We start from the raw sequence: 51,747 nt of genomic DNA, 5'->3' as shown, positions 1-51,747 counted from the left end.
TTGAGATAGTTTGTGCCGCTTAAATAAAGAGGTTTTGATAACCAAATTAAAGCAGCTCTAAAGAGTTTTGAGTTAAAAGTTAAACTTCAAGTTTTCATTCAGGACAAATGTACGGGTTAACTAATTTTTTTGGGAAAATTAGTTAACCCATCATTATAACATATAATTAATTTGCAAGAGTTCTAATTAAGGCCGTATCGAGGTGACAATCGACTAAAACCGGTTTAGCTCCCGCTTGCATAACAGCCATGAGGGTGGCGACAAAGGTATTAGCGGGGACTAGCACTTCATCCCCAGCACCGATGCCGTAAGCTTGTAAAGCAAGAGCAAGGGCAGCAGTGCCAGAAGCTACTCCCACAGCATACTCGACTCCGCAAGCTTGGGCGAAGGCGGTTTCAAATTCGGCTAAAGCTTGGCCTAAAACAAAATCTCCCCGGTCGATAACTGTTTGGATTGCCTCGGTAATTTTTGCTTGTAGGGGCTGATTTTGCCAAGTTAAATCCACAAAGGGAACTTTGATTAGAGTGGAATTCATCTAGTGCTTATTTATGGAGATATTATTAATTATCAAGAGACTAGCATGGATTTGAGCAACTTGGCTAGATTTCTAGGCACTCTTGTCCTTTGTGTGATGGGTAGGTTTTACCTATAATGTCGGCTTGAAGGAACCCTCGGTTTCACCTCGGAGATGAAAGGTTCCGCCAGCATAGAACAGCGAAGCACGACTAAAAATAACTCTAATCTATAGTTGCCAATTTAATTTTAGTATGCTAGAATAGTTTGCGATCGTTAGGTCGATAACGCAAAATGTTTGTTTTAGAGTACAAGCTTAGAGGAAAACCATCTCAATATCAAGCCATTGATGAGGCTATTCGGACAGTACAGTTTGTTCGGAATAAATGTCTTAGATATTGGGAAGACAATAAAGGTGTAGGACAAAAGGATGTATATAAATATGTCACTCAATTAAGAAGTGAATACCCTTTTGTTCAAGACCTTAACTCTACAGCTTGTCAACAGGCTTGCGAACGGACTTGGACTGCTATTCTTAGGTTCTATAACAATTGTAAGAATAAAATTGCTGGCAAGAAAGGCTATCCAAAATACTCTAAACGTACTCATTCTGTTGAATTTAAAAAGTCAGGTTGGAAACTTAATCGAGATACCAAGAAAATAACTTTCACTGATGGAAAAAACATTGGGGAGTTAAAACTAATTGGTAGTCGAGACTTGTTTGATTTTCAAGAATGGCAAATTCAACGGATAAGAATAGTTAAAAGGGCTGATGGATATTATTGCCAGTTAATACTAAAACTCGATGCTAGAGATATAACCCCACAATTAGAACCGACAAAACAGTGTGTAGGGCTAGATATGGGACTAAAATATCTTTATGCTGACAGTAACGGGAATACAGTAGAGCCTCCTAAGTATTATCGAAAATCCGAAAAGCGTCTTAATAAACTGAATAGAAGAAAGTCGAAAAAGTTTAGAAAAGGTCAACCCCAATCAAACAACTACAAAAAAGCTAGTCAAAAATACGCTAAGGGACACTTAAAAGTAAGTAGGCAACGAGAAGAGTTTGCTAAAAGATTGGCACTCCGTTTAATTCAGTCAAACGACTTGATAGCCTACGAGGATTTAAAAGTCAAGAACCTTGTGCGTAATCGAAAACTAGCTAAGAGTATCAATGATGCTGGTTGGTCACAATTAAGAAAATGGATAGAGTACTTTGGCATTAAATACGGACGATTAACTATTGCAGTTAATCCCGCCTATACTAGCCAAGAATGCTTTAATTGTGGTCGGTTAGTCAAAAAGTCTCTATCAGTTAGAACTCATGTTTGTTTGTGTGGGTATATAGAAGATAGGGACAAGATGGCGGCATTAAATATACTCAAAAAAGCTACGATAGGGCATATCGGAAGCTGGTCGTCAGACCTAAACGCTTGGGGAGATTTAAGCTCTATTTTGGTTGGTAGAAATACCTGTCAAGACAACTTGAGTCAGTGAACCAAGAATCCCTCGCTTTTAGCGATGGGAGTGTCAATCATTGAATCTGTCCTCTTCTCTGTGTTCTTCCTGCCTCTGTGGTTTATTTTTAACCCTTCTGGGATAACCCGAGAAAAAGTATCTAGGGGGCTAAAGCAAGAGAGCCGATTGGTATTCAGGGGGTTTGGCCTTGACTTGGCCAAAAGAATCAAGTTGACTGCCTAGCTATTTATTTTTGCCGCCAAACTTTGAAGATAATTCCTAGACAGAGGAGAATATAAGCAGAAGTTAATAAACCGTTTAAGTATAAAAAGCGAAAACTCAAGGTTTGGTCGCTGAAAGTAGCCCCAGTCCAGAGGAAAGCGTAAAAAAGTAGCCATCCTAGCGTTAAATTTAGGGATAAGCGACTAATTTGCCGTTCTTTTCCCTTTGCTTCCCCTCGATACCATGTCCAAGCGGAGGGAATCACTCCTAGAAAGGGAATTAGATATAACATTAATTGCAGGCGCTCTAATTTGCGATCGCCAAAAGGATCGTGATTAATCATGGTATTTTTCCGATAGAACTGGTTATTATGAGTGATTTTCCCGCTTTAACGGCGTTAATTCTGGCTGGTGGTCAAAGTTCCCGTATGGGACGAGATAAAGCATTGTTATCTTTTCAGGGTCTCTCTTTTCTGGAGAATATCTGTTTAATTGCCCAAGATTGTGCCGTACAAGTGTCTGTGATTACGCCTTGGCCGGAACGTTATGAACTTATCATTCCCCAATGCTGCCGAATAATCAAGGAACCTCTCCCCACTAGGGGGCCTTTATTGGCCTTTGCCTTGGCATTAACTTTTGTATCAACCGATTGGGTTTTATTACTCGCTTGCGATTTACCTTTACTAACGCCCTCAATTATTCAAGAATGGTCAAGATTATTAGCCACTGTACCAGAAAATGCCATCGCTTTGGTTCCCCGGTGCGGTGAGCGTTGGGAGCCTCTCTGTGCTTTTTATCATCGTCGTTGTTTAGCATCTTTGCAGACTTATATTAAGCAAGGGGGAACTTCTTTTCAAAAGTGGTTAAATGTCTCTGTGGTGGAGGAATTAATTATCGATAATTCCGAGATTTTATTTAACTGTAATACCCCGGAAGATTTAGAGATAATAATAAACTCCCCAGATATTAAACGTAAGAAACCCTAGCACAAAAGGGAGTAAAAGTAAAGAGATCGTCCAAGAAATATTGGATAAATGGCGATAACCATAGTAGAGCATTCCAGTTAGATAACCGCCGGTTACACCGATAATTGCGCCAATAATATCGCCATTTATGGATAAATAGGAAGTGAGCAAAATGACGAGGGAAAAGGGCAAAATTATCAAGCCGCCTAAAAATATATCGCCAACCAGACTACCATATTTATTACTTAATTTTCTGCCTAACCAACTAGATAAAGTCAGAACAATAAAAGGAAATACTGCCCAGCCTAATAACAGCAAAAACTCAGATTTAACTGTCCAGTTTTGCCAAGTCAAAGCGATAAAAAAACTGCTGATTATTGCCGCCAATACTCCCGTAGCTAAAGCCTGATTACGGTTGTACTTTAAAAAAGCCTCTGCCATACCAGTCTTGGGTTTGAGCAAAGATGAGCAAGAGATTTTCAGCAAATTAAAAACAATCAAAATAGTTTTTGACCACTTGATCGATTGCTGTTGTCGATAACTTTTCTGAGGGTCTCTTAATTTATTTTCAATGGCATAATAGCGGCGAAAATTTCCCTGTTGCTTAAATTTCTTGGCCGCTATTTGAAAATCTTTTCGTGCTGCTGGCAGTTCTGAGAGTTCTTCTAGAGCCAATCCTCTTTGATAATAGAATTGGGGGTTATCTGGGTCAATGGCGATCGCTTTGCCATAAGCTTCTAGGGAGGATTGGGTGTAACCGAGTCGTTGACGGGATAAACCGAGGTAATAGTAAGCTTGGGAACAATCGGGTTTGAACTGCAAAACTTGTCGACAATCGCTTAAAACTTGCCGATCCTGCTGATTATGGTAGTAAACTTCCGCCCGTTGCAGATAGGCCTGCCAAAATTGCGGATTAATTGCGATCGCTTGCTGGTAAAATGCGATCGCTAGTTGATAATTTTTCTCTTGAGCGTAGTGCCATCCCTGTTGATAAAAATCCTCGGCACTGCGGTTAAAAGTGGGTATTTCCGGGTATAAACTGCGATCATACTCTTTTCTTTGCCCTTTATCGCTCAAAACCCGATAAGCTTGTTCAATTTCCCGAAATTTTCTGACTGCCTCTGGAGCATTGGGATTATAATCGGGGTGATATTGCCGGGCCAGACGACGAAAAGCGGCTTTTATCTGATTATTACTGGCATTACGGGGAATTTGCAGGACTTCATAGTAATTTTTCATACTTGAATGGGGGTTGAATTTTCAACTACTGAAAATTGTTGCCAATGGCTCACCGAAACGACTATCATTGTCAATTAAATAGCTTTTATTGAGAGTCGATCGCTTATGTCTGCCTACACTGCTTCCTCCCTGAAAGCGGAACTCAACGCGCGGGGGTGGCGCTTAACTCCCCAGCGAGAGAAAATTCTGCACGTTTTCCAGAATTTACCGAAAGGCAATCATCTCAGTGCTGAGGAATTGCAGGAATTACTGGACAAACGGGGGGAAGGAATTAGTTTATCGACGATTTACCGCAGTGTTAAACTAATGTCGCGGATGGGAATTTTGCGGGAGTTAGAATTGGCCGAAGGTCATAAACACTACGAACTCAATCAACCCTATCCCCACCACCATCATCATTTGGTCTGTATTCAGTGTAATAAAACCATCGAATTTAACAATGATTCCATTCTCAAACACAGTCTCAAACAGTGCGAGAAAGAGGGTTTTCAGTTAATTGACTGTCAGTTAACAGTGATGGCCATCTGTCCGGAAGCTTTGCGGATGGGTTGGCCGTCGGGAATACCGAGTAATTGGGGTTGCACGCGTTCGCTGGTGGATACTCGTTTCCAAAACTGCGAGATTCCCGAATCAAAGGAACCGGAATCAGAAAACTAGACATCTAAGCGGACATTCCCAACTGAAAACCGAGAGCTTTTTTCTGCATTAATTGGAAAATATTATAAAAGCCGTTGGCGCGGGAAGGGGTAAGACTGACTTTTAAACCGGTTTCTTCGATAAAATCCGGGGTGACTTGCAGGATTTCTGTGGGAGTCAGTCCATTTAACCCCTCGATTAACAAAGCAACCAAACCTTTGACTAATTGTGCGTCGGAATCCCCTTTGTACCAAACTTGGCCATTTTCGATGTCGGCAGTGATATAAACTTGGGATACACAGCCAGGGACTTTATTAGTGGGTATTTTGGCAGATTCTGGTATTGGTTCTAGTTTTTTAGCAAAAGCTAGTAATTGTTCGTATTTTTGCTTAGGATCGGTACGACGTTTGAGGCGTTCGACGATGCGATCGAGATTAGGCGGGAGCATATTGCAAGTTAAAATAGGAAAAAATTAGCCAATAGCTTTTTTATATTAGCATTCTCGCGGAAGTTGAGCGCTGTGGTTATCGGTGCCAGGACTGCCTTGGTCAAAGCGCATTGATGCTATCTGCTAGAATTGTCATCAATCAAACACCACCCTTGCAGGAGCTATGGTTAACCTTTCCTATAATAGACCTCTTGTAAAAATCAAAAATTGTTGTTAGGGTTAGGCTTCGGCCGTGAGATCAGCCGAACGGAGTCAGTAGTCAGGAGAATTAAGAATGAATAATAATCAATTAAATGGTCTATTTAAGGATTTTATGCAATTTTACGCCTATTTTTCTCATTTTTGCCCTCTCAAAAATTAATTATGCAAGAACTCTAGTTTATTAGCATTTATGTCGCGAAGGCAACCCCAGATGAAATGCCCATAATCGTTAGTTTCATGTAAAATCAAGCTCTTTGAGCGTTGTAAGGATTATGCAAGTTTTGGAACCAAGTAAACTCCAGAAAAAATACACACCCCCGCACTTTTGTCAAGTCTTTTAAATAATTCTTAATATTTCTGGCCGTTTTGCTCTCCCGCTCTCGTCCGGCTTTTCGACGGAATCGCTAAAATGATCAGGGGTGTTTTAGAGGCAAGTCTATGAGTGAACCAGTAACTCTTGAGGATATTTACCAGCTATTCCGCGCTTCCGCCGAGGAATATGATCGCCGGGCTGCCCAATCCAAGGCGGAATATGATCGCCGGGCTGAGGAATATGATCGCCGGGCTGCCCAATCCAAGGCGGAATATGATCGCCGGGCTGAGGAATATGATCGCCTGGTTGCCCAATCCAAGGCGGAATATGATCGCCTGGTTGCCGAATCCAAGGCGGAATATGATCGCCATAGAGTCGAAATAGAGAACCTCCTGGCCGAATCTAAACTAGAAAGCGATCGCTCGATGACAGAACTGAAACGGACGGTTGAACGAACCAGCAAAGCGGTAGATAGTCTCACCACTCGCTGGGGTCGATTTGTGGAAGAGTTGGTAGAACCGGCGGTTTTACGGCTTTTTCAGGAAAAAGGCATTGATATTAAGGAAGTTTATCCCCGTGCTAGAGTCAAACGTCAGGGCATCGCCATGGAAATTGATATCCTAGGGGTGGATGATACCGATCTCGTGGTGGTGGAATGTAAATCTAGATTATCTAAAGATGATGTGGATGAATTTATTGAAAAATTGACTCGTTTTAAAATCGCTTTTCCCCATTATAAAAACTATCGAGCCTACGGTGCAGTGGCAGGAATTGAAATCAACGAGGGAATCGATCGATACGCATATAAAAAAGGTCTATTTGTGATTAAACCCTCTGGGGATACGGTGGCCATTATTAATGATGCCGACTTTCAACCGAATACTTGGTAATCTCCCTAGTCAAAACAATCGCTATGGTTAACCTTTCCTACACAAAAATCGCCTTCTTCCCAGTATCGGGAAATCGCTATTTAACCGCAGAGGAAAGGGCGAGGGCAGCTGCGGCGCTCGCCCAGCAAGAACGTTTAGCCAAAGAGGAAGCGGAACAAAAAGCCCAACGACTAGCGGAAAGACTAAGATCACTGGGTATCAACCCCGATGAAATGTAAGGGTGGGTTCCAGGCAATTTTAGGGGATTAATCGCGTAATAATTCCGGTTCGGTTAATTCGTCGGTCATTTCCATCAGGGCCCGTTGGACGGGTTTAATCATCGGGTCATCGATATTTTCTACGGTATCGTAGCGGACGCGTTTGGCCCGTCTAGCGACTTGCACGACGATCGAGTAACGATTGCTGGCCGCATTCATCAGTTTATCGGTGAGATAAATCATCTCGGAGGAGTCGAATTTAAACCGTTTGGACATAGTTATATTTAGCCTTCTCTGGTGAATTTGGCACTTGTCACTGATAATAGGTTAGTGATAAGTTTTATTACTCAGTCCACCTTACCATATTTTGTCCACCTTAAGGATAGGGTTATCCTTGATCTCGATCGGATTTTGTCAACTACTTTTTACAAAACTTAAATCAATTTTATACAAGTTTAAAAATATACAAATAAAGAGATAAATTTTGAAATAAATAAACCCAAAAAAGGGACACCATTGCCGGGGCTGTAAATACACTTGAACGTATAACTTCCCCCTCGATTTAGCTTCCGGTGATGCTATCCCCATGGCCTTGACGGCAGCGGCGATCGATGGTTAAAAATAAACAGATGCTGGATCCCCATCCAACATCCGCGTTCTAACTCTGCACACATTTTGCTAAGTCCTCATGATAAGTTAAAAAACGCTTCCTTTTTGGGGGCGTTTTTATTTATTCGATTGAAAAAACCGATGACAATCATTACTAAAGCTGATAAGAAAGTGGGGTGTGGGGTGTGGGGTGTGGGGTGTGACCCCCCCTGCCCCCCCGACATCGGGGGGGTGTGGGGTGTGGGGTGTGGGGTGTGGGGTGTGGGGTGTGGGGTGTGGGGTGTGGGGTGTCGGGAGAATAAAGCTGCCTTTTGCCTTTTGCCTTTTGCCTTTTGCCTTTTGCCTCCTGATAACTGACTCCTGACTCCTGACTCGGAGACTTCTGACTTCTAACCCAATGGTAGATGTGGGATTTTTGCAGGAGTTCTATTTTCCGACAAAGATAAGCAAAAATTATCTACTAACTCCAAAAACTTGAGAATATTTAAATTAACATTCCGCAATATTTATAAATTCTTAAGAATTAATTGAGAAAGATTTTTATTTAACGACGATGTTCCAATGGTTACAGCGATTTGATAGAATTTCATAGTGGGTTATTTTGTGCTTTTTTAGGCAGCAATGGCTGAAACCCTTGCCACACCTAGAAGGTGATCCTAATTAAGACGGTTAAATCAGTCAATTTCACCCACAACGATGATCTTTTTTTTATGTAGTTTTATTGCAAAAAAAAAGTTTTTTTGACAAAAAGCACAAAGTATGATATTAGGCCAAGGTATTTCTGGTGGCGAGTAATTATTGTAGAGGGGGGAGATGGGAGAATAAATAAAAGCAATCTCCTGACAACCGACTACTGATAACTGATAACTGATAACTGATGAAAAGATTAGCTTGGTTCGATCGCTTAGTGTTAGCGAGTATTTTGGCTTTAATTGCCGCAATATCGTCGATTTTGCTCCAGGGAAATCAAGTCCCGACCCGAGGGGAGAATTTTAGCTGGCAAGGGCGAAAAATCGGCGTTAGGGACAATTATTTTACTTTAAGTTTTAATCGGCCGATTGACCGTTCCGATATAGAAACCAGCTTGGCGATCAATCCTCCCTTACCGGGTAAAATTAGCTGGGCCGGCGATCGCTTGACCTATACTTTGACAGAATTGCCGATCTACGGCAAAAAATATCAAGTAAAGTTACCTATTGCTCAAGGGGAGGACTTGATCGGGGAATTTTACAGCCACGATCGAGCTTTTGCCTATATTGGAGTCAACCAAGAGGAAAGAGGCCGTTTAATCGTCTGTAATATCATTCAGGGGGCAAATAACGTCACAGAACTGAAAAAAACCATCCTTACCCCTGGGGATCTGGTGGTCACGGATTTTCAAATGTATCCGAGGGGGGATAAAATTTTATTCTCGGCCTTCGATCGCTCTGACTTAGGACGAGATACCCCGAAACAGCAACTTTACACGATTACCACGGGGTTAAATCATGACGAACATGGTCAAAATTTGCCCAGTGGTCGTATAGAAAGGTTTTTAGATGCGAAAACCTATCAAAATCTGCGCTTTAATCTCTCAGATAACGGCAAAACCCTAATCGTGCAGAGAATCAATCACGGGAATCCAGGGGATGCCAGTTTATGGGTAATCAGGGATGATGGACAATCGCGACCGTTAGGAATGCAAGGGGATAATTTTTTACTATCTCCCGACGGTAAAAAAGCGGTTGTCAGTCAAACGGGAGGGGTAGCGGTGATTCCTTTGGATGTACAAGGGGGAAAACCGCAATTTTTGCCCACCTACGAGAAAATCCTCGCTTTTTCCCGGGATGGTAGCCAAAAATTAATGGTGAAATCAGAACCGGATAATCAGCGATCGCTATTTCTGCTCAACGATCGGGGAGAGTCAAGACTACTATTAAGAACAGCTAATCCGATTATTAGCTGTGAATTTGAACCGCGACAAGAAAAAACCCTTTACTGTCTGAAAAGCGATCTGGTTATGGGCAGCGATGGCAAGGTGAAAGAAGAACCATTTTTAGGGATTATTGAGCTAGAAACAGGTAAAATGACACCCCTGCTGGCCTTACCTAATTATCGTGACGTGCAGATGAGTATGTCTCCTGATGGCGTGGCCTTATTATTTGATCAGTTAGCAACCATACCCTTTGGAGTCGGAAATGATTTAGTCACTGGGGAGGGATCGAGCATTGCCGATGGTCGTCTCTGGTTATTGCCACTCCCCGATCAATTCAGTCCCAATAGCATCCCGAAAATTCTGCCTCAAGAACTCAACGCTGGTTTTAAACCCCGTTGGCTGCCCTAATACAGCAGAATTAAGGAGTTAGGAGTCAGGAGACAGGAGAGAAATCTTTCCCTAATCAGGTGACTCGGAGAATGCTGACTCCCGAAAACGAAAACCTCATACCTCACCATTAAGATAAGTGCTATATGCTACTTCAGCGATTTGGTTTTTTATTGCGTCCTAGTGGCGATATCGAGATCGAGCGGGGGATTCGGACTTTATTAGCGATCACAGTACCGATTATTATCGGTGATATTTTAGATCGGTCAGAAGTGGGGTTAATGGTCGGTTTAGCGGCTCAAACCTTGATTTTAGCCGATGTGGGGGGGCTTTACTGCCTGAGAGCGAAAACCCTGGTCGCTACGACTATTGGGATGGCTCTAGCTTTGATTATCGGTACATTAGCCAGTGCTTGGTTAGGATTGACCGTAGTGATAGTTTTTTGCGGGTTGTTTCTAGCGGGTTATTTGACAGTTTACGGGGAAAATGGGGCGTTAGCTGGGGTAGTAATTAGTTTATTGCTGCTTTTGGCCGTTTCTTTGCCATCGGGAGATATGGTCGTCGCTTTACAACGGGCCGGAATCGCTGTGTTGGGAGGGGGATGGACAATTTTTTTGGCCCTGTTTATCTGGCCTTTTCGCCCTAATCAGCCTTTACGTCAGGTAACGGCGGAAAATTTTCAGGGTATCGCCACCTATCTCCGCTCTTTGCCCTTGCACTCTCATTCTAATGCTAATGAGGAGCCATATTTTGACCAAATTCGCCAGCTGTTGCTCCGTTCGAGGAAAACTGTCACCTTGACGCGTCGGGGACGTTGGGGAAAGAATGAGCTGCGGGAATTGTTAATCGTCTTGATTGAAGATAGCGATCGCATTAATACCAGCTTAATCGCGCTGCGAGAATTGCTTCATCTTCATCCCTTGCCACAACTGACCACGGTGGGTATTTTATTAGAAGATATTCTCGTGCAAGTGGCGGAAATTAGCGAAGATATTGCCGGGTTAATTTTGGGTAGAAATAAACGACCGGATTGTGAGCGCTTGCAGCTATTACTCAAGGCGATCGAGCAACAAAAAAACCTGCAAGCTAAAGTTTTAGAAAATGCCCGGGATGATTATAGCAGTTATGTGGCAATTTCCCAATTAAATAATCGTTTAAAAAAATTATTTAAACAGCTAAAAATAGCCAGTGAAACAGCGCAACATTTGCGGCAAAGGGAGGACTTTTCAGATCAAAAAAATCCTTGGCAGCGGAACTTTGAAGGGATAGAAAAAGAGTACGGTCAAGAAAAAGCTTGGTGGGAACCATTAAAATCTAATTTTAATCTAGACTCGCCCCTATTTCGCCATGGTTTACGCTTGGGTTTGGGAAGTGCGCTAGGAGTTTTGATTTACAATAAGCTGGGAATTACCCATAGTTTTTGGATTGGTTTAACCTTAGTTATTGTGTTAAAACCAGATTTTAGTTTGACTTTTCAGCGCTTTTTAAATCGGGTGTTTGGCACGATTTTAGGCTCGTTTTTTGTTTTGGCATTGTTGCGAATTATAGATAATCCGCTCTGGTTGGAAATTATTGGAGTTATTTCTATAGCGATCGCTTTAACTTTGGTGCGATTTCACTATAGTTTGGCCGTATTTTTTATCACAATTTTTGCTTTAATCATCAGTCGTCTCGATACCAGCAATGATGGAATTAATTTAGAGTATATCAGAATAGTTTATACTTTAATCGGTAGTGCTTTAGCTTTTGCACTTTCCTTCGGTTTTTTACGGTTTAATGAAGATGAACGTTTTTCCCTCGCTGCCATTAAAGCATTAGAAGCTAATCAAGTATTTTTTCAGTCAGTTATGGCAGTTTATTTAGGAGAATCATCCTATCAAACTGCAAGTTTATCTTCCTATCGCAATAAAGCTCGACGAGCAAATACAACTATGCAAACGGCCCTACAAAGATTAATTGATGATCCTAGCACACCCTTTCCACAAATGGAACCGGCAATAACTTTAAGTAATTATATTCCCCGTTTTGGTCGCGGGGTGACAGTTTTGTTGACGGAATTGGAACAATATCGAGGTAGTCCTCCCCATCCTAATCTGAGTCTGTTCACGCAACAAATAACCCAAGCTTTGACGCAATTAACCCAAGCTTTGCAAACAAATAATCCTCCTTCTCCCTTACCTCCCCTTGAAGATACTTTAGAAGAAGTCCTCGATCATTTGCAGGAATTGCGAGAGGAAAGGTTAGTAGAAATTGGCCATCAACAGGAGGGAACTAATCTCCAGAAATATTTAGGGGATTATAATATTGTCACCACGGAACTTGTGGAATTATCCAGTCGTGTTGGGGTAATGAACACAGCAATTGATCGTTTTATTAGAAGTTAAAATTTAGTTATTAAGTAGTTGGACAAAAGTAAAGTTAACTGTGGGGTAAGGAGTCAGTAGCCGGTCGTCAGGAGTCGGTCGTCAGTAAGAATTGCGGCAATTTACATTTCTTAAGATAGACAACAGAATTTATGTCCGACTACTTACAACAAAATTTTTGTAAATCTACTGAGTTGGTATTTTTAAAGGGAAACTATCTTCTAAAATTGGTCATTACTTCCGATTTTATCACTCAATCCAAGCTTTTGGTGGGTTCTACCCCCCAAACTACTAGGGTTAATTCAAGGTAGGGTTGATTCATGAATCAACCCTACCCAAACCCCGGAGCGCATTAGCTTTTCGGTGAGATGCTTACACGCGATTGTTCATATTTTTGTACCAATTTAAAAGTCACTGATAATTGCTGATTGTCTGTATTTCTGCAAAGGTGAGATGCACCCATTTAGCTTAGCAGTCATACTAAATCCGTTGAGTAACGCACAGAAAACGGGTTTCTCCGAGAAACCCGTTTTCTGCTCATGCACTCATGCAAAAAGGGGAATAAATAATCAGTTTTTAATAACCAGATTTAGCAGTCAGGAGGAAAATCGATTAACTTCGATAATTTCCGTATATTCAAAATTATTAGGACTGCGTTTCACCAGAGAATAATCAACACCATGAAGATTAATTAAATCCTCTTGACAATCTGCTTTCGGAGAATTATAAACTAACACATATTCTTTACCAATATAGGGAGAAATCTCGGTTTCTACTTCTCCTCTCCATTGAGTTTTTGTCACTAAAACAACTAACTGATTGGCTAATTTAGGAATAGCGATCGCAACTTGCCGACGATAGATATGATCAAGACTACCAAAAGGGGAATCCATCACCAGAGGAAAAGTGCTGCTATCAATTCCCATCAAAGTATTTTTCTGACTCCATTCTCGCACTCGATCGATAATTCCCCCGATAAAAGATAAACTGAGAATCTGATTTTCTCCGGTGGAAGCTGCCACGGGAATGGCAAATCCTGTGGTATTTTCTAATAGTCTTACCTCGTAATCGGGACTAATACGGGGAATATAGGGAGTAAAAGAAATTGAGTTAAAAATTTCCTGTACTCGTTTTTCTAAGGACAAACGAAACTGATTTTCTAATCTCTGTCTTACCTCACTAATGCGATTAATTGCCTCTTGAGTCGCTAAAATACGTCGTTGTCCTAAATTATATTTTTCCTCTTTTTGTTGCTGTTTCTGTACCTGTTTTTGCAGGGATTCTAACTCTTTTTCATAGATATCTAGTTGATTTTTATTGCTGCCCTGTTCCAAGCGTAAATCTTTGAGGGAATCCTCGATCGCATCTAAGCGAGATTGCAGATTTTTAATATCTTCATCGGGATAATGGCGAAATTTATCCCGCACTTCATCTAATTCTGATTCTACCAAAGATAATTCTAAGCGCCATTGGTGAATATTAGCTTGATAATTATCCACTTCTTGCCAAAAATCTAAGACTCGTTTATCTATTTCTTTGACTGTGGAAGATAAGCGAATGGCTGCTTCTTCTACATCGGCCATTCCTGCTTTATTCATCCAGTCTTGTACCTGTAAATAAGCTTGGCTATTTTCCTGTAATTCCTGGCCACAAATACATTTTTTCCGCTCTAATAATTGTTGGACAAATTGCTGTTTAATACCACTGGGTAATTCCCCTTGTTGTCGTAGGCGATCAATTAATTGCTGAAAATTTTGATTAATTCCTTTTAAAAAGACTTGATAAGCTTGCTGAGAAATTAATTTCTTTAACTTATCCTTCGTTCTAACTAAATCTTGCCGCAGATTTCTTTCCTGTTGTTCTAATTTTTCTTTTAACTGTTTTAATTCCTCGGCACCACTTAACTCTAGTAAGCGATTAGTGACGGCTTTTTTAAATTCTTCCTGCTGGTATAACTGGTTAATAATATCCTGCTGACGCTGTTTTAATTTCTCGAAATCCTGCTCGATTTTACTTTCCTGTTTCAATAACTTTTTTAAATCCGATTCCCCTAAATCTTTAAGATCATCTTGTAAAGATTTTTTGGCTTTTTTTAAATGCTCGATCGCTCTGTCTAATACTTTAACTCCCAATAATTCTTTTGTATCCTCGGCGATTTTACCTTGGCTACTACTGCGAAATTGATGATCGATATATTCGCCATCAAAAAAGAAATAACGGTGTAAACTTTCGGGTAAGATTTGATTAATAATATCCTCTGGTGGTTGATTGGGTGTGTACCAATTACCATCATCACCAGCGTAGAGCATATATAAACTATTTGAACCGTATTTAATTTTACTATTTACATCTTGGTAGGCGAAAAATTTTCGTTTTACCTGATAGCGTTTATTTTCATGTTCAAAGTTTACTTCTGCCGAACATTCTATGGAAGTTCCCGTGGTTACTTCGGTAATTGCCCGTTTATTAACTAATAACTCTGGTTCGGCAAAAGCTGCTGTAAATTTTTCATAAAGAACCCAGGTACAAGCATTTAAAATTGTTGTTTTTCCCGCCCCATTATTGCCATAAATTACCGTTGTATTGCGAGAACTTGCTGCTAAATGTATCTCAGGAGTCTTACCATAAAATTGTCGAAAATTACATAACTTTATTGATAGTAGTTTCATATTTATATAGAGGGGATGATGGGTAAGTTTTTTCAGTGAACAGTAAACAGTGAACCGATAACTGATAACTGATTATTGAATGACTTCTTTAATAATCGTTAAAACATCATCATTGATATTGCGAGGATTGCGCTGGTATAACTTATCTCTTTCCAATTTTAAAACTCGATCAATGATTTTTCGCACATCTTCGGGAGCGTTTAAAATCGGTTCTTGGATATTTTGGAGATTATTATCAGGATGAGTCATAGGGCAGATTTTTTAATATTTACAGCCGCGGCATCTCCAACAAAATCGCTGCCGGGGTACGTTAATCTATTACTAACGCACCCTCAGCCTAGATTGTTTCTCTAAACGAAACTTAAATAGGGTAACTTTTGTGCGGTAGATTCAATCAGATCGAGATTTTGTAACAGCTGTCCGCAGGTATCCCAACCCCCTTCTATTAACATCTGTCGGGAACCTTCATTCATAGAGACGGTAGCGACAAAATCCCCCCATTCCACCGTCATGGTTGTTAAGGAAAGATCGACGGGAATTTCGGGATTAGCTGCAATTAAATCCTGCAAATGGGCGATGGTTTTAGCCTCAGCAGTGACACAGGGAACCCCATTAGCGATACAATTGCCAAAAAATATTTCGGCGAAACTTTCCCCGATAATTGCTTGAATTCCCCAACGTAAAATCGCTTGCGGTGCGTGTTCCCGAGAAGATCCACAACCAAAATTACCATTAACTACCAAAATTTTCGCCCCTTGGTACTGGGGTAGATCGAAAGGATGACTCCCCTGTAAAGCGGCTCGATCATCGGCGAACACCTGTTCTCCTAAACCTTCAAAGGTGATACAACGCAAAAAACGAGCCGGAATAATGCGATCGGTGTCAATATCGTTGCCTCGCAAGGGTAAAGCTCGTCCGGAGATGGTTTTAACTTGACTCATGATCTTTTTCTAACTTTTACTAGCAGTAACAAAAAAAGTGGTTGCATCTTGCCATACTCCCTGATCGGTGGCATTTTTCTCGATTTCTCGGCGATAATCGTTGCTCATCTTCTCTACTGCCCAATTATCGACAAAGACTGACCCAATTGACTTAAATTAAGAGCATGGCCGCCGGTAACTAGATAAACTGCGTCTGCTATTGTGCCAATTCTACGACAGAGATCGCCTAAACGATCGCGAAACAGACGACCGAGGGGATAAGCGGGAACCACACCCCAACCGGTTTCTTCCGCTACCAGAATAACATCAACCGCCGCATTTTTGAGGGAATACAAGAATCGATCGCTGATTTCTAACCATTCGGCTGCCGACATTTCTAAACAATTGGCTACCCAAGTACCGAGGGAATCGATCAATAAACAGTGAGAAAATGGGCTATTATCAATAGTTTCGCTTAATTGTCGGGGAATTTCTTGGGTTTGCCATTGGGGGGAACGTCGCTGCCGGTGTCTTTCAATGCGATCGCACCATTCTTGATCTTTTTCATCCACCGAGGAGGTGGCGATATAAATAACGGGTTTTTGGCTGATTTTGGCTAAATATTCGGCCCATTCACTTTTCCCAGAACGGGCAGCCCCTGTAACTAGGATAATTTTTTCATCCACGATCGAGATTTTGGCAAATAACTAAAGTATATACGGGAGAAAACTGTCCTATTCTGCATCATCCAAACGGTGAATATCATCATCTCCTAAATATTCGCCATTTTGTACCTCGATCATCACCAGAGGAATAGAACCGGGGTTTTCCACCCGATGACGGGTATTCATGGGAACATAGGTAGATTCTTTTTGTTTGAGGAGAGTTTCTTTTTCATCACAGATTACCCGCGCTGTGCCGGAGACGACAATCCAGTGTTCACTGCGATGGTAGTGCATTTGGGTACTCATATGATGGCCGGGTTTAATGACAATGCGATTGATGCGATACCGGGGACCTTCCTCCAATACCGTCACCGTTCCCCAGGGGGGAGTCCGCGTCATTTCTAGGTCTTGGGGAGAAGGGGAGGGATTATTAATTAAGTCATCCATGGTGGTGGTCTCTAAACTTGATTAACATTCTAGTGGACAATAATCAGTAATCAGTTATCAGTGAACAGTGAACAGTAATCAGTGAACAGTAATCAGTGAACAGTAATCAGTGAACAGTGAACAGTAATCAGTTATCAGTGAACAGTAATCAGTTATCAGTGAACAGTAATCAGTTATCAGTGAACAGTGAACAGTAATCAGTGAACAGTAATCAGTTATCAGTGAACAGTAATCAGTTATCAGTGAACAGTGAACAGTAATCAGTGAACAGTAAAAAGACAGCAGTAAACTGCCATTTGATGATGATCACTTAATACACACTGCTCACTTAAAACTTAAAACTCAAAACTGATAACTGATCACTGATCACTGATCACTGAACTCTTGACAGATGGCTCGGTTTGTGCTAGGCGATTAGCCATTTGTACCAGATCGACTCCAGTAGCTTGACGCAATTGTTCAGCAAAGGCAGTCATTTTGGGGACAAGATTACTATCACCACCGTCCACTACCGTCACCGTTTGTACCTGCACTTCTGGCACACTGGCGGCCATTAATTTCAGCAATAACTCCAATTTTTGGTATAAAAAGATGTTTTTAGCGTTATTTCCCGCTCCTTGCCAAGAAGCAGCTAATTTTTTGGTTCCTTCCGCTTGCGCTTTCCCCTGTTCGATAATTTTGGCTGCTTCCCCCCGGGCTTTTGCGATCGCTTGTTGACATTCCGCTGCCGCCGGGGCGATCACATCTGCTTGTAATTGCTGTTTCACCTGCTTAATTCGGGCAGTTTGTACCGCCACTTCTGCCTGTACTTTAGCTAAATCGGACATAACCACCGATTCTACCTCAGCAATCATGGCGCCGCGCTTAGTTTGAGTGTCGCGCACCCGTTTTTCTGCGTCAGCTTTGGCTATTTCTAAATCTTTTTGGATACGACGCAAAGCGGTTAGGCGTAGATTCTCGGAATCCTTGATAATCGATGTTTTTCGGGCTTTTGCTTCGGCTATCCGGGCATCTCTCTGTAATTCGGCTTTTTGCTTCCGTCCGATCGAATCCAGATAACGCACCTCATCGGAAATATTCTGGATCTGCAAACTATCCAAAACTAAACCCAATTTTTCCAGATCCTGTTCCGCTTCTTCTAGGAGACTTTTAGCGAAAGCAATCTGATCGGAGTTCGCTTGTTCTGGGGTTAAATTCGCCAAGACACCGCGCAAATTGCCCTCTAGGGTTTCTTTAGCCAATTGTTCAATTTCCTTGCGTTTCTTGCCCAATAAACGCTCGATCGCATTATGAATAATCGGTTCTTCCCCGGCAATTTTAATATTCGCCACCCCAGTGACGATCAACGGCACACCGCCCTTAGAATAGGCATTAACCACCCTGAGATCGATGATCATGTTGGTCAGGTCCATTCGATACACTTGTTCTAGCATCGGTAAACGAATACTGCTGCCCCCTTTTACCAAACGATAACCGATGGTTTTGCCCGTGGCCGTGGGACGACGACTACCGGCAAAAATTAAAACTTCACTCGGTTGACAGATGTGGTAATAGTTACGGATGACCAATAAACCCGCACCTGTCCCTAAACCGAAAACTCCCAGTAAAACAGCGATAATTTCCATAGATTTTATTACGGTCGATGCTCGGATCAAATTAACTAAATTGTATCCGTCAATTTCCAAACTTGACAGACCAGTAGTCTAGTAGGGTGTAGGTACATCGAAAATTAAAATAAGTAATGATAGAGTAAAATCCCCTAGTTTTATCTTGACTTCAATCAAATTGCTTCTAAAATCTACACATAACTTTATTCGTAGAGCAAATTATTCGATGTATGAATAATCTCAAAAAATCTCTCGGCATTTGTTGACCGTCGCTTCTTCTGCTGTGGGTGTCCCTGAACCTACGAGTGTTCTTAGTTATATCCCACTGGGCGGTTTAATGCTAGGGGGTGCTGTCCGCAAAGCGAGAAAATAATGTCCCAGAGAGAGGAGGCGCGGGTTTCCTCTCTCTTTTTTTGGGGGGTTTTAGCTTCAGGTTTCAGGATCTATCCCTAATTCCCGCAATCGTGCCGCTAGTTGTTCTGCTCGTTGTTTAGCCGCAGAAGCCTCTTGTTTCGCCGCAGAAACCTCTTGTTTCGCCGCAGAAACCTCTTGTTTCGCCGCAATTAACTCCTCATCGGCAAGGGGAATTAACTCTCCCTCCAGCGTCAACCAGCGTAACCATAGCCGCTCAATCCCCCGATAGGAACCTTGCCACAAACCCAAGCTCAATTCCAGTGGAGGAATCGGTAAGCGTCCCTGCACTAAAGCTACGGGTTGGTAATAACCACCTACCAGTTCAAACGCTTGAAGTTGGTTAGTATAGCGACTGAAAACCACATAGTAGGGAACCTGCAAAATCTGTTCATAAACTGTCCACTTAGTTGGCGGTTCTTCTGGTTGACGTAGTTCTTCTCCTAAATCTTGATTTTCCGTACCTGGAGACAATAATTCCACCACAATCGTCGGAGAAACCCCTTCCTGCCAAATCACATAGCTTAAGCGCAGGTCATGGCCATCGTAGAGACGAGGAACACCAACCACCCCAAACCAATCGGGACGCTTGTACCATTGCGGGTGTCTGACATTGTAGTAAAGGTTAAGGTCAGCGGCGCTAAAAACTAGGTCTGGTTCCCAGTTGGGAGGCTGGAAAGTCAGCAGTAATAACTGAGGTTGTAATAGGTGAAATTCGTCAGGCAAACCGGGTTCCAGTGGATTGTCACTAGGTAAATCGTACATCGTCGGCAAGGATTGCCGAGGGGAAAGGGGAGGGTCAGATTGGGGAATGGTGAAGCTAGGTGTAGTCATAATTTTATTTGAGAAAACGGGTTTCTGAAAGAAACCCGTTTTCTGTGTAGGGTGCGTTAAGCGGCTATCAATTTGTAATCAAAAAACCCAAACTACAAACTACACTGTAATCTTGATTGAACTAACAGCGTCATTTTCATGATTTATTTCTGGCATTTTTGGAGCGATCTTTATCGTTAATTTCAATCCTAAAGCTTGAAGCCAAGAGGTTAGTTGATTCATGGCTTCAGGTGCAGGTTTTTGCATTATTTCTTCCAATTGCTGCGCCTGAATTTTGATTTGTTCTGGTGTTAGATTTTGAGGGACAAGGGCTTCTAGGACGTGATTGAACGCGAGTCTGAGTAATTCTGATTCAAATTCATATTCATCTCCCTCGAGATGAGTTTCCAGATAAACTGCTGCATAATGGGAATCTTTAAGAGATTCGATCAGGGAATCATGATAACTATCACTGACTGGCATTTTCTCGGCTCCTATAGTCTTGCCAATATTTTTGAGCTATTTCAATGTCTTTAGCTTGCGTTTTTTTATCTCCTCCACACAGGAGTAAGATAATCGTTGTTCCGATTTGTCCAAAGTAAACGCGATAACCAGAACCATAGTCTATTCGTAGTTCATAAACTCCTGCTCAAAGCTGATTTATAATCCCCTAAGTTACCTAAATTAACCCGGTTTAGGCGTTGAGCAATTTTAGTTTTAGCCTTAATATCCCGCAAAGAATCGAGCCATTGGGCAAAGGGAACTTTGCCGTCACTGGTAACATAACGTCGAATTTCTCTGGGTTGAGCCGCCATGGGATAATTATAGCAGTTATACTATTTTTCTAAAGTAATGGCAGATATGGTTAATTACCCTCACCCCCAACCCCCCACCCCCCTTATCAAGGGTAGGGTTGATTCATGAATCAACCCTACCCGACATCGTAGAGCAGGGGGGAGGTGGGAGAGGGGAGTATTTAGAAAACGGGTTTCTTTCAGAAACCCGTTTTCTAGGGGTGGGAGTATGTCAAACTAAAAAGTAAAGCTTAGACAGCCTATCTTTATCATGCCAGATCAGCCAATCTCGATCGCCCAATACTACCACGAGCGGACCAAATACGACCCCCAGACGATCGCTTCAAAAAGTAAAGGTCTTGATTGGAGTCAACAACCCTATCCCTTCAAAGAATACAAAATCGGTCAGACTTTCGATCTCAAACCCTACCTCTCCCGTCAAACAGTTCCCCAAAAAGGAGACTTTTGGCGACGTATATCGCGAATTTTGGGCTGTAGCTATGGTTTAACTGCCAAAATCGCCACTATGGGTAGTCCCTTGTACCTACGTTCCGCACCCTCTGCTGGTGGATTATACCCCGCCGAGGTCTATCTGATCTCTCGTGGCACGGAATTCTTACCCGCCGGTCTCTACAGTTACCAAGGTCAAAGTCACTCGCTGCTTTTATTCTGGGAAAGTGATGTCTGGACTAACCTGCAATCTGCTTGTTTCTGGAATCCTGTTTTAGAAAATACCGATATCGCTTTAGTTACCAGTGCCATTTTTTATCGGTCTGCTTGGCGCTACGAGGATCGAGCTTATCGGCGTATTTTCCTCGATACAGGGCATTTATTAGGCAATATTGAGCTATCAGCCTCGATTAATGACTATCGGGCCCATTTAATCGGTGGTTTTAACGATAGTCAGATGAATGAATTGCTTTATCTTGATTCCGAGAAAGAAAGTGTCATGACGGTGATTCCTTTGGCAGATCTGCTCAATATCCGGCAAAATCTCCCCCCTAGCACCACGGCACTCCCTTCGGCAACCACGACTCTTTATCCCAAAATTCCCGAGGGAGAATTATTAAACTCTCTACACCGAGCCACTATCATAGCTACAGATGAGAAGATAGAAGCAACTGTTACCCCCTCTAATTGGGAAGATAAATATAATTTTCCTTTTTGTCTAAAAGTTTCGGTGACATCCCGTCCCGTCAATTGGGGGGAAGATTTAATCGATCTGGAAAGTACGATGCTTAAACGCAGATCTACCCGCGCTTATAGTGGTGCTAGTCTCAGTTTAGACGAATTGCGAGCGCTGCTGCATTTCACCTATCAACCCCAAGATTATGCCGACCAAAATCTCGATCCCAATCCCGATTATTTTGCTCTAGATTTATTGGAAACTTTTATCGCTGTTTCGGCAGTAACCGGATTAGAGGAAGGCTGTTATTATTATGCTCCCAAAGCCCAAGAATTGCGGCAAATTCGCTTTAAAAATTTCCGGCAAGAGTTACATTATCTCTGTTTAGGTCAGGATTTGGGACGGGATGCGGCTGCTGTGGTTTTTCATACGGCGGATCTGTCAAAAGCAGTGGCTAAATATGGCGATCGAGTTTATCGTTATCTTCATGCAGATGCGGGTCATTTGGGACAGAGATTAAATTTAGCGGCTATTCATCTGGGGTTAGGGGTTAGTGGTATCGGTGGTTTTTTTGATGATCAAGTTAATGAAGTGTTAGGAATTCCCTCCGATGAAGCAGTTATCTATATCACTACTTTAGGCCGACCGAAGGTTTTTTAGGGTGAGTTTTAACCACTGAAGGGGTGACAAGGAGGTTGAGGTCATAGTAATCTGTACCTTGACAGATGCACTTTCTCGCTGGGACGTATTTTGTTTAAAGGTTAATCCAACTACGCACCATTTGTCGAGGTTTTCCTGAATTTTTAAAAGCGGTTCTATTGTGGCATAAAAAGCGATTATTAACGTAAAATACATCACCTTTTTTCATGTTGAAGCGGACTGTATTTTCCGGTTCTGAAAAAAAGTTGTCGATTATGTCAAGTGTTTTTGTGATAGCTTCCGGTTGCGCTATTTCTAGTTTGGAGTAAGCGACTTCAATCCAGTACCGCATATAACGAAAAACCAGACCCTGAGAATCGGCTGAGAATAAGGGGAAATTATTCTTTTGAATAGCTTCTTGAGAATTAATCTCTCCAGGTGTAATCACATCCCGCGCCAAAGGTTCGTAGAGACAGGGAACTAGGTCTGTATGGTGTTGCCAGAAATATTGATACAAATTGGCGGCGTTTACTACCAGGGAATCTCCTCCCTCATCCGCGGCAGCAAGACAGAGTAACCCAACAATATCAGGGAAGTAGTTTTTGGCTGTACTATCGGTATGATAGCCAGTTTCTGCATTCGTCATCGAAACGGGTATAGCTTCTTTAGTGTAATCCATTCCTCGATCGATTACATCAAAAAAATAGCCATAGCGGTGGTTTAGCAGTCCAAAAATGCGAGAAATCAAAGCATAAATTAATCGCATTTCCGTTTCTGTTAATTCCGGTTCTAATCGGAAAATAATTATGCCTGGTTCCTGGAGCAATTTCTCACGAAATGGTAGGAAAAAATCAAGATTTTTATTGACCGTTTCCTGTCCTATTTCGTTGGGTTTGTCAAGCCATTTGTGATTGCTTCTTTTTAGTAAATCTAAGACTAATGATTCTGGTAAATGAAAAAATAGTTGATAAGGATCAGGCAATTTTTTCCAAGTCAGTAATGAAATATTAGGATCAGAAATCGGTATAATCATTTTTGAATTTTGAAAGCAACGTGAAGGGGAAGGTCAATGAGCGGAGTAAAAAATTCTCGGTCTAGTTCTAAATGTTCCTGATTAATTTTTAGTTCATAAACTTCTGGCATTTTTGTGAATGTTGCCAAACGAAGAGATGTGAAGTAATCTTCCATAGTTTTATGAACACATTGCACGGCGACGGCTTTTCTATCTCTGCGCCAAATCTCACCGGGGAATAATTGATTGCGCCCAGAAAAATAGCCAGCTTTCGGTGTAAAATAAAAGGGAAACTTATCTTTTTTCAGAAAAGGTAAAGAGGGATGGGGGACGGCGAACAGGAAATATCCACCCAACTTTAAAAGTTGATAGGCTTTTTGCATCGTGCTAATAGTTTCTGAAACATTTAAGTAGTTGAACAGAAACATAGCCAGAACTAAATCGTATTGTTCGGACTCAGTTACCGCAAAATCACGAATATCACCAGTTTCATAGGAAGCATTAGTAATCTGATACTCGTTTTTTTGAATTAAGGCCTGCTCGATCATTTGCGATGAAATATCAATCCCATGAACATATTGAGCGCCTCGGTTAATTAACTCTCTTCCTACATAACCTTCCCCACAGCCTAGATCTAATATATTCTTGTTGACAATCGGTTCACATAAATCAATGACAAACGGACGCGCGGAGTAATCAGAAAGCAAAATCGGTTCTACTCGTTTCCAGTCTGCTGCGCTTTCGTCGTAAAGTTTTTTGGTTTCTTGTGTTGCTTTCATACCCATCTAACGGGATAAAATTTGCACTAATTTTGTTTTAGTCTAGCACTGTGTAAGTAATTACCCATAAAACTTTTGCCAGTTAATCCGAAATCAGCTATCGCCAGAAAAATTAGCTCTTCTTCTCCTAAGTTCACAGATTGATGCACACACCAACGGGGAATAACAGCAAAAGTACCCGGTTCGACTTCGTTTTCGTATTGATCAACAATAACTTTTCCTTGACCCTGAAGAAATACAAATACGGTTTCATGTGCGTGTCTGTGCATTTCATTCGCCTTTCCTGGCTTGACTATAACTAGGCGTGCATCTAAAACTTCTAGAGCAAATGGCAGGCGAAATACGTTAAAATCAATATTGAGTTTATCAACCTTATTGTTGTATAAGGCTTCTAAGTTGCTGGCGCTGATTGTTGAAATAAGCTCTTTACCTTCTTGCACATGAGTCAAGCTTTTTTGTTCATTAATTTTTTCGGTCAATGCTCCCAGTCGCAGCGTTTGAAAATCATGGTAAAGTTGTGATGCAAGCCTTAATATTGTTGGAGAGCATTGGCATTCACCAGATGGATCCGCAAGCCAATCTAACAAGTTTATAACTTCTTCCCTGTGCTTTTCCCTTTGCATCCCGTATAGCAAAAGTAAACTAAATCCAGGTAGTAGTTTTTCCACTGGAACAGTAGATAAGTCTTCCGTCAATCCAATACGCACGTCATTAATTTGATGCAATAAAAGTTCCTGTTCCTGATTAGACAGCTTCTTGCCTTTAATCATTTTAGTGAAAAGCGTAACAATCTTGAGTTGGTCTGATGAGGTCAAAGATTTATCTAACGCCAACGCACGTTCATACATATTGTCCCAGTAAGCAGCACGTAGATTTAAGGCTTTTAACATTCCTTTCCGTAATTCCAGAACAGCCTGTTCGCTTTCGCTGGCTAATTCCTTAGCAATCTCAACTAAAGTCAAGCTGTGTTCATCCTCCACTTCTGTATGTAAAGGAAAAAATACATATTGCTCCAAGGATAATGATGTATGTTTTTTGATCGCTTCGATAATGTGTTTGTAGATAAATTTAACCACAGATTCAGTCCCTAAACCTATGGCTCCAATAGCTTGGAGTGAACTTCCATTCTGGAGCAGCGATAGGAATGATTCACGCCAGATTTCTACTTCAACACAAGGCGTTTGCGTGCTATCTACTCCCATAGCTTCTTGAAAACGCTTGAATAACTGTGGGTGAGGGATTTCCTGTACCCACTCATCCTTAATACCTAATTTCTGGATTGCTTCGATCTCTTCATCCTGTAGATGTCCGTTTTCTTCAGCTAAGTTCTTGAGCAGGTGATTTCGATGAGTGGGATTTTCTAGCTTCGATATTACTGCTGTTAAATAACGGGAAAACCAGTCACTATAAGCTCCGTATTGGTTAGCAAAGTCTTTGAGAACTTCATCAGTATGTTGAAATTCTCCTTTTTCTAAAGCAAGTAAATAGGGGTGATTAATTGCTCGATGGCTTAGTGCTTCCTTAATTAAATTTTCCATTTTTTCTTATCCCCCGATAGTCGCCCCCTTTTTAAATACTATCACAAAATTGGCCAATTGTCGATAGCGTTTGAGATGCGCTCACCCTCGGTTAAATATAGCCAGGCTGACAGTTCTCCGCCTGGTTATCCCAGAAGGATTAAGAATAAACCACAGAGGCACAAAGAACACAGAGACGAAGATAGACCGTTCTTGTTTAAGATTCTCTGAGATTTTCCCTCTCTAATTCGATTAAATTATCGATTTTCTTTAGCTTGGCATCCCCAGCAAGATAACCGATCCCGCGATGTAAATGTAAGCGAAATTGTTGAGTTAGAGTTTCTTTATCGGTTCCTAATCCGTCTTGATGACAACGTTGTTTGAGGGCAATTAAGAAAATATCGGCCATTTCTCCCCCGAATACTTTCCAAGATAATTCTACATTGCTATCGGCAGGAATGGGAACGGGAGAGGGGAGACTCGGTTCGGCAAGGGAACGACAAAAAGCCCAACGACAGAGGATATTCCATTGGTCAATTTTGGTGTAGCGTTTTAATTTTATTAGGCTATCTTTGGCGGTTTGAGATAGTCGAAAACGTTCGATCGGTGATTCCATAATCTATAATTTTACCTCGATCTGACTGATGATAAAATAGTTAGTCATTCTCAATCCTGTTGGGGGATAATTTTGTGGGAATTTATCTCGTTCATAATCTTACCAAAAGTAGCGGTCAGGGTGAATAGTAGTTTGACGTTGTTGGGAATTATATTCTAGCAGGTATTTTCTGGCGATTACTTCCTGTTCTTCTAATAAGAGTAGCTCATTTTGTCCAATTTCTGTATCGGTAGAAAGGAGGATGACTTGAGAGGAAGCAGCGGGAAAATAACGTTCAACTAAATTATGGCGATGGGAAGAATCTAAACGTCCGAGGGGTGTATCGATAGCGATGGGTAAATCTCGTCCGGAGACTCGCGCTAATCCCCACAAAAAAGCGATCGCTAATAGTTGTTTTTCTCCGGCAGAAAGACGGTGTTTAGGCACATTTTGTCCATCGGGACCAAAGAGAGATAGACCAAAAGTATCAGCATCGATCGCTATTTTCTGCACCAGATCGGACTTATGCAATAAATAACGAAAACATTCCGCCACTTCTCCCTCTAATCTATTTAATTTTTTTAAAGTTAAGCGTTCTTTAAATAATTTTAAAGTTTGCTGTGCTTTGACAATAGCATTGACGATATGTTCGTTACTTTGCGATTCTAAAGCTTTCTCACTATAGGCAAATAATTCTTTTTTAGTTTTCTCAATTTTCTTTTTGATTTCCTCATAATTTTTGTGGCTTTGCTCGTATTCCGCTTGAGCATTTAGATACTTTTTCTGAGCGGTTTTTAAGTTATTACTCAGGGTTTCGTATTCTTCGGGAGAGGCTGCTACTGCTAATTCTCGCTCTAAATTATCTAAGTCAGCTTCCAGATTTCTTAATTGTTCTATTGCTTGATGAGCAAGGTTAATTTGTGCCGGTAATTGATGGGTTAAGACTCGATTTAGTAACTCGATCGCCTCCTCGTCTAAATCTAAGTAAGGAGCGGTCAAAGAATTGCTATCCTCGGCTAAAAACTGATTTTCTTGCTGTAAAAATTCTCTAATATTATCCAATTGTTCTAAAGTTAAATTCAGTTTTTTTAAATAAGCCATTAACTTTTTATCCCTGGATTCTAAAACCGATTGAGCGACTTGAGACGATTGCAATTTTAGCTCTTTTTCTCCCTGAATTTTAGCCGCTTCTAGGAGAGGAAAAATTAACTTTAATGGTAAAAATTCCCCCGCCAATTGACCTAAATATTCTCTCTGTTTATCTAACTTTTTATCTAAATCCTTTTTTCTGCTCTCTAATTGACTTCTTTCGGCGGCAATTTTTCCGCCATCAATGCGAAATTTATCCGAGACTGCATCAAAATCATTTCTAACCAAATCTAATTTTTTTTGTTGAGTTTCCATCTCTTGTCTAGCCAATTCTAAATCTTCTTGGTACTGAGCTAATTTTTTCTCAATAGCTTCAATAGTTGCCAGTTCATTTTCTGCTGCTAATAACCGGCGCTTGCGACTAGCTAAGATATCAAGATCAACGGCTAATCTTTCCGCTAATTCTAACCCTAATAAAGTCTGCATCGAATCCTTAACGCTGTCAGGAGGTACATCCTGTTCTGCCAATTCTTTTACCTGTTCCCCATCAAATAAAAACAGGTTAGAAATACCCAAAGGTAATAAAGTTTCAATATATTCATCCCAAGTATTAGCTAAGGCAGGATCGGGCCAATCCTCATCTAAAATACCGAGGGTATCCTTACCATCTTTGGGCTGTTTTGTCCAGTATCTAACGATACGATATTGTCGCCATTGTTCATTAACTAGATGTTCAAAAGCCAGTTCAATTCTAGCTTGATCGATGAGGGAAGCTTGATTATTAACTGCTTGACTGAGAAACTCGGCATAACTTAAATTATTGCGAGTAGAACACTTTGCCCGCGCACCGTACAAAGCCAAACGAATCGCATCCATTAAAGTAGTTTTACCGCCGCCATTCATGCCTCCCAAAAGGATAATTGGACAGGGATTGTTGTCTTTTTCGGGACGTAAATTAATCACTTGACGACCGGCGTAGGGACCGAAATTTTGCAAAACTAATTCAGTAAAAATCATTAACAGTCAGCCTTATTTAAGTCGAAAGTTTTAGGAAATCTCCTGTAAAAATTATACCTGAAAAAGTGCCGCAGATATTTTTTGACACCCAAGAGAAAAACCCTAGGCTCTATACTATAGCATCGATCACCAGCACTAGATATAATTAGGGTCTGCGGAAAAAACTCTAAGATCCCCCCGCCTGTCGGCACCCCCCTTATTAAGGGGGGCAGGGGGGATCGAGTGCAAAACCTATCTTCTATTTAATTGCAAACAGCTACTTAATTAAAGTTTTCTGATTTTTACTTTCTAGTTCATTACTGGACATGAGCCTATTTTTTGAAAAAATCGTTATGATCGGCGTGAAAGTGCCAACACAGGGGAGAAAATTGCTATGATCACGATCGGCGAATATTTATGCCAGCGTCTCCATAATTTAGGGGTTAATCATGTTTTCGGGGTGCCGGGGGATTATGTCCTCGATTTGATGGATGTTTTGGTGGAAAGTCCGATCGAATTAGTTTGCACCTGTAATGAGCTTAACGCGGGTTATGCCGCCGATGCCTACGCGCGAGTCAAAGGTATGGGCGCTGTCTGTGTCACCTACGGAGTCGGGGGATTTAGCCTCGTTAATGCTGTGGTCGGTGCTTACGCTGAACGCGTTCCCCTGGTGGTAATTAGTGGGGCTTCCGATCGCTCGATTCGCCGGGATAATTTATTATTACACCACACCACGGGCGATTATAATCTGCAATTTTCGATCATGGAAAAAGTCACGGCTGCCTCGGTTATTCTCACTAATTCCGCCCAAGCAGCCAGTCAAATCGAGCAAACTTTAGCTGCTTGTTTGCATCACAAACGTCCCGTGTATATCGAAATTCCCCGGGATCTGGTCTATCGTCCCTGTATCCCCTCGGAAAAGCCAATTTATTTAACCGATAATCTCACGGATGCCGCCGCTTTACAAGAGGCCGTTGAAGAGGCGGTTTTTTTATTAGAAAAAGCGGAAAAACCAATTATTTTAGCGGGGGTAGAATTCCATCGGTTTAAACTCCAAGATAAGTTACTGAAACTTTTAGAGGTAACGGGTTATCCCTTGGCCACCACTATTTTAGGTAAATCGTCAATTTCGGAAATGCAGCCGCAATTTATCGGCACTTATGTGGGGGCATTAAGTCGCGAATACGTTAATCAACGGGTGGAAAATGCCGATTGTGTCCTCTGTTTAGGGGCGATTATGTCCGATATGAATTTAGGCGGATTTACGGCTCATTTAAATCCCAATAATTTGATTAATGCCAATTCCGAGAAGATAAAAATTAAACATCACTTCTATCAACCGGTATTCCTAGGGGATTTTATCGATGGTTTAATTAATAAGCTAAGTCATAAAGAAGCGGCTACACTAGATATTAAACCCGCGGCCGAATTAAAGGATTTAGAATTCATCCCCGTGCCAGAGCAAAAATTAACTAATGCTCGTTTTTATGAGCGCATGAATCATTTTATCGCTCAAGAATCTTTTGTTATTTCCGATACAGGGGACGCAATTATTGCCACGATTGATTTATTAATGCCTCAAAAAACTGACTTTATTGGTCAAGCATTTTATCTCTCTATTGGTTATTCAATTCCCGCCTGTTTAGGAGTAGCTTTTGCCGCACCCAATACTCGTCCTATTGTCTTTGTGGGTGATGGTGCTTTTCAAATGACCGCCCAAGAACTTTCGACAATTATCCGTCACCATCTCAATCCAATTATCTTTTTAATTAATAACGACGGTTACACGATCGAGCGGGTAATTCAGGATAATATTTATAATGATCTACAACCGTGGAAATATCATCAATTACCGGCAGTATTTAACGGGGAAAGTTGGAGTTGTCAAGTCAGGACAGAAGGGGAATTAGAAAAGGCTTTATCAATTGCCCAGGGTAACATCGATCGCCTATCATTTATTGAAGTACATCTCGATCGTTTTGACTGTTCCCAAGGCTTAACTCGTTTAGGTCAAGCTTTACGTTCACCCCATACTTAGACTGGTTATGCTATTAGGTTTTGACCCTGTGAAGCTGCCCTAAGATACCAGATTGAAACTCTTTTCGCTCCCAAGAGTCAACAATTAAGATACAATCGGTATCTTAATCACAGTGTGATGGTGACAACCGCAACTAAAAACCCTATGAATGCTTTTTGGAAACAAATCACCCTACTGAACTTTTCCCCCGCTTCTTGGTCAAAATATAGCTATCTGCATCGTTTCGTCGGCCTTTTTAGTCAATGGCGACAGGGTAGCCGGTTTGTGGAGTGGACAGAACTGATGGGTGCGCTGTTAATCTCTCTCCTTATCGCCACTGCGCCGTTTTTCTCCACCAGTCAAATCGGTTTTTTGCTGTTAGCAATGGCGGTTTATTGGCTACTCTTAACCCTTGTGGACGAAGGCAAAATCGGGGTGACACCGATTCATATTTTAGTGCTTTTATATTGGGGAATTGCCACGGTTTCCACGGCTTTTTCTCCCGTTAAAATGGCAGCTTTGGAAGGATTAATTAAATTAACTCTCAATCTCATCTTTTTTGCCTTTACCGCCCGAATTATGCGCTCGCCACGCCTAACAAATTGGATTCTGACTACTTTAGTTTTAACCGCCTTAGCAGTGAGCGTTTACGGCATTCGCCAGCAAATTTTTGGCGCGGAACAGTTAGCAACTTGGAACGATCCCACTTCAGAATTAGCGGGGGATACTAGGGTTTATAGTTATCTCGGTAATCCTAATCTATTAGCCAGTTATTTATTCCCCGGTATTGCTTTTAGCGGTGCAGCCTTGTTTGTGTGGCAGGGATGGCTACCGAAAATTTTAGCGGCTTTACTAACTTTAGCCAATGCCGCTTGTTTATTTTTTACTGAGAGTCGTGGCGGTTGGATTGGTTTGATGGTCTTAGGAATTGTCTTCTTATTGCTATTATTTTATTGGTTCAAAAATTATCTACCGTTATTTTGGCAAACATGGCTTTTACCATTAATTTTAGGTGGTTTAGCCGTGGTGATTTTAGGGGCGATTTTATTGGTGGAGCCGCTGCGAATTCGGGTGATGAGTATTTTTGCAGGCCGGGAAGATAGTAGTAATAACTTTCGGATTAATGTTTGGGATGCAGTTATCCGCATGATTCAAACTTATCCGCTTTTGGGCATCGGACCGGGTAATGATGCTTTTAAGAAAATTTACCCCCTATTCATGAAGCCAAAATACACGGCTTTAAGTGCCTATTCTGTGCTATTAGAAATCATGGTAGAAACGGGAATTATTGGTTTTACCTGTTTCCTCTGGTTATTAGTCACAACTATCGGCCAAGGCATCCATCAAATTAAACTTTTACGCGATAAAATGGATAGTCAAGGCTTTTGGTTAATCGGGGCAATTGCCGCTATGGCTGGAATTCTTGCCCACGGTTTCTTTGATACAGTTTGGTATCGTCCCCAAGTTAGTACCCTCTGGTGGTTAGTTTTGGGTTTAATTGCTAGTCGTTGTTATTCCGTTCTGACAATCTTACTCAAATCTACTCATGAGCAGATTTGATGTTATCTTCTTGCTTCATTCTGGCAGTGTCGGCACTCACCAGTCCACAAGCTGACACGGTGGAACTCACCGCCAAAGAAGCGAGATTCAGACTAGCATTTAAGTCTCTATCGCAAACAAAAGAACATTGTTCACACTCAAAAATTCTTTCGGACAAAGATAGAGATTCTTTTTTATGTCCACAATTAGAACAGAGTTTGCTACTAGGAAACCACCTATCAGCTATAATTAATTCCGATCCATACAACTGAGATTTATAATTAAGTTGTCTCCGGAACTCGTAAAAACCCATATCCTGAACGGCTTTAGCTAATTTGTGATTAGCCATCATCCCAGACACATTTAAATCCTCAATTACTATCTTGCCGTGGTTCTTGGCTAAATAAGTAGTGAGTTTATGTAACGTATCTTTACGGATATTAGCTATTTTAAAATGAAGTTTAGCTATTTGCCGTTGAGCTTTGTTCCAATTGTTTGAACCTTTTACTTTATGTCGGTTCAAGTATTGAAGTCTAGCTAATTGTTTTTCGTATTTACGATAACTTTTAGAGCCTTCAAATGTCTCGCCAGTCGATAAAGTAGCCAAAGTTTTAACACCTAGATCACAACCGACTACCTCATGAGTTTTATTGGTTGTTTGTGGTTCAACTTCAATCTTAAAACTAATAAACCATCGATTAGCTTTTTGGCTAATAGTGACAGATTTAGGCCGATAACCTTGAGGTAATCGCTCATAGGTTTTTAACCAGCCAATCACAGGAACTTTTATCTTTTGATGGTCACATTTAATACCTCCATATAGAGTAAAACTATCCTGTTTACCTTTTTTCTTGAATCTAGGTGGTTTAGCTATCTTTTTGAAGCATCTTTTCCAAGCATCAGCTAAGGCTCTTAATGCGTATTGGGGGGCGTATTTAGAAACCTTATAATACCAGTCATGCTCAGATTTTACTAATGCTACTAACCATTTATGCAAGTCGATAGCAGTAGGAAACTTGATTTTGTCATCAGGATTAGCTTTATTGTGGTCTAGAATTTGCTTAGTTAAAGCCAGCCCCCAGTTCCAAGCATGACGAGCGGTTCCTGCGTGTTGGGCTAACAATGAACTTTGTTGATTATTTAGTTTTAATTCAGTCTTGAATCCTAGTAGCAACGTCTCTTAACTCTTCTACGATTTTTCTATTTTTATGACTTCTAGAGCCATACAACCTAGCAGAAAAAACGGTAATAATTTCTAAGACATCTTGTGCTAAATCCTCCTCAAATGTACTATCCTCAGTTCGATTAATGATGATAATCTCAGTCCCAAAGTGTTCACAAAGGCTAAATATCAATTCACCACCAAATCTGAGTAACCTATCCTTGTGAGTTAAAACCAATCTTTCGACTTTACTATCAACAATTAATCTGATTAATCGTTTTAATCCTTTCTTGTTGTAGTTTAGTCCAGAACCTCAATCGTCAAGGATTTCAACTTGCCAACCATTTTGAGCGCAAAACAGTTCGACAACTTCTTTTTGACGTTCCAAATCCTTTCTTTGGTCATGACTAGAAACACGGCAATAACCAACTGTATAGGAGAGATTCTCTCTTACTCCAAGCAACTGAGAAACGGTATAACGCCTATGCCCGTTAGCAGTTCGTTCTGGTATTAATTTACCTTGAGACTCCCAACGTCTTAACGTCGATACGCTTACTCCTTTTAATTTAGCCGCATCTGATCTGGTTAACTTACTCATGGAACTATTGTAGCACAATTTATGAGTAATTTTAGATGAAATTAGTTAGATTTTTGGCTTCTGGAAGAATCCCCCGCTAGGGGTTTTGATCGTGGCAATTCTCTCCTCTAGGGGTTCAAAGTAGTTTAAGCATAGATACGATCCTCGATCGCCACCGATTGCAGAAGTCTTTCCACGATCGCTTTAGCTTGACGACCGTGACTAGGAATCAGACGATGGCAGAAGACGTAGGGAGTAATCAACTTAACATCATCGGGGATAGCATAATCGCGACCTTCGAGGAAAGCGTAAGCTTGAACTGCTTTTTGCAGAACCACACAACCCCGGGGACTGACTCCTAAACTAATATCTTCGTGATCACGGGTAGCGCGGACTAAATCGACGATATATTGCTGTAAAGCAGGAGCTACCTTGACCAGACTCACTAATCTTTGCAATTCTCCCACCTGTTCTAGGGAAATACAAGCTTCTAGGGATTTAACCGTCTCTTGAGAATGCTGTCTTTGTAACATTTTTAATTCTTCTGTGGCGCTGGGATAACCCAAACTCAGGCAAACGGCAAAACGGTCCATTTGCGCTTCTGGAAGCGGAAAAGTGCCTTGATATTCGATCGGATTTTGGGTGGCGATCACAAAGAAGGGTTGGGGGACCGGCCGCGCTTCTCCATCGACGGTAACTTGTTTTTCTTCCATGACTTCTAGAAGTGCCGATTGAGTGCGCGGGGTGGCCCGGTTGATTTCATCGGCCAAGAGGACGTTAGCAAAAGCGGGGCCGGGGATAAATTCAAATTCGCGACTGTTGGGGTTCCAAATCGTGGTTCCCGTGATATCACTGGGGAGGAGGTCGGGGGTGCATTGTACCCGTTGGAAACGACCGTTAATTGAACGCGCTAAGGATTTGGCTAACAGGGTTTTGCCGACTCCGGGGACATCTTCGAGGAGAGCGTGGCCACCACTGAGTAAAGCCACCAGCACAATGCGAATCGATTCGGTTTGGCCGACGATGCTCTGGCTCAAATTTTCCATCAAAATATCAATAGCGTCTCTCATAGTACAAATGGGGGATTTTGTCAAGAAGATTAATGTTAAGTTTTTTTGATCTTAACGATTCTTTTCCCAATTTGCCCATACTAGGGAGAAAAGTTGACAGACAATGGCGGGAAATTTTCTGCTAGGGAGCTAATCGGGGTTAGGGTGGCGAGCATGGAGAAAATTAGTTAAGAATTGTTGCCAGTGGGCGAAATCAAGATTTTAAGTCGGTTCAGTACGGTAAAATCGAGAAGAATTTCTCTTAATCAGTGAAGATGAAAGCCAGTTCGCTCGTTTTTAGTCTTGTTTTAGGAATCGCTGCCAGTACATTAACCAATAGTTTACCCGAAAATTTTACTTTCAATTCTCGGAAAATATTGGCTCAAGATCAGGCTCCTTCCTGTCCTCTTCCTCCAGATATTGCCATCACTTTTCGCAATAGTGAATGTCAGGCAGTTACCCTAGAAAAACCCCAGACTTTTTTCCGTTATTATAGTGACGAAAATAGCAAAAAAGGTCGTTTTCTGACCACGGATGAATATGCCACCAATGTGGAGGCGATCAGAAATTTAGCCCTCGATCAAAAGTGGAATCCTCCCAATCAAGCGACCAAAGTAGTATCGGTGACTTTGCCGGCGGGAACAACGGTTTATCAAGGAATTGTCGCCCCCCAGAATCCACCTTATTGTTATCACGGTGGTGGTCAGCAAACTTTTATTAAAGACTCGCGAGATGCCAATATACAATGGGGAGAGGGGCGAGGACTAACGCTTACATCTCTTTGGTGTCACTAGAATATTATGGAAACGAAAATAAGGGAATTAGTTCAATCAATTGACCAAGCTATTACCGTGGCCGAACAGATGCGGGAAACAGAAATATTGACTCAGATTGAGGGTTTAATTTCTGTCCTGAAAACCATCAAAAGTCAGGCGTTAGCTGGTCAATTACCACCGTCTCAAGGCATTGTTACCCTAGGATTAGCGCGAGAAGTAGCTGATTGGATCGATTCCCTCGATTCTCCTTTATTGAAAGCGGTGGGTAAAGTGGAAAGAGAATACCAAAAATATTAGGAATTGTCAGTTACAGAAGTTAGAATTAATCGAGATTGATCGCAGTCTATCTCGATCTGATTTTTTAATCGATCGAGAGAATTAAATTTCTGTTCTGGTCGCAGGAATTGCACTAAATCCATCGTTAAAATGCGATCATATACATAGCCCGACCAATCCAATAAATGGATTTCCACACTGATAGTTTTTCCCTCGATCGTGGGACGATAACCGATATTCATAACTGCCGGTAAGCGAGAACCATCAAGAGGCACCCAACCGCAATAAACCCCGAATCGCGGCAATAATTTATCGGGAGGAACCTGTAGATTAGCGGTATGAAAACCTAATTTTCTGCCCAGCTGTTGCCCGATGACCACGCGACCAGTTAAACTGTAGGGACGACCTAACATTTGCCCAGCTTGCTCAACGTTTCCTGCTGCCAAAGCTTGACGAATTAGGGAACTACTAATCCGACCCGCCTCACAGTTTTTTAAAGCAACAATCTCGACTTTAATATTAAATTGAGAGGCGATCTGTAATAAATCTTCGGCTGTACCTTGACGACGATAACCGAAGCGAAAATCTTGACCAACACTGATCGATTTAGCCTGTAATTTTTCTACTAAAATCTGTTCGACAAAAGCCAAGGGTGTCAGGGAAGCTAATTGAGCAGAGAAAGGCAGTAAAACTAATTGTTTAACGCCTAAATTCTCTAAAACCTCCACCTTTTCCCCTAGAGGAGTTAATAATTGCCATTTTTCTCGCGTAAAAAATTCCCGCGGGTGGGGAGTAAAACTAACAACGGTGGGATAAGCGGGTTCATCCTGAAAAATTGGCTGTAGGACGGTTTGATGACCTAGGTGCAAACCATCAAAGTTACCAAGAGCGATCGCACAGGGGGCTAAAATACGGGTATTAGGGGAATCTACAATCCACACGCTGGCTCTAAGAACAGATACAAGAGAACAATTCAAGCGATTAATCTTGAGTGTAGCCTTTTGATTCTATATCAATCGGGCGATCAAGCCAAAAAAACACCCCCAATCCCTTGGAGACCTTTGGAAGCCTTACCAAATTGAACGTGAACGATCCCGGTGCGATCGGCCAGGCATTCCCAATTACAAGCATTCATTAATTGTTCAGTTCGTTCTTGTTTTGGTCGTCTTTGGTTGTTCTTCGTGCTGTTGTGGTTTCCCAATCTGAATCAAGCATAAGTTTCTTGTTTTTGTTTCTTTGGTTCTAATCCTGTTGCTAATCATAGAGCGATCCCAGAAGTATCTAGCGAAAGGTGATCGCACTTTAGTTAACTAACGGTTTACCATAAGTAGTCGTGCAAAATTAATTTCCTAGTGAAGATAGGCAAAAGGCAAAAGGCAGGAGGCAAGAGGTGGTTAGATATGTGTAATTAATTTTGCTTAGGTACTTAGTAAGGTGGGCGATTTTTATACCACTTATTTTATTTATTGTGTATAATTGAGATGGTGACGACTAATTTTGAATGGGATGAAGACAAAGCTAAGACAAATCTGAGAAAACACGATATTTCTTTTAATGAGGCCAAAACTGTCTTTGAAGATACCTATTCTTTGACTTTAGATGATCCCACTCATTCAATCTTAGAAGATCGTTTTTTGACAATTGGTTATTCTATTCAAAACCGCTTGCTTTTAGTTGTTCATACTGAAAGACAAGGAAACATCATAATCATTAGTGCTAGGAGAGTAAATAAACATGAAAGAAAAATCTATGAACAAAGTAATCAATGATCCCATCAACGATGATGAAATGTTAGATGATTATTCTCAGGTTTTAACGGAGTCTCATGTAAAAAGTGCAGTGAGAGGAAAGTATGCTCAGTCTTTAGCAGATAAGGATACTTCTACCATTAAGATTATAGCAGAAAATGAAGAGAGATATGTTAACATGAAAACCATTGAAGTTGAAGCATTCGTTAACAATGAAGGTCAATTAACCGTACAAGTTCCCTCAAATTTAAAAGAAGGACAATATCATGCTGTATTGATTATAGAAAAACCCAAAAATGAAAATCAATGATCTTAGAATAGATAAAATCCCAAAAAAAAGCCCCCAATCCCTTGGAGGCTTTTTCAGAAAAAATAACTGTCATTAACCTTCTGCTAATTTCAGATCCCGCAGCGCGCTAATATCCACTTGAATCGATGGCCCCATAGAAGAAGAAACGTAAACTGTACGCCAGTAACGACCTTTGGCCCCGGAAGGACGGTTTCTGTCCACCGTTTCCTGTAAAGCTTTCAAATTAACTAACAGATCCTCAGCACTAAAAGAAGCTTTACCAAATTGAACGTGAACGATCCCGGTGCGATCGGCCCGGAATTCCAATTTACCCGCTTTAAACTCAGCGATTGCCCCCGTTAAATCCGTGGTTACGGTTCCCCCTTTCGGTGAAGGCATTAAACCCCGCGGACCGAGTTGACGACCTAATTTAGCCACTTTCGGCATCATATCGGGGGTGGCGATCAAAACCTCGAAATCCATCATCCCCTTGGCGATTTCTTCGATTAATTCTTCCGAACCAACGATATCGGCCCCGGCGTTGTTCGCTTCCTGTACCTTTTCCCCGCGAGTAATGACCGCTACTCGCACCGTGCGTCCGGTTCCTTTGGGTAAACTTACCGTTGTCCGCAGTTGTTGGTCGGTATATTTAGGATCGATACCTAAACGAATATGAGCTTCGGCGGTTTCGTCGAATTTCGCCGTCGCTAATTCCTTTAATAATGTCAGTGCCTCTAATGGCTCGTAGGCTTTATTTTCTACCTTAGCCTGGGCATCTCGCAAACGTCGTGAAACTTTTTTTACCATCTGATTTGTTGCTCCTTGGGTAATAACGAAGCTTAACTTCTCCCCGAAATAAGATTTAGTCTGAGATCTTGACACCCATATTTCTGGCCGTTCCCGCCACAATATTCATGGCCGCTTCGATGTCGTTAGCGTTAAGATCGGGCATTTTAGTTTGGGCGATTTCCCGTAATTGGTCGCGGGTAATGGTGGCGACAAATTTCTTGTTGGGTTCGTTGGAACCTCTTTCCACACCGGCCGCTTTGCGGATGAGAACGGAAGCGGGGGGAGTTTTGAGGACAAAGGTAAAACTACGATCCTCAAAAACGGAGATTTCCACAGGGATGATCATCCCAGCCTGATCGGCGGTTTTAGCGTTGTAATCTTTACAAAACGCCATAATATTCACCCCGTGTTGACCTAAAGCAGGACCCACGGGAGGAGCAGGGTTAGCCTTACCAGCAGGTAAAGCTAGTTTAATAATTGCGACGACTTTTTTAGCCATGATTTAGTTTTGTTTTTCGACTTGATTAAATTCCAATTCGACCGGGGTATCCCGACCAAAAATGGAGAGCAGGGCCTTGAGTTTGCCGCGCTCGGGACTAACTTCGATCACTTCCCCTTCAAAGTCCTTAAATGGACCAGATAGAACCAAGATTTGATCGCCAACTTCCATATTGATTTTGACGACGGGTTCTTGAATCTGAGCTTGTTTGAAGATGCGATCGACTTCGGACATACTTAAGGGTAGCGGGGTGACGTGACCGCGGCCGCGTCCGTAGCGCCGCTTTTGTTCGGCCCCAACAAAGTTGATCACATGGGGGGTGTTTTTGACCACCTGCCAAGCGTCATCATCCATGATCATTCTGATCAGGACATAACCGGGGAAGACTTTTTCCTCACCGTGTTGCCGTGAACCATCCTTGCGGACTTTGACGGTGGCCGCTTGGGGAATCTGGACTTGCAGAATGCGATCGGCCACATCGAGGGTGTGGATGCGCTGTTCCAAATTAGCTTTGACCCGTTTCTCACAACCGGAAGCCACCTGCACGGCATACCAACGGGGTTTTTTCGGTAGGCCGCTAAGATTGAGTTCTTCGGGAAACTGCTCTTCTTCTAGATTCATGGGAACACCTTCCCCGCACCCCAGGCAAAGAATTTATCAATCAGATAGATGAGAGTGGCTACCAAAGTCACCATTAACATCACGGCCGCCGATTCACTCAAAAGTTGCTGACGGGAAGGCCAGACGACTTTGGCGAGTTCTTCTTTGGTTTCATTGACGAATTCCTTGACCTGAAAAGAGCTTCCCTCTTTCTTGTCGCTCGTGTCTTTTTCTAGGGTTTCTTTTTTGGCCACGATCGCTACTCCTTAAAATGATACTCAGGCTATCCTTAACTTATCATTTTCACCGGACAACCCACACTAACCCCCAGACATTTAGATCATGTCTTTTGCAGTTATCGGCTTGGTGATTACCAAACGCGCCCTGGAGGACTTGAACCCCCGACATCAGGTTTTGGAGACCTGCGTTCTACCAACTGAACTAAGAGCGCCCATTCGCTAAACGATTTGGCTTTTTTAAGGCCCTTATTTATTATAGCGTAGTTATTGGCGATTGTGCAACTTTCTTGGTTAGGCCGTCGCCGGAAATTTTTTAGAGAGGGCGATCGAAACGTTCTTGTACCCTGGTGGCTTTGCCAACCCGATCGCGCAGATAGTAGAGTTTCGCCCGACGTACTTTACCACGACGGATGATCTTGATACTGGCAACCCGCGGCGAGTGGAGCAGGAAGACTCTTTCTACTCCCACACCCTGGAAGACTTTGCGTACTGTAATCGTTTCGTTGATACCGCCATGGCGTTTGGCGATGACGATGCCCTCGTAGGGCTGAATCCGCTCTTTATCTCCTTCGACGATTCGCACCCCTACCCGGATCGTGTCACCGACATGGATAATGGGCAGATCGCTCTTGAGATACTCGGCTTCGATTGATTTGATAATCTCTTCCGTTTTCATCGGCTTTCGTAAAACTGACAATTTCCCATCATACCATATTTTTTGAGTAAAAGGGATAGCACTCCCCTCACTGATTACTGACAAATCCCCCAACCCACCCATCTTGCCAATCAATCCCCTAGTACCATTTTTCCTTATTCGTGGCGGACATCTTAATCTTTATGAGAAACGCTGTCAGTTAAAACCCGTAATTTTTCTTCTTCAGGTTGCCATCGTTTTGTAAATTATCAAGACAAATTTATTGACTTATTGACCCCTGTGTGTGATCAAAACCCGATCATAAAATATCCCGCAGGATGGGAGATTAAGGCAGCTAAAATTAAAGCCTACTTATAGGATAACAACTTCTCGGCTAAAACCGATAAATTTAAACTATTTAAAATACGAGTTTTTATTGGTCGTTTTTCATCCCAAAATATCAAGGATGAATAAAATTCTTTTCCTAAAGAAGAATTGAGAAGCTGTAAAGTTTTTTGAGCGGTATCTAAATCATCGAAGCTTAAAAAGTAAACAGTATCATCGAAAATAACGGGTTGATTTTGATAGGGTAATATAAGGTTAAAATTTAGTTTTTTATAAAGTCCAGAAATGGCAATCTTAAAAGGAGAGAAGCTGTAAGAACCCACACCAAATATACAAAAGTCTGGCTGATTTTGATAAATTTTGCTCTTTCTATCCAGAAAATAATTTTTATGATTAACTAAATATTGCCAAGTTTTTGGTGCTATATCCCGTATATTTTCTGTAGATTCACCGATAAACTTCTGAGTTACCAAAATGTATTTATTGATAACCTCTAGGCGATTTTGTGCCACATCTGAACCTTTAAGGAGAGGATAAAGATAGGTAGGTTCAAGATCAACGACTTCTTTTAAACCATTGACAAAAATTTCATTAACTAACTGTAATTCCATGACTTTTGAGCAATCATGTTTAATTCCTGAACGCCATTTTTCTTGAGGATGCCGATGATATAAATATTTTAATCTAGTAAAAGTATTTAAATCTCTGACTAGGATATTATTTTGATAACCAATGCGCTGAAATTCCCCTTCCTCAAAACTATTGAAAACATCACAAAAATAATTTACTGAATGAGAATCAAATTGACAAAACAGAAGACAAGCATCTACATTAGCTTGAAAATATTTTTGAGTATTGATCGGATAAATTGCCGAGTAAACGAGATGAATTTTGTGAGTATAGATATAGTTTAAAATTTTTCTAGATACGGCTGTTTTACAGATAATTGCCAGATAAGCTGAACGTTGATCGAGACATTCAATGAGCTTAATTAACATCCACTCTGAAATATCAAAATTACTTCTTCCCGTCATAGCATCTAAACCATGATAGCCTTGAAAGTTGCTTTTTTGGGGTAAATTTTTTCCGTTAATAAGTCCTTGTTTTGAGTTGGTTATCCAAGGTAGATTCCCCAAGAATAAAATATTTTCTGACCATGGTTGAGTCAGAGAATACCAGTCACAATCAAAAAAATTCTTCTGTTCAACTTGTATTCTTTGATCTTGGGATATTTGCCGATCTTGATTAATCTGATTGATATAATTAGGATTAATTTCAAAGCCAAGAATTTTTTCAGTTTCTTTAAAGGTAAGTGATGCTGCTTTTAAAAAGTTACCTATACCACAAGTTGGCTCAATAATAACATCGGGTTTAACATGAATTTGCCATAATTTTTGACAAATCTTTTCGGTTAACTCTGGGGGAGTTTGAAAGTCTCCATATTCAATTTTAACCTGAGAAGCTTGCATTACTAATTCTCTCTATAAATGGCTATTAATCCTTCTTCTTGACCGGCAAGATCGATTACCCTAGTATATTGTAATCTCCATTGTCAGGCGTTAGAAATAGTTAAAAAACCTTGCCCTGGTGGATGAACAAGAATTTCATCAGCTATATTGGCCGCTTCCATTTCATCAACAGGTAAATTTTTATCTAAAATAAAAGCAATTAAATCATCTTTGTTTCCCTGATTGTTTAAGATGTTACGAATACCACGAGTCATCTGGAAATCTGCTGTTCTTTCGGCACTGACAAAAATTGTCCTGATAATTCTTAAACTGGCAGTACGATTTAGGCTATCATCTAACTTTTCATAAACAAAAATAATTAAGGAATATCCCAGTCCAAAAATTTTTTGTCTTGCGGATTTAAAAGGACAAGATGATTGAGGTTGTTTCATGCTGGTTACTTTGATATCTACTAACAAATCAGGAAAATCAATCCCAATAGCTGAATTACCGTCAAGAAAATTGTATTTTTCTTTTAGATATAATAGTTTAAACTTTTGTTCTAAGTAAGTTCCGATCGCTTTACCATCTGTAACACCGTAGAGTGAAGATTCTTGATGTTGAGATTCCAAAGCTGAGAAGACAGCCGCCTCGTTACATAACGATTCTTGGGTCAATTTTGCCATAGATAATACAGGGTTTAAAATCAACTCTAGCAGAAAAATTTATTTAAGTAAGTAAGCAAAATTAATATCGAGTCTGTTTTGACTTTCTGTTCTTTGCGTCTCTGTGGTTGATCCCTAACCCTTCTGGGATAACCCGATAGAAAAGTTTATGCTAGGCTAGATTTAACCGGACTACTCGACTACTGCACGACAAAAAGATCGATCGATCCGGTCTAAATTTTTAATTCCCGTAACTAATCCCTCGATACTATCAGGGTTTCATTTCGTGGCTTGGAAAAAGGACTGCTGGTGAAATCCCCAAGCTTTAGCGAGGAGCGAGGTGGGAAATGCTTGGACTTGCTGGTTATAAGCTTGTACCGCCTGATTGTATCGCATCCGTTCCACCGCTAGGCGGTTCTCCGTGCCTGCCATTTCGTACTGGAGGTTGATAAACAGTTGGCTAGACTGTAACTGCGGGTTCGTTGCGGCATACTGGTGGAAACGTGCGATCGCCTGATCGATTTTGGCGATAGCAGCGGCTTTTTGTGCGGGGGTTAGTGCTTGCAAATATGCCTGACGGGATTGCACCAGCAAGGTGACTAAGGCTTTTTCCTGTTGAGCAGATGCTTGTGTGACGCTGACGAGATTAGGGATGAGATCGGCACGCCGCTGGAGTTGGTTTTCCACTTGCGCCCAGGCTGCATTTACTCTTGAGGCAGAACTCACTAGGGTATTATATGTCCACATTCCCGAAAGCGCAATCACCCCTATTATACCTACCCCCACAGATAGCAATCTCTGGCGTTGTTGTGTCGCCTTCCTCTGTCGCTCTAACTTTTGCTGGCGTTGCCTCTGAACTTCCCGAATTGCTTGTTGGATAAATTCAGCCGGAATCCGCACTTCTTTTGCAGCCTCTACTAATTCCGACTCGGCGAAGCTCTGGGTGTAATCAGCATAGTATCGCGAGGCAAGTTCTAGCACCTCTGGCACAATTTCTTCAGGAATGCGAATTTCTTTGTCGTTCATGGCTAATCTTAGAAAATTTCCCAGAGATTCACGGTGTTCGATCACAAACGGCCATTACCAACTGTCCCCAGCACCACCGCCGCCGCTATCTCCACCACCAAAACTACTGCCGCCGCTATCTCCACCACTAAAACTACTGCCGCCGCTATCTCCACCGCTAAAACTACTGCCGCCGCTATCTCCACCGCTAAAACTACTGCCGCCGCTATCTCCACCACTAAAAATACTGCCGCTGCTAATTAGATAGAGGCTAATCCGATATATCAGGTAAAAAATAACCAAACCGCCGCCAATAGCAACACCTAACCACATCCAGAAATGTACTCCTCGGCTATTATTCTGGGGGGTATCTTGAGTCAACTCTTTACTCAAGGATGGTTCTAAGGAGACAATTATGGCTCTGGTCCCTGCCAAAGTCCCGCCATCAAAATCTTTTTGCCGGAAGCGCGGCGTTATCTGTGTCTTGATAATATTGCCAACTTTCCCATCGGGTAAAATCCCCTCTACTCCATATCCTGTCTCAATTTCCACGCGGCGGTCTTTGACTGAAATCAAAAATAGCACGCCGTTATCTTGGCCTTTTTTGCCAATTTTCCAATAGTTGAAAAGGTTGGTCGTAAACTCTTTAGGAGAGGCGGCGGGAGCAGTTTCCGGTACAGTTACCACTGCTATTTCCGCTCCGTTTTTGGCTTCTAACCGAGCGATCATCTGGTTCAGTTGGGTTTCTGTTTCCGGTTGAAGAATCTCGGCTTTATCTGTCACCCATCCCCCGGAAACCTGTCGAGGATTGGGTACTTCTTGAACCGTCAGAGCTAGGCCAGGACAAGGAACTAGGAAAAAAGCTACGCAGAGCGAACTGAGCCAAATAACTGGATGAGGTTTAACTACTAAAGCTTTCATGACTTTAACCTCCGGTGAGTAGATATTTGTGCCTTTCTGTTGTTGTGTGATGACAGAAAGGCACTCTCGAAACATCGTCCTGCTTCTATTATACTAGACTCCAGCTAAAAACCCTGCTCCCTCACTGACAAAAAATTTCTTCAAACCAATTAATAGCTCGATTTGCCAAAGCTTCTAGGGAATATTTTTGCTCGACTACTGCACGACAAAAATATCGATCGATCCGGTCTAAATTTTTAATTCCTGTAACTAATCCCTCGATACTATCAGGTTCAACTAAAAAACCAGTTTTTCCCTCTTCGATAATTTCTACTGGACCACCACGACGATAGGCAATTACGGGAACACCACAGGCTAAAGCTTCAATAGCCACGTTACCAAAAGCCTCAACCCAGCGCGGGGTCATCAACAGGCCAAAACAGTCGCCTAGCTCTTTTTGTAGGCTCCCGGTGGGCAAAAACCCGCGATAATCGACTAAATCGAAACTATAGTTATCCTGTAAATTTTGCCAGTAGAGAGGATCGGAAATATGACCGAAAACCCTTAAAGGGACACCCAACCGTTGACAAGCCGCGATCGCATCTTCTAAAGCTTTTTCCGGGGCAATCCGTCCCACCCAGGCTAGACAGGGGGAGGAATCGGCACGAAACTGATACAAAGATACGTCTAAACCATTAGCCAAACAGCGATAGGGGGGAGATATTGAGAAAGTTTCTGCTTGAGCGACGGTGTGAAAAGCGAGTAAATGGGGAAAACTGCGGTAGGTTTTTTGAATAATATGATCCATCGCCAAAGAAACGGAAGCCATGCTGACTAAATGGGCGACGGGAGTGGCAAAAAAAGGAGTGAGATAAAAAGGGAGCCAATCCTAGGCAAAATTAACAATTAAATCGTACTCATTTTGTACCTGTTGGGCGTAGTGCCACATATTGGCCAAAACGGCATTTTCGGGCATTAAAATCGGGGCTTCCCGGTCTTGACTTTGAGCGGAAATCTGGGCATTTCCCGCTATAGTGATCAAGGGTATATCCTGCAATTGCGAGGCTTCTGGAGCCACTACCCGCACCGCATACCCTTGCTTAGTCAGAGTGCGAGCGAGATTATAAAGAGTTAATTCTACGCCACCGCCGCCCCCCGAACCCAAAAATCCCACGGGGGTGGAGAGAAATAACAGTTTTCCACTCAATTTTGCACCTCAGTCGGTGTGGTTTCAGTGAAGGAAGTATCCTGTACGTCATCATCATCTTCTGGTTCACCAGTGGTTTCCAGGGGAGCCATCTCTAAACGGGGCGGTAATTGCAGATTTAACTGTTTAACTGCCCAGCGTGCTGTTTCTTGCACTTCCTCATCGGAATCATCAAGGGCATGACAAATTAATTGACTGATCTGAGACATGATATCGTAGAGTCTGGTTAAATCGCGAATGGCATTTTTCCGCACCTGCGGATTTTTATCTTGGAGAGAGATAGCCAAAGCTTGGTTCATCGGTCGCAGGGAGCGGGTACAGATTTGAGAGAGGGCTTCTAGGGTTAAGCTGCGTTCGACGGAATCCCCATCCACCATACTATCGACTAAAGGCTGCATTGCCCTAGAATCGGACATCTGTGCCAGCTTCCAAACCGCCCGTCTCCGGGTACGGGGATCGTTATCGCGAAGACTTTCAATTAAACGCAGGATTAAGTCTACGTTCGGGATCTGGGAGGTAGCTTGTACGGGCAAAGAAGTATTGAAATCGTCTTCCCCATTGCCATTAATGTCACTGCCGGTTTTGGTGTCCGCGTCGAAGGAATTGCCATTGCTCCTAGAAAAGTTGTGGAGTGGGTTTTTAGGATTGACGTAAGTTGTCTTTTTGCGGCGTTTTGAGGCTTTGCCCTTGGGACGATATTGGAAGAAAAGCGATAGTAAAGCTGCCAATAAAGCGATCGATAACAGGGCCGAGCCAGCAATTAATGGTATTGGCAAATTCTCATTTTTGGCGGCAGTGTTGGCAACCGTGCCAGTTTGACCTAGATACTTCTGCGTATCAGCGATCGCACTTTGAGCGGAGTTATCGTTCGGACGTTGTGCCAGAGCTTGTTGAAATTTTTCTAGGGCGAGTTGATAATTCTTTTGGATTTTGGCCTCGTAACCAGCTTTCATCAACTGATCGTAAGTGGCGACAGTCTTGGTTTGCTCTAACCTAGGTGGAGTTTGGGCGTTAGCCGTGGGTAAAGCCTGGAAATGATAACCCCAACTGCTCACACTGATAGCTAACAAAAATAGGAAATTGGGTTTGATCATAGAATTAAATTAATGTAAGCGTTTAGGAGGGGGGAGGTAAAAATATGATAGCCTAAAAGCCGTGAATGACAAGCAGTGAACACCAGAGATAGGTCATAGACCATGATGATTGGGAAAAGACCCTGGTCAGGGTGGGACGGATAGTAGGCAGCCTAGGAGCGAGGATAGAGTTCACTGTTTAGCACTTAGTCGGGGTTATCTCTGAAAAACTGGCTTAATTAAGCTTGCACAGGAGTTCTGCGCCACGTTCGACCGTGAATAGTCGTGTGGAATTGCCAATTGGCTAAGGTTTCCGGATAATCGCCCCGATAGTGACCGCCTCGGCTTTCTGCTCGTAATAAGGCACTTTCCAGAATTAAGTCAGCGATATCTAGAAGATTTAATGTCTCGATCGCTATTCTTATTTCTAACTGCACCGAGGCGCACAAAAATAATTGTCCTTTGTCGGCAAGAAGATTCTGGAGAAATTGGCCCATCTTTGAGGAATGTAACTGTTGTTTCCACTGCTGCACCTGTAGGATAGCAGTTTCTAACTCGTTTTGAAATCGGCAAATCCCCGCATTTTCCCACATTAAAATCGGTAATTCTCTCCGTACTTTTTGCCAGTATTCCTGTTCTTCCTGCCAGTTTTCCGCGATTTCTAAGGGTTTTTCTGGTCTTTCCCCCAGAAAGTTTTCCGGCTCTAGACCTATTTCGGCTAAACTTGCCGCAAAGACAATACATTCCAAGAGAGAATTACTGGCTAAACGATTGGCTCCGTGAACACCTGTACTAGCTGCCTCGCCGATCGCATACAAACCGGGTAGAGAAGTGCGGGCGTTTAAATCGGTGGCCACTCCTCCCATCCAATAGTGAGCGGCGGGGGCGACGGGAATCACATCTTCAAACACATTAATGCCCCATTTTTGACAGATGCGGATAATATTGGGGAAACGATAACGCAGACGATCCGGTTCGATTGGTCTTAAATCTAGATACACTTTGGCATGGGCGGGATCGTCGGAGGTTTTTTGCAAATGGCTAAAAATCGCCCGACTCACCACATCCCGGGGGGCCAATTCTCCGGCCCGATGATAATCGAAGACAAAACGCCGCCCCTGGGCATCAATTAAATGCGCTCCTTCGCCGCGCACCGCTTCACTAATTAAAAACCGCGGTGCCCCCGGCACAGTCAAAGCGGTGGGGTGAAACTGAAAAAATTCCGGGTCGCGAATCACTGCCCCAGCACGCCAAGCGAGGGCGACTCCATCCCCCGTGCTAACGGCGGGATTAGTGGTTTGGGCATAGACTTGACCGCCGCCTCCCGTAGCCAGAATGACTGCTTGCGCTCGCAACCAACAGAGATGATCTTGATGGAGTAAACAAATACCTTGACAGCGTTGCCCTTGCGGATCAAGCCAGAGTTTCAGCGCGATCGCTTGGGGAATGATGGTAATATTGGGCCGCTCGACCACTTTTTCCATCAGGGTACTGACGATCGCTCTCCCCGTGCGATCGGCTGCGTGTAGCACCCGGGCCTGGGAATGGGCAGCCTCAAGAGTGCGGGCTAAGTCATCTCCAGAGCGATCAAAACTAACTCCTAACCGCAGCAAATCAGCGATCGCTTGGGGGGCCTTCTCGACTAAAAACTGCACGGCATAGCGATCGCATAAGCCCGCTCCGGCTTTCAGGGTATCTTCTAAATGGAAAACGGGGGAATCCTGGGGGGACGTGGCTGCCGCAATACCCCCCTGCGCCCAATCACTAGCTCCAGTTTTTAAATCTTCTTTGGTAATTAAACCCACCTTTAAGTTAGGGGGTAAACACAGCGCGGCATACAATCCCGCCGCTCCCGATCCCACCACTAAAACATCTTGATAACTCGGCAGTTGCGAGGAAACGACCATGTAGGAGTTAATTGATAAATTCTATTTATTCTAGCATTTCGTTTCTCTATAGCTCTGGCCAAAATCCCCAGTCTTTCGTTGGCGCAGTATATGGTCGCCAGTGGTCAACTTTTGACTGAAAACTCCAATCTGATCCCTAGACCTCTTATAAAAATCAAAAATTGTTGTTAGATTTAGGAGTCAGTATTCTCCGAGTCAGTAGAATTAAAAATGAATAATAATCAATTAAATAATCTATTTACCGATTTTAGGCAATTTAATCCCTATTTTTGCCGTTTTTAAACCCTGAAAAATTAATTATGCCAGAGCTTGACTGAATAACTGATCACTGATCACTGATCACTGAAAAAGGTGAGCGATCGCTCACCTTGGAATTTTTTTAAAACCGTAATTAACCGGATTTAGTAAACTCCGGGGTTAAAACGGTCATCACCCTCGATAAATTCTTTAGAAGGCTCAGTAACGGTGAATTTCTCTAGATTAGCCTGTAAACGCTCTTTTTGAGTGGCTGAGAGTCCGGGGATATTGAGGACATCTTCCACTTCTTCGTAGGGGGCGTTTTTGATGATTTTACCGGCTAAATTGGGATAGAAACCTCTCAAGTCTCGGAAATCGCGAATATCACTGTTATTAAGGTCGATTTTCGCCCCAAATTCTGTGGTTAGTTTGGCATCAGCCGCATTTAAGACCGCCACGGGATGAGAGGGAAGGGTGATCGAGGTAAGATTGAGAGCTTGAGCGGGAACTTTGCCCCAAAAACTCCCGATAATCAAGGCAATTACCGCCAGCAGACGAACAAGATTCTTCATTGCAGTTGTGGTCTCCTAAAACCAAGGCAAATTAACGATCAGGACAAGAAATGAAGCCGTCAGCTTTCCGACTAGGCATAGGGTGGGGAATTGGGATTTGCCACCGCAGCCTAGCTATTAGCTGAACGCTGATAGCTAGTTAAAAAAGTTATATCATGCCATTAGACCAGATCTTAACCTAGTTTGCCGCCCTAGGGGAAGGGTTTTGAGGGATGGGGGATGGGGTTTTAGGGTTTTGCGGTTTTGGGGTTTGATCACAAAGAACGAGTTGGTTAGGACAATCTAAATCGCTAAAACCCTTTTCTGGCAAGGATTTTCCTGCTGCCATCCGTCGGCTGCTACAGTTGAATTTCCCTATTTCCCTATCTCGCCACTTCCCCCATTTCCTCATTTCCCTATCCCCTAACCCAATTATTATAAATCCCTAAAATTATCAATGACGAACAGCACTCCTATGGCATCATAAACTGTTGCTTGTCTTGAAATATATAATAAGGAAGACACAATTATGGCTCTCCAATTGGGTGATATCGTTCCAGATTTTACACAAGATTCTAGTGACGGTCCGATTTCTTTTCACCAGTGGGTAGGAGATAGCTGGGTAGTGCTGTTCTCGCACCCGGCTGATTATACCCCCGTTTGTACCACGGAATTGGGTACGGTGGCTAGTCTCAAGTCAGAATTTGAGCGACGTAATGTGAAAGTGATCGCTTTGAGTGTGGATAGTGCCGAATCCCATCGGGGTTGGATTAATGACATTAACGAAACTCAAAACACTACCGTTAACTATCCGATTATCGCTGATGGCGATCGCAAAGTGTCCGATCTCTACGGCATGATTCACCCCAATTCCCTCAATAATCTGACGGTGCGTTCGGTGTTTATCATCGATCCCCAGAAAAAATTACGTTTAACTATTACCTATCCTGCCAGCACGGGACGCAATTTTAACGAGATCCTGCGCGTAATCGACTCCCTGCAGCTCACCGATAACTATCAGGTGGCTACCCCCGCTAACTGGACCGACGGCGGCGATTGTGTGGTGGTTCCCTCTATTCCCACTGAAGAAGCTCGCAGCAAATTTCCCAAAGGGGTTGAGGAAATCAAACCCTATCTACGCATGACTCCCCAACCTAATAAGTAATTAGTGGCTGGTAATCAGTGAACCATATCCTTGAAAACTGACAATCCAAAAACCATAAAATCTTGAGCGAGGGTTGGCTATCCGTTTTAACGGATGCTACCCCTGGCAACAGCGGATTTATCTCCCTTTATCATTTATTAGTTTGATTGTCAATATATTTTTCATAGTTTCCCTAGATGTGTCAATGTGTCACCAGCAGTGATGCCGAAATAACTAGGAGTCCAGAAAGCGGGGAGCTTTAACAACTCAGAGAATTATTTTCTTAAAAGCAATTTCTTGGCTGGGTTAAAGACAATTCATCGACATCTATCTTAACTATAAGTTAAATTAATATTTAACCAAAATCGGCTTAAGACTAAAAAAACAATTAACATTATGGCGGCAAATGCTTATTAGTGGTTAGTTTAGCTAGATTGTAGAGGGATGAAATTATCTAGAGATCGAGCAGGGATTGTCAGGAATTGTGGGTTATATATATAAGTAAATTTTATTTTAAGTTTATTTAAGACTGTCATTACTAATGCAAGGCTGAGTCGGGGAGATTTTCCCGTAGTATCAAAAATGAAACTCGCTTGCATCGTTACACTTTGACGACGAGCGAGAGGCAATTGTA

Annotated in this window: 47 protein-coding genes, 1 tRNA gene and 5 pseudogenes; 16 read left to right on the top strand and 37 right to left on the bottom strand. The window is 42.1% G+C overall.

What is annotated here, in order from left to right:
- Window positions 1–184: 184 nt before the first annotated feature.
- A pseudogene (locus H6F92_RS15590) lies at window positions 185–535 on the bottom strand (aminotransferase class I/II-fold pyridoxal phosphate-dependent enzyme); the annotation flags it as partial.
- Between the two features lie 272 nt (window positions 536–807).
- Between H6F92_RS15590 and H6F92_RS15585 the strand changes: the two are divergent.
- Window positions 808–2,013, top strand: a complete 1,206-nt coding sequence (locus tag H6F92_RS15585; RefSeq protein WP_190358626.1) for an RNA-guided endonuclease InsQ/TnpB family protein — start codon at window positions 808–810, stop codon at window positions 2,011–2,013.
- Window positions 2,014–2,221: 208 nt separating this feature from the next.
- Here H6F92_RS15585 and H6F92_RS15580 read toward each other — a convergent pair whose 3' ends face one another.
- Window positions 2,222–2,539, bottom strand: a complete 318-nt coding sequence (locus tag H6F92_RS15580; protein ID WP_190358625.1) for a hypothetical protein — start codon at window positions 2,537–2,539, stop codon at window positions 2,222–2,224.
- 27 nt (window positions 2,540–2,566) lie between these two features.
- On the opposite strand from H6F92_RS15580, the gene H6F92_RS15575 reads away from it, so the two are divergent.
- Window positions 2,567–3,181: a molybdenum cofactor guanylyltransferase gene (locus tag H6F92_RS15575; RefSeq protein WP_190358624.1), complete on the top strand. Its 615-nt coding sequence runs from the start codon at window positions 2,567–2,569 to the stop codon at window positions 3,179–3,181.
- Here the strand turns inward: H6F92_RS15575 and H6F92_RS15570 are convergent.
- Entirely contained in the window at window positions 3,134–4,399 is a 1,266-nt protein-coding gene (locus tag H6F92_RS15570; protein ID WP_190358623.1) for a DnaJ domain-containing protein, read from the bottom strand. The two genes, H6F92_RS15575 and H6F92_RS15570, sit on opposite strands and share 48 nt — an antisense overlap.
- 105 nt (window positions 4,400–4,504) lie before the next feature.
- Here H6F92_RS15570 and H6F92_RS15565 point away from each other — a divergent pair, with 105 nt between their 5' ends.
- Window positions 4,505–5,056 carry a ferric uptake regulation protein gene (locus H6F92_RS15565; RefSeq protein WP_190358622.1) on the top strand — a complete coding sequence of 184 codons (552 nt, stop codon included), beginning with the start codon at window positions 4,505–4,507 and terminating at the stop codon, window positions 5,054–5,056.
- Window positions 5,057–5,060: 4 nt separating this feature from the next.
- Here H6F92_RS15565 and H6F92_RS15560 read toward each other — a convergent pair whose 3' ends face one another.
- Window positions 5,061–5,483, bottom strand: coding sequence for a SufE family protein (locus H6F92_RS15560; protein WP_190358621.1), 423 nt, complete (start codon window positions 5,481–5,483; stop codon window positions 5,061–5,063).
- A 639-nt stretch (window positions 5,484–6,122) separates the two neighbouring features.
- On the opposite strand from H6F92_RS15560, the gene H6F92_RS15555 reads away from it, so the two are divergent.
- Both H6F92_RS15555 and H6F92_RS15550 read left to right on the top strand, forming a co-directional pair.
- Window positions 6,123–6,887, top strand: a complete 765-nt coding sequence (locus H6F92_RS15555; RefSeq protein ID WP_190358620.1) for a DUF3782 domain-containing protein — start codon at window positions 6,123–6,125, stop codon at window positions 6,885–6,887.
- A 23-nt stretch (window positions 6,888–6,910) separates the two neighbouring features.
- Entirely contained in the window at window positions 6,911–7,105 is a 195-nt protein-coding gene (locus H6F92_RS15550) for a hypothetical protein (protein ID WP_012266510.1), read from the top strand.
- A 27-nt stretch (window positions 7,106–7,132) separates the two neighbouring features.
- Here H6F92_RS15550 and H6F92_RS15545 read toward each other — a convergent pair whose 3' ends face one another.
- Entirely contained in the window at window positions 7,133–7,360 is a 228-nt protein-coding gene (locus tag H6F92_RS15545) for a DNA-directed RNA polymerase subunit omega (RefSeq protein ID WP_002761217.1), read from the bottom strand.
- A 1,210-nt stretch (window positions 7,361–8,570) separates the two neighbouring features.
- On the opposite strand from H6F92_RS15545, the gene H6F92_RS15540 reads away from it, so the two are divergent.
- Both H6F92_RS15540 and H6F92_RS15535 read left to right on the top strand, forming a co-directional pair.
- Window positions 8,571–10,016: an Ig-like domain-containing domain gene (locus tag H6F92_RS15540; RefSeq protein ID WP_190358619.1), complete on the top strand. Its 1,446-nt coding sequence runs from the start codon at window positions 8,571–8,573 to the stop codon at window positions 10,014–10,016.
- Window positions 10,017–10,141: 125 nt separating this feature from the next.
- The gene (locus H6F92_RS15535) at window positions 10,142–12,379 is read left to right on the top strand and encodes an FUSC family protein (RefSeq protein WP_190358618.1); all 2,238 of its coding nucleotides are present in this window, start codon (window positions 10,142–10,144) and stop codon (window positions 12,377–12,379) included.
- Window positions 12,380–12,954: 575 nt separating this feature from the next.
- On the opposite strand, the gene H6F92_RS15530 is transcribed toward H6F92_RS15535, so the two are convergent.
- From H6F92_RS15530 to H6F92_RS15500, 6 genes are all read right to left on the bottom strand, one after another.
- A complete protein-coding gene (locus tag H6F92_RS15530; protein WP_190358617.1) occupies window positions 12,955–15,027 on the bottom strand; it encodes an AAA family ATPase in 2,073 nt (690 codons plus the stop codon).
- 72 nt (window positions 15,028–15,099) lie between these two features.
- On the bottom strand, window positions 15,100–15,276 hold the full coding sequence (locus tag H6F92_RS15525; RefSeq protein WP_004160190.1) for a hypothetical protein: 177 nt from the start codon (window positions 15,274–15,276) through the stop codon (window positions 15,100–15,102).
- Between the two features lie 101 nt (window positions 15,277–15,377).
- Window positions 15,378–15,968 carry a 3-isopropylmalate dehydratase small subunit gene (leuD, locus tag H6F92_RS15520; protein WP_190358616.1) on the bottom strand — a complete coding sequence of 197 codons (591 nt, stop codon included), beginning with the start codon at window positions 15,966–15,968 and terminating at the stop codon, window positions 15,378–15,380.
- A 113-nt stretch (window positions 15,969–16,081) separates the two neighbouring features.
- Window positions 16,082–16,633, bottom strand: coding sequence for a bifunctional adenosylcobinamide kinase/adenosylcobinamide-phosphate guanylyltransferase (cobU, locus tag H6F92_RS15510; protein WP_125730507.1), 552 nt, complete (start codon window positions 16,631–16,633; stop codon window positions 16,082–16,084).
- Between the two features lie 48 nt (window positions 16,634–16,681).
- Window positions 16,682–17,059, bottom strand: coding sequence for a phosphomannose isomerase type II C-terminal cupin domain (locus H6F92_RS15505; protein WP_190358615.1), 378 nt, complete (start codon window positions 17,057–17,059; stop codon window positions 16,682–16,684).
- Window positions 17,060–17,418: 359 nt separating this feature from the next.
- Window positions 17,419–18,684 carry a flotillin family protein gene (locus tag H6F92_RS15500; protein ID WP_190358614.1) on the bottom strand — a complete coding sequence of 422 codons (1,266 nt, stop codon included), beginning with the start codon at window positions 18,682–18,684 and terminating at the stop codon, window positions 17,419–17,421.
- A gap of 262 nt (window positions 18,685–18,946) precedes the next feature.
- On the opposite strand from H6F92_RS15500, the pseudogene H6F92_RS26120 reads away from it, so the two are divergent.
- Window positions 18,947–19,039 (top strand): annotated as a pseudogene (locus H6F92_RS26120) (PEP-CTERM sorting domain-containing protein); the annotation flags it as partial.
- Window positions 19,040–19,095: 56 nt separating this feature from the next.
- Here the strand turns inward: H6F92_RS26120 and H6F92_RS15495 are convergent.
- From H6F92_RS15495 to H6F92_RS26825, 3 genes and pseudogenes are all read right to left on the bottom strand, one after another.
- Entirely contained in the window at window positions 19,096–19,911 is an 816-nt protein-coding gene (locus H6F92_RS15495) for a Uma2 family endonuclease (protein ID WP_190358613.1), read from the bottom strand.
- A 99-nt stretch (window positions 19,912–20,010) separates the two neighbouring features.
- On the bottom strand, window positions 20,011–20,373 hold the full coding sequence (locus tag H6F92_RS15490; RefSeq protein WP_190358612.1) for a hypothetical protein: 363 nt from the start codon (window positions 20,371–20,373) through the stop codon (window positions 20,011–20,013).
- Window positions 20,360–20,705, bottom strand: a pseudogene (locus H6F92_RS26825) (type II toxin-antitoxin system RelE/ParE family toxin). The gene H6F92_RS15490 and the pseudogene H6F92_RS26825 overlap by 14 nt, the downstream one beginning before the upstream one ends.
- Window positions 20,706–20,955: 250 nt before the next feature.
- Between H6F92_RS26825 and H6F92_RS15480 the strand changes: the two are divergent.
- Complete coding sequence (locus tag H6F92_RS15480; protein ID WP_190358611.1) at window positions 20,956–22,470, top strand: SagB/ThcOx family dehydrogenase; 1,515 nt, start codon at window positions 20,956–20,958, stop codon at window positions 22,468–22,470.
- A gap of 94 nt (window positions 22,471–22,564) precedes the next feature.
- On the opposite strand, the gene H6F92_RS15475 is transcribed toward H6F92_RS15480, so the two are convergent.
- From H6F92_RS15475 to dndD, 5 genes are all read right to left on the bottom strand, one after another.
- The gene (locus H6F92_RS15475; RefSeq protein ID WP_190358610.1) at window positions 22,565–23,482 is read right to left on the bottom strand and encodes a TauD/TfdA family dioxygenase; all 918 of its coding nucleotides are present in this window, start codon (window positions 23,480–23,482) and stop codon (window positions 22,565–22,567) included.
- On the bottom strand, window positions 23,479–24,240 hold the full coding sequence (locus H6F92_RS15470; protein ID WP_190358609.1) for a class I SAM-dependent methyltransferase: 762 nt from the start codon (window positions 24,238–24,240) through the stop codon (window positions 23,479–23,481). The genes H6F92_RS15475 and H6F92_RS15470 overlap by 4 nt, the downstream gene beginning before the upstream one ends.
- Before the next feature lie 26 nt (window positions 24,241–24,266).
- Window positions 24,267–25,778, bottom strand: coding sequence for a cupin domain-containing protein (locus H6F92_RS15465; protein WP_190358608.1), 1,512 nt, complete (start codon window positions 25,776–25,778; stop codon window positions 24,267–24,269).
- Between the two features lie 196 nt (window positions 25,779–25,974).
- Window positions 25,975–26,373, bottom strand: a complete 399-nt coding sequence (gene dndE / locus H6F92_RS15460; RefSeq protein WP_002735106.1) for a DNA sulfur modification protein DndE — start codon at window positions 26,371–26,373, stop codon at window positions 25,975–25,977.
- A gap of 99 nt (window positions 26,374–26,472) precedes the next feature.
- Window positions 26,473–28,458 carry a DNA sulfur modification protein DndD gene (gene dndD, locus H6F92_RS15455; protein WP_190358607.1) on the bottom strand — a complete coding sequence of 662 codons (1,986 nt, stop codon included), beginning with the start codon at window positions 28,456–28,458 and terminating at the stop codon, window positions 26,473–26,475.
- A 373-nt stretch (window positions 28,459–28,831) separates the two neighbouring features.
- Between dndD and H6F92_RS15450 the strand changes: the two genes are divergently transcribed.
- Both H6F92_RS15450 and H6F92_RS15445 read left to right on the top strand, forming a co-directional pair.
- A complete protein-coding gene (locus H6F92_RS15450) occupies window positions 28,832–30,475 on the top strand; it encodes an alpha-keto acid decarboxylase family protein (protein WP_190358606.1) in 1,644 nt (547 codons plus the stop codon).
- A 144-nt stretch (window positions 30,476–30,619) separates the two neighbouring features.
- Window positions 30,620–32,014, top strand: a complete 1,395-nt coding sequence (locus tag H6F92_RS15445) for an IctB family putative bicarbonate transporter (RefSeq protein ID WP_190358605.1) — start codon at window positions 30,620–30,622, stop codon at window positions 32,012–32,014.
- On the opposite strand, the gene H6F92_RS15440 is transcribed toward H6F92_RS15445, so the two are convergent.
- From H6F92_RS15440 to H6F92_RS15430, 3 genes and pseudogenes are all read right to left on the bottom strand, one after another.
- Window positions 31,995–33,167 carry an RNA-guided endonuclease InsQ/TnpB family protein gene (locus H6F92_RS15440; protein ID WP_190358604.1) on the bottom strand — a complete coding sequence of 391 codons (1,173 nt, stop codon included), beginning with the start codon at window positions 33,165–33,167 and terminating at the stop codon, window positions 31,995–31,997. The two genes, H6F92_RS15445 and H6F92_RS15440, sit on opposite strands and share 20 nt — an antisense overlap.
- Window positions 33,145–33,753, bottom strand: a pseudogene (locus H6F92_RS15435) (IS607 family transposase). Before H6F92_RS15435 ends, H6F92_RS15440 begins: the two are co-directional and overlap by 23 nt.
- 125 nt (window positions 33,754–33,878) lie before the next feature.
- Complete coding sequence (locus H6F92_RS15430; protein ID WP_190358603.1) at window positions 33,879–34,802, bottom strand: AAA family ATPase; 924 nt, start codon at window positions 34,800–34,802, stop codon at window positions 33,879–33,881.
- Window positions 34,803–35,056: 254 nt separating this feature from the next.
- On the opposite strand from H6F92_RS15430, the gene H6F92_RS15425 reads away from it, so the two are divergent.
- Both H6F92_RS15425 and H6F92_RS15420 read left to right on the top strand, forming a co-directional pair.
- A complete protein-coding gene (locus H6F92_RS15425) occupies window positions 35,057–35,575 on the top strand; it encodes a hypothetical protein (RefSeq protein ID WP_190358602.1) in 519 nt (172 codons plus the stop codon).
- 6 nt (window positions 35,576–35,581) lie between these two features.
- Window positions 35,582–35,854 carry a hypothetical protein gene (locus H6F92_RS15420; protein ID WP_002796884.1) on the top strand — a complete coding sequence of 91 codons (273 nt, stop codon included), beginning with the start codon at window positions 35,582–35,584 and terminating at the stop codon, window positions 35,852–35,854.
- On the opposite strand, the gene H6F92_RS15415 is transcribed toward H6F92_RS15420, so the two are convergent.
- A complete protein-coding gene (locus tag H6F92_RS15415) occupies window positions 35,851–36,774 on the bottom strand; it encodes a bifunctional riboflavin kinase/FAD synthetase (protein WP_190358601.1) in 924 nt (307 codons plus the stop codon). The genes H6F92_RS15420 and H6F92_RS15415 overlap by 4 nt on opposite strands.
- A gap of 540 nt (window positions 36,775–37,314) precedes the next feature.
- On the opposite strand from H6F92_RS15415, the gene H6F92_RS15410 reads away from it, so the two are divergent.
- Together H6F92_RS15410 and H6F92_RS15405 are read left to right on the top strand one after the other, a co-directional pair.
- On the top strand, window positions 37,315–37,602 hold the full coding sequence (locus tag H6F92_RS15410) for a BrnT family toxin (protein ID WP_190358600.1): 288 nt from the start codon (window positions 37,315–37,317) through the stop codon (window positions 37,600–37,602).
- Complete coding sequence (locus tag H6F92_RS15405) at window positions 37,568–37,891, top strand: hypothetical protein (RefSeq protein WP_190358599.1); 324 nt, start codon at window positions 37,568–37,570, stop codon at window positions 37,889–37,891. Before H6F92_RS15410 ends, H6F92_RS15405 begins: the two co-directional genes overlap by 35 nt.
- 72 nt (window positions 37,892–37,963) lie before the next feature.
- On the opposite strand, the gene rplA is transcribed toward H6F92_RS15405, so the two are convergent.
- The 14 genes and pseudogenes from rplA to psbU all read right to left on the bottom strand — a co-directional run bounded on the left by rplA (window position 37,964) and on the right by psbU (window position 49,990).
- A complete protein-coding gene (gene rplA, locus H6F92_RS15400; RefSeq protein WP_002796882.1) occupies window positions 37,964–38,677 on the bottom strand; it encodes a 50S ribosomal protein L1 in 714 nt (237 codons plus the stop codon).
- A 55-nt stretch (window positions 38,678–38,732) separates the two neighbouring features.
- Window positions 38,733–39,158, bottom strand: coding sequence for a 50S ribosomal protein L11 (gene rplK / locus H6F92_RS15395; protein WP_002735897.1), 426 nt, complete (start codon window positions 39,156–39,158; stop codon window positions 38,733–38,735).
- A 3-nt stretch (window positions 39,159–39,161) separates the two neighbouring features.
- Window positions 39,162–39,779: a transcription termination/antitermination protein NusG gene (gene nusG, locus H6F92_RS15390; protein WP_190358598.1), complete on the bottom strand. Its 618-nt coding sequence runs from the start codon at window positions 39,777–39,779 to the stop codon at window positions 39,162–39,164.
- Complete coding sequence (gene secE / locus H6F92_RS15385; protein ID WP_002765998.1) at window positions 39,776–40,012, bottom strand: preprotein translocase subunit SecE; 237 nt, start codon at window positions 40,010–40,012, stop codon at window positions 39,776–39,778. The genes nusG and secE overlap by 4 nt, the downstream gene beginning before the upstream one ends.
- Window positions 40,013–40,136: 124 nt before the next feature.
- Window positions 40,137–40,209: transfer RNA gene (locus tag H6F92_RS15380), tRNA-Trp, on the bottom strand.
- A gap of 101 nt (window positions 40,210–40,310) precedes the next feature.
- A complete protein-coding gene (gene rplS, locus H6F92_RS15375; RefSeq protein WP_002738040.1) occupies window positions 40,311–40,673 on the bottom strand; it encodes a 50S ribosomal protein L19 in 363 nt (120 codons plus the stop codon).
- A 326-nt stretch (window positions 40,674–40,999) separates the two neighbouring features.
- Window positions 41,000–42,445 (bottom strand): SAM-dependent methyltransferase, encoded by a 1,446-nt coding sequence (locus tag H6F92_RS15370; protein WP_190358597.1) that lies wholly within the window; start codon window positions 42,443–42,445, stop codon window positions 41,000–41,002.
- Window positions 42,446–42,528: 83 nt separating this feature from the next.
- Window positions 42,529–43,110 carry a type II restriction-modification system restriction endonuclease gene (locus H6F92_RS15365; protein WP_242030151.1) on the bottom strand — a complete coding sequence of 194 codons (582 nt, stop codon included), beginning with the start codon at window positions 43,108–43,110 and terminating at the stop codon, window positions 42,529–42,531.
- Window positions 43,111–43,368: 258 nt separating this feature from the next.
- Window positions 43,369–44,115, bottom strand: a complete 747-nt coding sequence (locus H6F92_RS15360; RefSeq protein ID WP_190358596.1) for a LemA family protein — start codon at window positions 44,113–44,115, stop codon at window positions 43,369–43,371.
- 54 nt (window positions 44,116–44,169) lie between these two features.
- Entirely contained in the window at window positions 44,170–45,015 is an 846-nt protein-coding gene (locus H6F92_RS15355; RefSeq protein ID WP_190358595.1) for a TPM domain-containing protein, read from the bottom strand.
- A gap of 121 nt (window positions 45,016–45,136) precedes the next feature.
- A pseudogene (locus H6F92_RS15350) lies at window positions 45,137–46,201 on the bottom strand (glycosyltransferase).
- On the bottom strand, window positions 46,198–47,295 hold the full coding sequence (locus tag H6F92_RS15345) for a HEAT repeat domain-containing protein (RefSeq protein ID WP_190358594.1): 1,098 nt from the start codon (window positions 47,293–47,295) through the stop codon (window positions 46,198–46,200). The pseudogene H6F92_RS15350 and the gene H6F92_RS15345 overlap by 4 nt, the downstream one beginning before the upstream one ends.
- A gap of 218 nt (window positions 47,296–47,513) precedes the next feature.
- Complete coding sequence (nadB, locus tag H6F92_RS15340; RefSeq protein ID WP_190358593.1) at window positions 47,514–49,181, bottom strand: L-aspartate oxidase; 1,668 nt, start codon at window positions 49,179–49,181, stop codon at window positions 47,514–47,516.
- 401 nt (window positions 49,182–49,582) lie between these two features.
- Complete coding sequence (gene psbU / locus H6F92_RS15335) at window positions 49,583–49,990, bottom strand: photosystem II complex extrinsic protein PsbU (protein ID WP_130757639.1); 408 nt, start codon at window positions 49,988–49,990, stop codon at window positions 49,583–49,585.
- 508 nt (window positions 49,991–50,498) lie between these two features.
- Here psbU and H6F92_RS15330 point away from each other — a divergent pair.
- Window positions 50,499–51,134: a peroxiredoxin gene (locus H6F92_RS15330; RefSeq protein WP_190358592.1), complete on the top strand. Its 636-nt coding sequence runs from the start codon at window positions 50,499–50,501 to the stop codon at window positions 51,132–51,134.
- The last annotated feature ends 613 nt before the right edge of the window (window positions 51,135–51,747 follow it).

The organism is Microcystis wesenbergii FACHB-1317, assembly GCF_014696875.1.
GTDB classification, from domain to species: domain Bacteria; phylum Cyanobacteriota; class Cyanobacteriia; order Cyanobacteriales; family Microcystaceae; genus Microcystis; species Microcystis wesenbergii_A.
The sequence above is the reverse complement of the archived record's forward strand: the minus strand, read 5'-3'. Positions and strand labels throughout refer to the sequence as shown.

Coding starts and splice junctions, on each gene's coding strand:
- H6F92_RS15585 (WP_190358626.1), top strand. CDS start 808: ATGTTTGTTTTAGAGTACAAGCTTAGAGGAAAACCATCTCAATATCAA.
- H6F92_RS15580 (WP_190358625.1), bottom strand. CDS start 2,539: ATGATTAATCACGATCCTTTTGGCGATCGCAAATTAGAGCGCCTGCAA.
- H6F92_RS15575 (WP_190358624.1), top strand. CDS start 2,567: ATGAGTGATTTTCCCGCTTTAACGGCGTTAATTCTGGCTGGTGGTCAA.
- H6F92_RS15570 (WP_190358623.1), bottom strand. CDS start 4,399: ATGAAAAATTACTATGAAGTCCTGCAAATTCCCCGTAATGCCAGTAAT.
- H6F92_RS15565 (WP_190358622.1), top strand. CDS start 4,505: ATGTCTGCCTACACTGCTTCCTCCCTGAAAGCGGAACTCAACGCGCGG.
- H6F92_RS15560 (WP_190358621.1), bottom strand. CDS start 5,483: ATGCTCCCGCCTAATCTCGATCGCATCGTCGAACGCCTCAAACGTCGT.
- H6F92_RS15555 (WP_190358620.1), top strand. CDS start 6,123: ATGAGTGAACCAGTAACTCTTGAGGATATTTACCAGCTATTCCGCGCT.
- H6F92_RS15550 (WP_012266510.1), top strand. CDS start 6,911: ATGGTTAACCTTTCCTACACAAAAATCGCCTTCTTCCCAGTATCGGGA.
- H6F92_RS15545 (WP_002761217.1), bottom strand. CDS start 7,360: ATGTCCAAACGGTTTAAATTCGACTCCTCCGAGATGATTTATCTCACC.
- H6F92_RS15540 (WP_190358619.1), top strand. CDS start 8,571: ATGAAAAGATTAGCTTGGTTCGATCGCTTAGTGTTAGCGAGTATTTTG.
- H6F92_RS15535 (WP_190358618.1), top strand. CDS start 10,142: ATGCTACTTCAGCGATTTGGTTTTTTATTGCGTCCTAGTGGCGATATC.
- H6F92_RS15530 (WP_190358617.1), bottom strand. CDS start 15,027: ATGAAACTACTATCAATAAAGTTATGTAATTTTCGACAATTTTATGGT.
- H6F92_RS15525 (WP_004160190.1), bottom strand. CDS start 15,276: ATGACTCATCCTGATAATAATCTCCAAAATATCCAAGAACCGATTTTA.
- leuD (WP_190358616.1), bottom strand. CDS start 15,968: ATGAGTCAAGTTAAAACCATCTCCGGACGAGCTTTACCCTTGCGAGGC.
- H6F92_RS15505 (WP_190358615.1), bottom strand. CDS start 17,059: ATGGATGACTTAATTAATAATCCCTCCCCTTCTCCCCAAGACCTAGAA.
- H6F92_RS15500 (WP_190358614.1), bottom strand. CDS start 18,684: ATGGAAATTATCGCTGTTTTACTGGGAGTTTTCGGTTTAGGGACAGGT.
- H6F92_RS15495 (WP_190358613.1), bottom strand. CDS start 19,911: ATGACTACACCTAGCTTCACCATTCCCCAATCTGACCCTCCCCTTTCC.
- H6F92_RS15490 (WP_190358612.1), bottom strand. CDS start 20,373: ATGCCAGTCAGTGATAGTTATCATGATTCCCTGATCGAATCTCTTAAA.
- H6F92_RS15480 (WP_190358611.1), top strand. CDS start 20,956: ATGCCAGATCAGCCAATCTCGATCGCCCAATACTACCACGAGCGGACC.
- H6F92_RS15475 (WP_190358610.1), bottom strand. CDS start 23,482: ATGATTATACCGATTTCTGATCCTAATATTTCATTACTGACTTGGAAA.
- H6F92_RS15470 (WP_190358609.1), bottom strand. CDS start 24,240: ATGAAAGCAACACAAGAAACCAAAAAACTTTACGACGAAAGCGCAGCA.
- H6F92_RS15465 (WP_190358608.1), bottom strand. CDS start 25,778: ATGGAAAATTTAATTAAGGAAGCACTAAGCCATCGAGCAATTAATCAC.
- dndE (WP_002735106.1), bottom strand. CDS start 26,373: ATGGAATCACCGATCGAACGTTTTCGACTATCTCAAACCGCCAAAGAT.
- dndD (WP_190358607.1), bottom strand. CDS start 28,458: ATGATTTTTACTGAATTAGTTTTGCAAAATTTCGGTCCCTACGCCGGT.
- H6F92_RS15450 (WP_190358606.1), top strand. CDS start 28,832: ATGATCACGATCGGCGAATATTTATGCCAGCGTCTCCATAATTTAGGG.
- H6F92_RS15445 (WP_190358605.1), top strand. CDS start 30,620: ATGAATGCTTTTTGGAAACAAATCACCCTACTGAACTTTTCCCCCGCT.
- H6F92_RS15430 (WP_190358603.1), bottom strand. CDS start 34,802: ATGAGAGACGCTATTGATATTTTGATGGAAAATTTGAGCCAGAGCATC.
- H6F92_RS15425 (WP_190358602.1), top strand. CDS start 35,057: ATGAAAGCCAGTTCGCTCGTTTTTAGTCTTGTTTTAGGAATCGCTGCC.
- H6F92_RS15420 (WP_002796884.1), top strand. CDS start 35,582: ATGGAAACGAAAATAAGGGAATTAGTTCAATCAATTGACCAAGCTATT.
- H6F92_RS15410 (WP_190358600.1), top strand. CDS start 37,315: ATGGTGACGACTAATTTTGAATGGGATGAAGACAAAGCTAAGACAAAT.
- H6F92_RS15405 (WP_190358599.1), top strand. CDS start 37,568: ATGAAAGAAAAATCTATGAACAAAGTAATCAATGATCCCATCAACGAT.
- rplA (WP_002796882.1), bottom strand. CDS start 38,677: ATGGTAAAAAAAGTTTCACGACGTTTGCGAGATGCCCAGGCTAAGGTA.
- rplK (WP_002735897.1), bottom strand. CDS start 39,158: ATGGCTAAAAAAGTCGTCGCAATTATTAAACTAGCTTTACCTGCTGGT.
- nusG (WP_190358598.1), bottom strand. CDS start 39,779: ATGAATCTAGAAGAAGAGCAGTTTCCCGAAGAACTCAATCTTAGCGGC.
- rplS (WP_002738040.1), bottom strand. CDS start 40,673: ATGAAAACGGAAGAGATTATCAAATCAATCGAAGCCGAGTATCTCAAG.
- H6F92_RS15370 (WP_190358597.1), bottom strand. CDS start 42,445: ATGCAAGCTTCTCAGGTTAAAATTGAATATGGAGACTTTCAAACTCCC.
- H6F92_RS15365 (WP_242030151.1), bottom strand. CDS start 43,110: ATGGCAAAATTGACCCAAGAATCGTTATGTAACGAGGCGGCTGTCTTC.
- H6F92_RS15360 (WP_190358596.1), bottom strand. CDS start 44,115: ATGAACGACAAAGAAATTCGCATTCCTGAAGAAATTGTGCCAGAGGTG.
- H6F92_RS15355 (WP_190358595.1), bottom strand. CDS start 45,015: ATGAAAGCTTTAGTAGTTAAACCTCATCCAGTTATTTGGCTCAGTTCG.
- H6F92_RS15345 (WP_190358594.1), bottom strand. CDS start 47,295: ATGATCAAACCCAATTTCCTATTTTTGTTAGCTATCAGTGTGAGCAGT.
- nadB (WP_190358593.1), bottom strand. CDS start 49,181: ATGGTCGTTTCCTCGCAACTGCCGAGTTATCAAGATGTTTTAGTGGTG.
- psbU (WP_130757639.1), bottom strand. CDS start 49,990: ATGAAGAATCTTGTTCGTCTGCTGGCGGTAATTGCCTTGATTATCGGG.
- H6F92_RS15330 (WP_190358592.1), top strand. CDS start 50,499: ATGGCTCTCCAATTGGGTGATATCGTTCCAGATTTTACACAAGATTCT.